The organism is Achromobacter xylosoxidans A8 (genome assembly GCF_000165835.1).
Lineage (GTDB): Bacteria > Pseudomonadota > Gammaproteobacteria > Burkholderiales > Burkholderiaceae_B > Achromobacter > Achromobacter xylosoxidans_B.
Window position 1 is genome coordinate 2,471,968 of record NC_014640.1, and the last position, 54,783, is coordinate 2,526,750.

Sequence of the window (54,783 nt, forward strand, 5' to 3'; positions counted from 1 at the left end):
GGGCTGGCGTCCTCGAAGTCCGACAGCAGCGCGTCGTCATGGAACAGGATGCCGTCGAAGATCGCGTAGCGGGACAGGTCCTCGTACAGGTCGCCGATGCGCGCACGCACGGTGGCGTCGAACGGCGACAGGCGGCGGTACTGGTCGGGATCCGGCTCTACCTGCGCCTGGCCTTCCTGCCAGCGCGTGACGCGGGGCAGGGCGGGATCCAGGTCGAAGGACAGCACCGGCATCCAGGCGTAGACCATCACGTTGGCGCGGTTGTGCAGTTGCCAGGCGGCGCGGTTGAACAAGTCGGCGCGCATCGGCAGCCAGCGGTTGGGGAAGTAGACCGACTTCACCAGGCCGTCGCCCACGGGGTCCGAATAGGCCTGCAGGAACACCGTGTTGATCTGCATGTCCAGGATGCGCTGCACCAGCTCGCCCAGGTTGCGGTCGGTCTGCGCCGGGTCCGGGTCGTAGACGTAGTCCAGGTCCACGTGCGCCACGCGCATGAAGGGCTGGGCCTCCATGCCGACCACGCTGTTGGCGAAGGGCTTGAGCGTGGGGTCGCTGGACAGCAGCAGGCGCGGCGTGGACATCAGGCGGCCGACGCGGCCCGGACCATCCTCCAGCGTCAGCGCCAGCTGATAGCCGTGCTCGGCGGTGATGCGCAGGGTGGAGCCGCCTTCGGCGCCGTAGGGCCAGACCCACACGCGCGGCTTCTTGCCAGTGGCGCGGCGGATCTTCTCCGTGATGGCGGCGACGTCGCCGCCCATGCGGGCCTCGAACTGCGCCTCGGTCTCGTAGCGGCGGGTTTGCGCGTCATAGGCGCGGATGGCGGCGGCCGGCTCGGTATTGCCCTGCGGGTTGGCCAGCGCGCCGTAGTGCGAGGCGTTGGTGTGCGCGGCGATCTCCACCAGTCCCGAGCGCGAGATCTCGCGGATCTCGTCCCAGTTCAGGAAGCGCTTGCGGTCTTCGGGGCTGCCGCCGAAGTCGACGCGCTGGTCGGCCGGCGTATCCATCCAGATACCGACCGGCGCCAGCAGCGCGGGCCATTGGTAGGCTTTCAGGATGGGCAGCACGCGGGTATAGAAGCTGCGGTAGCCGTCGTCGAAGGACAGCAGCACGGCGCGCTCGGGCAGCGGCTTGCCGCCCTGGCGCGCGGCCAGGATCTGGTCCACGGTCACGGCCTGGTAGCCGTTGGCGCGCAGCCAGGCCAGCTGCTCCACCAGACGGTCGGTGCGCACGCTGAGAAAGCCCTGGTCGGGATCGTCGTCTTCCACGTCGTGGTAGGCCAGGGCCAGGAATTGGCCCTGGACCCAGGGCTGTTCGGCGGGGGCGAGCGGGCGCTGGTCCGGCGGCGTGTAGACCGGGATGTCCTTGGCGCAGGCAGTCAGCGCCAGGATCGCGAGCAGCAGCAGGCCGGCCAGGATCAGGCGGGTATGGGTTTTAAGCATCATGGCGTTACTCGGTTCCGGGTTCAGAAGCGGTACGTCAGGTCGAACACGATGCGCAGTTCGCGCTCGCGTTCGCCGTCGTACGGGCGGCTGGTGCCGGTGATCATGGCGCCCATGTCGAGGACGTCGTTGGCGCGGTATCGCTGGCCATAGCCCAGCGCGATGACGCCGCCGGTGCCGTAGCCTTGCTGGGTGTAGGCGCCCGCGCCCAGGGTGCCGATCTGCTCCCAGGCGGTCTCGTAGCGGCGGTACAGGGTGTGGGTCAGGCGCACGCCGGGCAGCAGCATCAGGTCCGAGCGCGGATTGAAGTACGGCACGTTGCTGTCATGACTGTTGCGCTGGGTGGACGCCTCGAACTCCAGGTCCGCCAGCAGGTGCGGCGAGGTATAGACGCGTTCGCGCCCGGCCAGGCCCAGCGCCCAGCGGTTGTTGCCGTCGCTGAAATGCGAGGGCGACAGCGCCAGCGTCCACTCGCGGCGCTCGTCGGCGCGCCAGCGCACGAAGGCCGACAGGCTGTTGGACGTGATGCCACTGGTGAGTGCGCGCAGCGGGGTTTCGCGCGACATGATTTCGCCCGAGCCGCCCACCTGCCAGTGGTCGTCCAGGTCGTAGGCGGCCGACAGGCGCACGCCCGGCTTCACGCCGTGGCCGTAGTCATGGGTGGAGACTTCGCCTTCGACCGTGAGGTCGCGGCCGCGCCATTCCACGCCGGTGCGCAGCCAGCGGTAGTTGCCGCGGCCTTCCTCGAAGTCGCCGGAGGCGTAGCCGCCGCCGCCGAAGACCCGCCAGTTGTAGTCCAGCGGAGAGGAGTACAGCACCGCGTCGATGCCGAAGTCGCCGCTGCCGGTGACCGGGCTGTCCGAGGCCAGGCCGCGGTAGCCGTTGATGCGCAGCTCGGCCTTGTTGTGCACTTCCCATTCGCGGGCCAGGCGGCGGCTGGTCAGGTTCTCGGGCGAGCGGGTGATGGTGTCTTGCGACAGCGCTTCGGCCTGGCGCCATTCTTGCAGGTCCAGGGCGGTGAAGCCCTGGCCGTTCTCCACGCCCAGGCTGCGTGGCGCCAGCGTCTCGGCCATCTTCAGCTCGGTTTCCGAGGCGCGGGGCAGCGAGCGGGCGCGGTAGACCGTGGCCAGGTCGCTGCGCAGGCCCGAGTTGTTCGGGGCGTTCCCGACCATCTCTTCGAGGCGCTGCTGGGCGGCGACGGTGTCGTTCGCCTGCAGGCGCGCAGAGGCCAGGGTCTGCCGGCTTTCCAGGTTCAGGTCGTTGGGCATGCGGGTGGCCTGGCCCTTGTAGTACAGCCAGGGGGCATAGCCTGATTCGACGCCGTCGGTGACGATTGTGGTCTCGTCGAACTGCTCGCCTTCGGCCAGCGAGTAGTAGAGGCCGGTTTCGGTCGCCAGCCGCTGTTCGGCATCGTCGCCGCGCAGCGCATCGTCGGCCGCGACCTGGCGGTAGATGTCGCGGGCGCGTTCGGGTTGGCGCAGGTACAGGTAGGCCGAGGCCACGTCGTTCAAGGCGTAGCGCGGCACCGTGACGCCTTCGGCCTGCAAGGCTTCGTATTCGCGGACCAGATCGGCCATGCGCACTCGGACGTGCAAGGCGTGCAGGCGGTCGATACGGGCGCGCAGCGCGTCGGCGCGGGCGTCCTCCTGCTGCTGCCAGGCTGGAATCAGTTCGTCGTAGCGGGCCAGGGCGCGGTCGGCCAGCACGAAACGCTCGGCTTCCGAGCGCGTGGGCATGGCCGCCAGCCGCACCTGCTGGGCCAGCGCGTCGGCCTCGAAGCCGCGCATCTGGCCGGCGTCGAACAGGTCCTGATGGCGCCGCGCCAGTTCCAGCGCCACATCTGCCATGCGGGCGCGCTGCAAGGCATGGATGTACTCGCGCAACACGTAAGGGGTGTTGGGCGCTGCGGCCAGGGCCAGGTCGGCCTGGTGCAGCGCTTCGTAGGGCTCGCCCTGGCGCGCATGGACATAGCTCAAGGCCAGCCGGGCATCGACATCGCGGGGATGCCGCTTGAGCCACTGCGCGGCCGCGGCGCGCGCCTCGGGGTAGCGGCCGGCGTCGGCCAAGGTCATGATTTCGCCGGCGCGGAAGGCGGATTGCCCGGGATGGTTGCGTGCGCCCGCCTGATAGGCGGCCAGGGCCTCGGGCCAGCGCTGCAGGTCGCGGTAGGCGCGCGCCACGGCCAGCTGGATGTCGGCGGGCAGTGGCGCGCCGTGGGGCAACTGCTCGTAGGCGGCGATGGCTTCGGCGGGCTTGCCGGCCCAGCCCGCGATGATGATGTGGTCATGGATGGCGCGGCTGCCGCCGGCCGGGCCTTGCTGGCGCAGCATGGCCAGGGCGGGCTCGTAGTCGCCAGCTCGCGCCTGCGCGATCAGCGCGTCATAGTCGTTACCGGGGGCGGCCAGGGCCAGGGCGGGAGCCAGCAAGGCGCAAGCCGCCAGCAGGCTCAGTCTTGGTCCAGCGGCACCCGGGGGTGTCGATCCTCTGTTTTGCATCTGTTTTACTTCCGCAGTTGCTACTCGGGGCGTTCCTGGTCCGGCCGGCCGAGTGCGTGCCTTTTGTCGGCGCGAGCCAAGGCGACGCGCAGCACAAAGGCGCCGGCGGCACGGGGAAGGAACACTTTTTGGTTAGGACTGCGCGGCGCCCGCTGCGGGGACCTTCGCACTCGCGCTATGGGAGTGCATGGCTAGTACGCGCCACGCCCGTAGGGCGTGATTGCGGCGCTCTTGGCGGCACCGTCAATGAACGAAATTATAAGTGTGTTAACTGTCAGGTAACTGTCAATTAGTGCAAAGGAAGGTTGCGCAGACTTCGCCTTGGCGTATTCTTCGTCGCTTGCCGCGCAATCGTCTTGGCGCGGGCAGTAAAGGTTCAGGGCGAAACGGCGTGCCGCGACGGACGGGCGCCAGATAGTGCCGGTCTGTCGCCGCGCGGGTAACAAAAAGCGTCTGGAGTGGTGGGATGTAACGCCGCCAGATGTGTGAACCCAGTGCAACAGCAATGACGAGCGACGGCGCGCGCCTGCGGGGCGTGTGCCGGCAAACACCATGACGACTTCTCTCTTCTTTCTGATGTGGGGCTTGGCCACGGCTCTGGCATTGCCATTGCTGGCGCCGTTCCGCGCCCGCGACGTGGGCGGCATCCGCGCGTTCACCACCGGCAACGCCTTGGCGGTGCTGTCGCTGCTCGCCTATGCGGCATCGCAGATCCTGCCGCCCGGCGTTTATGTGATGGCGTCGAACGCGGCCTGGGTCTGTGCGATCAGCCTGGTCTACGTGGGCGTGCGCCAGTTCTTCGGCCTGCGGCCGCTGGTGCGGCGCACGGCCGCCCTGGGCGGACTCTGCATTGTTGCGTTCGCGTTGCTGCTGTACGTGGTGGATGACTTGCGCGCGCGCATGCTGCTGTTCTCCGCCTATACCGTCGTCGCCATGGTGGCGACGGGCCTGGTGTTCTTCCGTCAGCGCAAAAGGATCCAGACGCGCGGCGTAATGCTGTACCTGATGCTGGCAAGCTTCGGCCTGGCCGCGCTGCACGCCTTGCGCGTGGTGGTCTACAGCGTTGGCGGGCAGGCGCCGTCGTCGCTGCTTGACCCGACTCCTTGGGGGTTGTTCTTCATCGTGTGCGGAACGGTGACCGTGCCTGGCCTGTTCCTGGCGCTGCTGCTGCTGATTCAGACCAGCCTGTCCGAGCGCATGGAGGCCGCGCTGACCTTCGACGGCCTGACGCGCGCCTATTCACGCCGCAGCATCATGGACGAACTGGAACGCGAGCTGCAGCGCTGCAAGCGCGCCGGCGGCAAGCTGGCGGTGCTGGTGCTGGACATCGACCACTTCAAATCCATCAACGACCGCTACGGCCATGCCTCGGGCGACGCGGCGTTGCGCCATTTTTCGCAGGTGGTGCAGCGGGCGGTGCGCGGCAGCGACCGCTTCGGCAGGCTGGGCGGCGAGGAATTCGTGCTGTTGATGTATGACTGTGATCCGGCCCGCGCGCTGGTGCAGGCCCAGCGCGTCTGCGATGCCCTGCGCGACACGCCATTCCACCTGCAAGGGCGGGAAGTGCGCATGACCACCAGCGGCGGCCTGGCTTCGTATCAGTCGGGAGACAGCGCGGACGGCATCCTGGCCCGCGCCGACGACGCGTTGTACCGCGCCAAGGAACATGGGCGCGACCGCGTGGAGATGGCCTGGATCGGCCGCCCCGCGGGCCGCGCGCAGGAGCGCGGCCCGGCGGCGCTGGAGGAGGAGGTCAGGGCTTGAGATGTTCCTTCAGGAACTTCTCCATGGCTTCGTAGAACTCGAACTTGTTCTCGTCGTTGTGAAAGCCGTGGCCCTCGTTGTCCTTGACCATGTATTCGACTTCGACGCCGCGCGCGCGCAGCGCCTTGACCATCTGGTCGCTCTCGTCCTTGTTCACCCGCGGATCCTTGGCGCCCTGGGCCACGAATAGCGGCGTCTTGATCTTGTCCGCATGCAGCGCGGGCGAGGTGGCGGCCAAACGTTCGCGGTCGCGTTCCGGGTCGCCCACCATGTCCTGCATCTTGTCCAGCATGGGCTTCCAGTAGGGCGGAATGGACTTCATGAACGTGAACAGGTTGGACACCCCCACGTAGTCCACCGCAGCGGCGTACAGATCGGGCGTGAACGTCACCCCGGCCAGGGTGGCGTAGCCGCCGTAGCTGGCGCCGTAGATGCCGATGCGCTTGGGATCGGCGATGCCTTGCCCGATCAGCCACTGCACGCCATCGGTAATGTCGTCCTGCATCTTCAGGCCCCATTGGCCGAAGCTGGCTTCCCAGAAGGCGCGGCCATAGCCGGTAGAACCGCGGAAGTTCATCTGCAGCACGCAGAAGCCGCGGTTGGCCAGGAACTGCACTTCGGGGTTGTAGCCCCAGCCGTCGCGCGCCCAGGGGCCGCCGTGCGGGTTGACGATGCAAGCCAGGTTCTTCGGATCGCGGCCGGCCGGCAGCGTCAGGTAGCCGTGGACGGTCAGACCGTCGCGGGTCTGGTAGCTGATGGGCTGCACGCGCGACATGTCCGCCTCGGGAATGGCGGGGTTGATGTCGGCCAGCTTGGTCAGCGTGTCGGCGGCCGCGTCGTAGATGTAGCGCGAGCCGGGCGTGCGGTCGTTATAGGCTGCGACGATGAACTTGTCTTCGTCGCGGTTGGAACCCTGGATGGCGAAGTCGTAGCCGCTGAGCTTGGCCGACAACTTATTGAAGAGCGTCTCGGTCTGCCCGTCGAAGAACTTGTATTGCGGCTTGTCGGTCTGGTAGGCGGCCACCGTCAGCACACGGCGCTTGCGCGAGTAGCCGGCGGAATCCAGGTCGACCGTGTCGGGGGTGAAGATTTCTTCCTCGGCATCGGGCTTGGCGGGGTCGATCACCACCAGCGACAGCTTGTCGCGGCCACGGTTGGACAGGGCGTAGAACTTCTTGTCGTCAAAAGTGAAGAACGCCGGACTGACGCTGGTGCGGTAGTCGGTGGTGATGAGCGGTCGGAACTCGGAGGATTCGGTGTCGCGGTAGAGCAGGGTGGTGTTCAGGCCGTCGCTGGCGACGGCGGCGCGCACCTTGCCTGCGTGGTCGGTCTGCCAGCCGACGATGTTGCCCGGGTTCTGCGCCACCAATACGGCCGCGCCGGTGTGCACGTTGACGCGGTAGACGTCGAAGACTTCGGGGTTGCGCTGGTTGTGGCTGATGAGGACGTGATCGGGGTCGTCTTCCAGATCGTCTTCGATGCCGGCGCGCACGCCTTCATAAGGGGTCAGGTCGGTGATCTTGCCCGTCTTGGCATTGACGGCCAGCACGTGGAAATTCTCGTCGCCGCCGAAGTCCTTCTGGTAGAGCACCACGTCGGCGCCTTTCCAGAAGAAGTTGCTGATGTCGCGCGCGGTTTCGCTGGTGAGCTGGCGGGGGTCTCCCACCGGCGTGCTGCCTTGCAGCGGCTGCACGTAGATGTTCATGCGGGCGGGCTTGCCGTCCACGCTGGTGGGCTGCATGAAGCCCAGCGTCCGGCCATCGTCGGCCAGGCGGAAGAAGCCCCGCTCGGGGTTGCGGAAGAAATCCTTGAGGGGATAGGCGCGCGGCGGCTGCGCGGCGCTGGCGCCCAGCGATGCGCCGATGATGCCGGCGGCCAGGACAGTGCGCTTGAGGAATGAGAACAAGGGGGACCTCCGAGGTTGCCGCGGCCGGCGCTTGGGGCCGGCCGCCAGGTGGTCCGCCGATAATGCCATAGCGGCACGGGCGGTGTCGAACCGCCCGCGGGCCCGCGCCGGGCGAGGTCTACGCCTACTGCGGCTCCAGGCCGGTCGCCTTGACGATGGCGCCGTACTTGGCCATTTCGGCGCCGATGTAGGCCTTGAATTCCTGGGGCGGCTTGTAGGCAATGGCCAGTCCCTGGCCTTGCAGCTTTTCCTTCACGTCGGCGGACTGCAATGCCTGGGCCGTGTCCTTGGAGATACGGTCCACCAGGGCCGGCGGCATGCCGGCGGGGCCGAACAGGCCGAACCAGTTGGAAATGTCGAAGTCGTCCAGGCCCACCTCCTTGGCCGTCGGCGTCGAGGGCAGGACGTCCTGGCGCCGGGGGCCGGCGATGAACAGCGGGTGCAGCTTGCCGGCGCCGATCTGGCCGATGATGGCCGGCGCGGTGGCGAAGAAGATGTCGATCTGCCCGCCCACCAGATCGGCCACGGCCAGGGCCGTGCCGCGATAGGGCACATGCGTCAGGTTCATGCCGGAGCGCACCCGCAGCAGTTCGCCCGCCAGGTGCTGCTGGCCGCCCATGCCGGGCGAACCGTACACCAGCGGCGCCTTTGCGCCCTGGCGCTTCAGGTCGGCGTAGGTGGTGGCGGGCAGCTTGGGACCGCTGACCAGCACCAGCGGCGCATCCGCGACCAGGGCGATCGGCTGCAGGTCCTTCAAGGGGTCGTAGCGCATCTGCTTGTAGACCAGCTTGTTGATCGAGACCTCGGGCGTGTAGGCCAGCAGCAGGGTGTAGCCGTCGGGCGTGGCGCGCGCTACCTGTTCGGCGCCTATCATGCCGCTGGCGCCGGACTTGTTCTCCACGATGACCTGCTGTCCCCAGCTAGTGCTCAGCTTGGCCGCGAGGATGCGGGCGATCACGTCGGTGGCGCCTCCCGGCGTGTAGGCGACGATCAGGCGCACCGGCTTGTCGGGGTAGGGCTGGGCCTGGGCGAACAGCGGCAGGCAGGCGGCGGCCAGCAAGCCCGCGAGTTTGATTGCGTATCGAAACATGGGGTGGCTCCTGTGCGGTTGCGTGAGTTCAGTTGCGCTGGATTAGCAGCAATGCCTGGTCGGGCAGAGGCAGGCGCGCGTACCCGGTCCAATCGTCCCCTGCTTGCAGCACGCGTTGGGCCGTCAGATCGACGACGCGCGTGAATGCGCCAGCCTCGACCTGGCGTTGCAGCGCCGGGCCGCAGCCGTAGGCCAGTTCATAGGTCTGCCCGCCAGACTGGTAGCGGCACAGGCGCAGGCCGGCCTCGCCGTCGATCCGTTCAACCGATCCGTCGTTCGCGGCTTGGCCTGCGAAGACTGCGTTCAATGCCGCCAGCGCCAGTCCGGCCGGCCGCGGATCGTAGCGGCGGTCGATCAGGCCGTTGCGCGGAAAGTAGCCCCGGTCCACGTCCATGAAGGTGTCGAAGGAGTAGCTGACCGTGTCGGTGGTCCGGGCCGCCAGGAAGGCTTCGGCCACCAGCGCGGCGATGGCGGTGTCGTCGTCGTTCGCCGCTGCCAGGCGGTCGGCCAGCTTGACGCCCACGTTCACGGTCGCGCCCCAGTCCCGCGCCTGGCTGGCCAGTTGCTGATGCGTGGCAATGAGGTCGGCGCCCCAGTCCAGGCGCACGGTGAAACCGTCCAGGTTCTTCTGCGCGAAGTGCGGCAACAGGGCGGTTTGGGCCGCCTCCAGTTCGGAGGCGCGCAGTCCCGTGTTGACGAAATGGCTGTAGTGCTTGCCGTCGAAGTGCTCGTCGTCCGCGCCGGTCCTGATCTTGCAATAGAGCAGGCGGGCGTCGGTATGTTCGCGCAGGCGCTGCAAGGCCGCGCCCGCGTCCGCCAGCGCCTGGGCGTTGAGGTTGATCTCGATGGCTGCGATGGCCACGCCGTGCTGGCGCGCCTGTTGCAGCAGTTTGGCGTCCGGCAGGCCTAGCGAGGTCAGCACGAAGCGGTGGCCGACGTCGGACATGAGGCGGGCGCGGCGCAGCGTCTTGTCGTCGCGCAGGTCCTGCACCGGAATCTTGAGGGTGCGCAGCCCCATCTCCCACATGGACATCAGGGGGTAGTCGTTGCGCGCCAGCTTGCGGCCGAATTCCTGCACGCCGCCGGTGCAGGGGATCTCGACGATTTCGGCCCAGGGGTGTCGCATCTCGACCGCGATGCCGTCGCAGGCGGCGGTCTTGGTGTGGACCGTGGGCAGGGTGCGCGCCGCCGCCTTGCCGTCATCGGCTACGCCGCGCATGGCGCCATGCGTACGGATCAGCTTGGCCACATGGCCCTGCTCGTGCACGTCAACGATGAAATAGCCGAATTTCTCGACGTCGCCGCGGCCGAATTCGTCCGCCGGCGGCACGCGATAGAACTCCGAGAAGTCATGCCGCAGGAAGGCGGTGGACGGCAGCATGTAGATCTCCGCGCGGCCGATGACGTCATACCAGAAGTTGTGGACGTGGCCGGCGAAAACGGCCTCCACGCGCGGATCGGCCAGGCGCGACAGCAGCCAGCCGCGGCCGGGCTCGTCGATGTTGTCGTAGGAGCCGCGCTCGTCCGCATCGTGCAGATAGGGCGGATAGTGCAGCGACACGAACACGCGGCCGCTGGCGCCTGCAAGTTGCTCATCGATCCAGGCGCGTTGCGCGGCATCCGCCGCCAGTCCGGAGTTGAACAGCAGGGAGTTCAGGAACAGGAAGCGGGCGCCGCCATGGTCCACCGCGTAGTAGTCCGGCCCGAACACCTGGCGGTACTTGTCGAGGTAGTCGTCGCAGACGATGTCGGCCGGCATCCAGTCGATGCGCTTGTCGCCGACGTCATGGTTGCCGGGCACCAGGTGCAGGGGCATGTCGATCTGCCCGGCGATGGCCTTGAAGCGGCCGGCGGCCTCCTCGAACGAGGGCATGCTGGGCACCGGGTGGACGATGTCGCCCAGGTGGATCGTGAAGGCGGGGGCGGGATCGAGGGCGGCAATGTCGGCGAAGACGTGCCGCGCGCGGGCATTGGCGCGGGCGTTGGTGGCAAAGGGCGATGCGCAGGTGTCTTCGGATTCGTTGACATGCGTGTCGGCCACGACGGCAAAGCTGAATAAGCGGGCGCCCAGCGGCTGGCGGGAAAAATTGGAATGCGTCATCGACTACCCTTTCAATTTCAATAAATGGAATTCAAGTGTTTATAGTGAACGGAATATTTGTATTTCGGCAGGCGATATACTGTCAATGCTCCGGAACCCAGGGGCCTGTTGACACTAAAAGGAGCCTCGCATGAGTACCCAAATAAGCGCCTATCAAGGCGCAAAGCGCAGCCGTGGCGGGACCACGGCGAGCATTTGCAACGCAGAGAGGCGCTTATTTGGGTACTCACCCTTCGGGCAGGCCAGCAAACGGCTGCCTGGCGTCGTTGCTGCCACCTTGCGTGGCACAGCCACGCGGCGGTGCCCGCGCCTAGCCAGGCAGCCGTTTGCTGGCCTGTGCGAGGCTCCTTTTAGTGTCAACAGGCCCTAGGCCGCCATGCATTCCAAAACCCCGCTCAACTACGAACTCGAATCCCGCGCCTCGCTGGAAGCGCACCCGCGATTTGCCTCCACGCTCTCCAATGGCCTGGACGTGCTCAAGTGTTTTTCTGCGTCCGAGCCGCAGTTGGGCAACAAGGAAATCGCCGAAATGCTCGGGCTGACGCGCCCGACCGTGTCCAGACTGACCTTCACCCTGGTGGGCCTGGGTTATCTGCGGCGCGACGAACGCACCGGCAAGTACTCGCTGGGTCCGGCCGTGCTGACGCTGGGCTATCCCTTGCTGGTGCACCTGACGCTGCGGCAGCTGGCGGCGCACGACATGATCGAACTGGCGCGCTATGCCAAGGGGCCGGTGTCCATGGCCATCCGCGACCGCCTGCAGGTGGTCTACGTGGAAACGGTGCACGACGGCGCGTCGAACGCCTCGCGCCCGGATATCGGGTCGGCGCGCCCCTTGCTGCGCACCGCCACTGGGCGCGCGCTGCTCTACGCGCAGACGCCGCAAGAGCGCGAGCTCATCTGCGGCCGCCTGGCCGAGGAGTATCCGGAGGACTGGGAGCGTTTCGGACCGTCATTGCAGCCGGCGTTCGAGGCCATCGATCAGCACGGCTTCTGCGTGGTCAGCAAGGATTGGCGGGCCGAGCTGTGCGGCATCGCCACGCCCATGCGCTATCGATCCAATGACCTGCCGCTGGCCTTCAACGTGACGATTCCGTCCGACAACCTGGACGAAAAGCATGTCTACGAAACCCTGGGCCCGCGCCTGCGGACCCTGGTCAAGAACCTGGAGTACCGCATCGGGATCATGTGAACGAGGGCGGCGTTTATCGCGCGCGGCGGATATGCGGGATAATCGCGGGCACTGATCTGGAGATACACATGTACTGGAAACTGGTCGCGGCTTCGGCGCTGGCCCTGGGCCTGGCAGGCTGCTCGATGGGCATTTCGTCCGGCGGTTCGTCGCCGCACAGCGAATTCAAGGCTCCGGTGAGCTTCAAGGACGCCTACGACGCGGCGATCCGGCAGGCCAATGCCTGCCTGCGCAGCACCGACAACGCCTACCGCGTGGTGGACACCCTGAACGAAAGCGCGCAGTCCGGCGTGGTGCAGGTGCTGGCGCCCTACAGCGACAACGAGATGACGCGGGTCGAATTGAAGGCGGCCGGCCCCAAGACCACCGATGTGCGCATCGCGGTGTGGGGCAAGGGCACCTGGGACGCGGCCGCCATGCGCGCGATGCAGGACGCGGTCTATTACAGCCTGGTGTCGTGCAGCAGCTACATGCCGCTGGACCCGCGTCCGCCGGTCAAGCCCTCGCGCGACCTGCCCAACTGACGCGCAGGCGCCGGCGGCTTGCCGCCGCCAGCGCGCTCAGTCGCCGCCAGGACGGCGGCGGATGATCTTGAACGTGGCGGTGGCGCGCGCCACCAATTCACCGTCGGCGCGGCGTACCTCGCCTTCGCAGAAAGCGATCGAGGCGCCGCGGCGCAGGCAGCGTGCCTCGATTACCAGGTCGCCCGTGCCGGGCGACAGGAACGAGGTGTTCATGTCTATGGTGGCCATGCCTTCGGTGCCGTCGGCCGAGCCGCGCGCGGCGGCGCTGAGGGTGAAGTCCAGCACGCTCATCAGCGTGCCGCCATGCACGTCGCCGCGGCTGTTGGTCAGGTCGGCGCGCCAGGGCAGCGAGGTGCGGGCGTAGGCCGGCGCGATGCTCTCGGGCACCAGGCCGACGAAATGCATGAAGGGAATGGTCAGGCCGAAGTAGTCGGTTTGGGTGGTTGAGGGTGCAGTCATGGACCGTTGCGGGCGGGAATGGGAAGTCGGTTGTCGCCGGTCATAATATATGTTTTTGCCACGGGACTTCAGGCGATGAACGGCTCATGGGGGCAGCACCACCATGAATGAATTACGCAAGATCGTGCACGTGGACATGGACGCGTTCTACGCGTCCGTGGAGCAGCGCGACAACCCGGACCTGCGCGGCAAGCCCGTGGTCGTGGCCTGGACCGGGCCGCGCTCGGTGGTGTGCGCCGCGTCCTACGAGGCGCGGCGTTTCGGCATCCATTCGGCCATGTCCGCGGCCCGGGCCGAGCGCCTGTGCCCGCATGCGATCTACGTGCCGCCGGATTTCAACCGCTATCGGGATGTCTCGCGCCAGGTCAGGCAGATCTTCGCCCGCCATACCGACCTGATCGAACCCTTGTCGCTGGACGAGGCCTACCTCGACGTCACGATCAACAAGCTGGGGCTGCCTTCGGCCACCGAGGTCGCGCAGGTCATCCGGCACCAGATCCGCGAGGAAACCGGACTGACGGCCTCGGCCGGCGTCGCGCCCAATAAATTCCTGGCCAAGATCGCGTCCGACTGGAACAAGCCGGACGGCCTCTTCGTGGTCCGGCCCGCCAAGGTGCTGGCCTTCCTGGAACCCTTGCCGGTGCGCAAGGTGCCGGGCGTGGGCAAGGTGACGCAGGCGCGCCTGGAGCAGTTGGGCATCCATACGGTGGGGGACCTGGCCACGCACAGCGCCCAGGAACTGGAGCACTATTTCGGCCGCTACGGCCGGCGCCTGTACGAACTGGCGCGCGGCATCGACGAGCGCGAGGTGCAGACCGACCAGCCCTTGCAGCAGGTCTCGTCGGAGACCACGTTCTCGCAGGACATCCGGCTGGACGCGGTGGGCGAGGCCATCGACCGCATGGCGGAACGGGTGTGGGACCAGGCGCTGAAGAAGGGCGCCTTGGGCCGCACCGTGGTGCTCAAGCTGAAGACGGACCGTTTCCGCATCCTGACGCGCAGCCAGACCAGCCCGGGTCCGCCCGGATCGGCGGCGGAGCTGGCAGCCGTTGCCAGGCTGCTATGCGAGCGCGTGGATTTGCCGCCGGAGACGTTGTACCGGCTGGCGGGGGTGGGGATGAGCAACTTCGCCGACCCGCAGGAGCAAACGCGCCAGCCCGATCTGTTCGGGGGCGCGTTCTGAGGGGCAGGCGGGGCGGCCGGCTGGCGAGCGTCCGGCGGTAGGGCTGAGCGCGAGCCCGGCGGGGAGTCAGGCCCGGCCAGGAGTCAGGCTCGGCCGGGAGTCAGGCTCGGCCGGGAGTCAGGCCAGGCGGGCCTTCACTTGCTGGGACAGCGCGGTCATGTCGGCGCGGCCGGCCAGGGCCTGCTTCAGCAGGGCCATGACCTTGCCCATGGCGGGCGCGCCGGTCACGCCTTGGGCGGCCACTTCGGCCAGCGCGGCGTCGATGGCGGCCGCGACTTCCTCGGGCGTGGCGGCTTGCGGCAGGAACTCCTGCAGCACCAGCAGTTCGGCCTTTTCCTGTTCGGCGGTTTCGGTGCGGCCGGCCTGTTCGAACGCGGCGATGGACTCGCGGCGCTGCTTGACCTGCTTTTCGATGATGGCGGTGATCTCGGCGTCGTTCAGGTCGCGGCGTTCGTCCACTTCCTTCTGCTTGACGGCCGCCAGCAGGAAGCGCAGCGTGGTCAGGCGTTCGGCGGCCTTGGCGCGCATCGCGTCCTTGACGGCATCGGAGAGGCGGGTCTTGAGCGTAGCAGTGCTCATGGGTAAACCTTTGTGGTGTTGCGTCAAACAAGCAGTGTAAACCGGCGGCCGGCGATCTGGCAGTGGCCGTGCCGCCCCTTACTTCACCTTGGCCAGGTCGCCGCGCAGGGCGACGCCGGCCACCATGGCGCCGGCATGGCATTCGTAGTCGGTCTTGCTGCTGTATTCGTTCTTGCGGTAGTAGCTGACGATATTGGTCACCGCGTTCGCGCCGGCCTTCTTGGCCGCTTCGTGCAGCGCGATGATGGCGGATTGGGCCACCCACAGGCAGGCGTCCTCGTCCTTCTTGGCGAAGGCGTTGGTCTTGCGGTTGGTGATGACGCCCGCTTCCAGCACCGCGCCCTTGGGGCCGGTGCCGGCAAGGTAGAACTTGACGCTGCCGTCGATCTTGCCGGCGACCTGGGCGGCTTCGACCGCGGCCTGCATCGGCAGATGGACGGTACGATCCGCGGCGAGGGCCGGCGCGGCGCAGGCCAACGACAGGAACAGGGCGGCGGACAGCTTGTAAGAGACGTTCATGGCAGGCATTCCATTCATTTGAGGGGATAACGCGGCTGATGCGGACATCAGCGCCAGCGGCGGAAAATCAACGACGTGTTGATGCCGCCGAAGGCGAAGTTGTTGTTCATGACATATTCGTTACTCATGCCGCGGCCTTCGGTCAGGTAGTCGAGTTCGCCGCAGCGCGGGTCGACGTTGCGCAGGTTGAGCGTGGGCGCATACCAGTCGCGATTGAGCATTTCGATGCTGAACCAGGACTCCAGCACGCCGCAGGCGCCCAGGGTGTGGCCCAAATAGCTCTTTTGCGAGCTGATCGGCATGCGGCTGCCGAACAGGCCGTGGGTGGCCTGGGTTTCGGCGATGTCGCCCTGTTCGGTCGCGGTGCCGTGGCCGTTGACGTAGCCGATGGCCTCGGGCGGCAGGCTGGCGTCGGCCAGCGCCATTTCCATGGCGATGCGCATGGTGCTGGCCTCGGGCCGCGTGATGTGGGTGCCGTCCGAATTGCTGCCGAAGCCGACGATTTCCGCGTGGATGCGCGCGCCGCGCGCCAGCGCATGGTCCAGCGATTCCAGCACCAGCATGCCGCCGCCTTCGCCGATCACCAGGCCGTCGCGGTCGCGGTCGTAGGGGCGGGGCGTGAGCTCGGGCGTGTCGTTCTTCTGGCTGGTCGCATAGAGCGCGTCGAACACCAGGGCTTCGCTGGCGCAGAGCTCTTCCGCGCCGCCCGCCAGCATCAGCTCCTGGCGGCCGTAGCGGATGGCCTCGTAGGCATAGCCTATGCCCTGGCTGCCCGAGGTGCAGGCGCTGGACGTCGGAATGATGCGGCCCTTCAGTTCGAAGAAGATGCCGACGTTGGCCGCGGTCGTGTGGGGCATCATGCGGACATAGGAGTTGGCGTTCAGGTCGTCCGTCACCCCATTGAGCAGCATGTTGCCGAAGGCGCGGATTTCCGCCGTGCTGCCCACCGAGGAGCCGCAGGCCACGCCCATGCGGCCGTCGGCGATGCGCGGATCGCCCAGCAGCGCCGCGTCATCCAGCGCCAGCTCGGCCGCCCGCACCGCCAGCTGGGAAACCCGGCCCATGCTGCGCAGCTGCTTGCGGGTCCAGTGCGCGGGCGTCCGGAAGGCGTCGATGGGGCCTGCCAGGCGGGTATTGAGTTCGGCGTAGCGCGACCAGTCGGGCATGACGCGGATCGCGCTGCGGCCCGCCTGGAACGCCTGCTGCACGCTGGCCCAGTCGTTGCCGAGCGCGCTGATGCCGGCCATGCCGGTGATGACGACGCGCTTCATCAGCACAGCCCTCCGTTGACGGCGATGACCTGGCGCGTGATGTAGGCGGCGCCAGGAGACATCAGGAACACGACGGCGGCGGCCACTTCCTCGGGGCGCCCCATGCGTTGCGCCGGCACGGCCTTCAGGATTTCCTCGACCGGCACGTGCTCGTCGATCATGTCGGTGTCGATCAGCCCCGGCGCCACGCAGTTGACGGTGATCTGGCGCTTGGCCAGTTCCACCGCCAGGGCCTTGGCGGCGCCGATCAGGCCGGCCTTGGACGCGCTGTAGTTGACCTGGCCGCGGTTGCCCACCAGGCCGGACACGGACGCCATGCAGACCACGCGGCCGGCTGCGCGGCGGCGGATCATGGGCATGGCGAGCGGGCTGAGCACGTTGTAGAAGCCGTCCAGGTTGGTGCGCAGCACCTGGTCCCAGTCATCGCCGGTCAGAGCGGGAAACGCGCCGTCGCGGGTCAGGCCGGCGTTCAGCACCACGCCGTAATAGGCGCCGTGCGCGTCGATGTCGGCCTGCAGCGCGGCAGCGCATTGCTGGCGGTCGGCCACGTCGAATTGCAGCACGCGCGCCTGGCGTCCGCGCGCCTGGACTTCGGCCTGTACGGCGTGCGCCTGGTCGAGTTGCTGGCGGCAGTGCAGCACCAGGTCGTGGCCGGCGTCGGCCAGGGCCAGCGCGATGGCGCGGCCGATGCCGCGGCTCGAGCCGGTTACGAGGATGGGGGCAGCGCTCATTCGGGTGATTCTTCCTGGATAAAAGCGGTGGGGTCCTTGGGCTGATAGACGTTCAGCCTGGCCTCGGCCAGCAGGCGCGCGTTGTCGCGCAGTTCGCATTCGAAGACGCTCATGCCGCTGGCGTCGACCAGCCCGCGGCGCGCGTGGATGGTCAGGCGGGCGCCGGCGGGCAGCGCGTCGGCATGGCATTCGTAGCGCCGCGTGCCGAGCAGAAAGCCCAGTTTGACGGGCTCTCCGGCCTGGCGCGCCTGGCAGCCGGCCCAGGCGCCCACGGCTTGCGCCATCAGCTCTATGCCGAGCCATGGCGGCAGCGAGCCGTCGGGCAGCGAGTAGGGGCCGGGTTTGATTACGGCGTGCGCGGTGAGGCTGTCGGCGTCATGGCTGCAGACCTCGTCGATCAGGATCATGTCGCCGGCGTGCGGCAGCAGGCTGGAGACGGGCCAGGACGTCATGGCTGCGCTCCCAGGACCAGGCTGGCGTTGTTGCCGCCGAAGGCGAAGGAATTGCTCATGGCCAGGCGCGGCCGGCCTTGCGCGTAGCGGTGTTGCGCGGTGCTGAAATCCAGCGCCGGCAGCGCCGGATCGGCCTGGCCGTCCCAGACGTGGGGCATCAGCAGGCCGCCGGCATTGCCGGCGGACAGGGTGGCCCAGGCCAATGCCGCTTCCAGCGCGCCGGCCGCGCCCAGCGCGTGGCCGGTGAGCGCCTTGGTCGAGGCGCAGGGCACGCCCTGCGGAAAGACGGCATGCATGGCCTGGCTTTCCATGGCGTCGTTGTGCGTGGTGCCGGTCCCGTGTAGATTGACCCAGCCTATGTTGCCCGCGTCCACGCCGGCGGATTGCAGGGCGGCCTGCATGGCTGCCCGCGCGCCGGCGCCGCTGGGCTCGGGTGCGGACATGTGCCAGGCGTCGGAGCTGGCGCCGCCGCCCAGCAGCGCCACCGAGCAGTCGTCGGCGGGTTCGCGCTCCATCAGGAACAGGACGCCGGCTTCGCCGATATTGATGCCGCGGCGGTTGGCCGAGAACGGCAGGCACAGCGTGTCGTCGATGGCTTCCAGCGTGGCGAAGCCGTTGATGGTCAGGCGGCACAAGGTATCGGCGCCGCCGCAGACCACCGCGTCGCACAGGCCCGAGGCCAATAGCCGGCGCGCTGACAGCAGGGCGCGGGCGCTGGAGGTGCAGGCCGTGGATAGCGTGTAGGCCGGTCCGGCGATGCCCAGCCAATCCGCGAAGAACGCGGCGGGCGACGACAGGGCCTGGCGGCGGTAGTCGTAGCTGTCCGGCCACGCGCCCTGCGCCGCCAGTTGGCGGAAGGCGGGCGCGTTGTCATTGACGCCGGAGGTGCTGGTGCCCAGCACCACGGCGACGCGGGCGGCGCCATGGCGGGCCACGGCGCCGCGCAATTGCGGTTCGATCTGGAGCGCGGCGGCCAGCAGCAATTGATTGTTGCGGCTGCGATGATGGGCGGGCAGCGTCTCGGGGATGGGCGGCAGCGCGCCCGCATGGCCGCCCAGCATCAGCGTGCGGCCATGAACCCAGTCCGATTGCGGGCGCATGCCCGAAGTGTCGCCGGCGAATGCGGCGCGGGCCACGGCGTCGATGCCGGCGCCCAGCGCGCACACCACGCCGGGCGTACCCAACCAGCTGTTCATGGCTGCTCCTTCAAGGGCGAGATCCGCCAGGTGACCCTGTCGGAGGTGGTGATGGTGAATGTGCCGGCTTGCGCGGCTTGCGGCCAGCGCACGCTCCAGCGCGAGCGGCCGCCTTCCAGCAGCTCGCGTTGGGCCGCGCCGCCGTCCTGCCGGCTGGCGCGCCAGTGGCCGGCGCCGTAGGCCGCGTCCAGCTCCGCTTCGGGCGTCCACGCGAAGATCAGGGCGGCGAACAGATCGCGCGCCTGGGCGTTGGGCCGCAGGAAGCCGTCATTGCGCCATTGCCCGTGTTCCAGCATCTGCCGCGCCTGCGGTACGCCCATGGGGTCGAACAGCGACCAGCGCAAGGCGGCGCCTTCGCGCTGCACCACCAGCAGCGTGTCCAGGGCGGGCTGGCCGGCGGCGGACTGCACCACGTGCAACTGCCGCGGTAGCGAAAAGTCCGCGTCGCGCGCCGGCACGGGCGGCGCGCCCGCGCAGCCCGCCAGCAGGGCGAGCGCCGCGGCCGCGGCCAAGGCGCGCGCGGCGGAGAGGAGGAAGCTGCGGGCGGCGGCCATGGTCGGGATCAGGCGGGCAGCGGCTGCGTTTCGGCGCCGCGGCAAAGCTCGCTCAGCATGCGCAGGCGGCGTTGCGGGTTGGCGACGAAGGGGTTGTTCTGGTCCCAGGCATAGCCCGCCAGGATGGAACTGATCATGCGGCGGATCTCGGGCTGCGCGTTCTCGTAGAAGACCACGTCCTGGAATTCGCCGCTGTACCAGCCCTGGACATAGGCGCGGAAGGTTTCCACGCCCACCATCAGCGGATCGGCGAAGTCGGCCTGCCAGTCGACCTGGTCGCCGCTCAGTTGCCGATGCAAGGCGTCGGCCGCCAGCTTGGACGAGCGCAGGGCGATGGTGACGCCGGAGGAAAAGACCGGGTCCAGAAATTCCGCCGCGTTGCCCAGCAGCGCGTAGCCGGGGCCGTGCAGTTGCCGCACGCTGGCCGAATAGCCGCCAATGGTATTGGCGGGCGTATCCCAGACCGCGTTCTGCAAGACGCGCTTGAGGTTGGGCGCGGCATCGGCCATCTCGCGCAGCGTGGCCATCAGGTCCTGGCCGGGGCCGCCGAAGAGGTTCTCGCCGCCGACGACGCCGAACGAGCAGCGGCCATTGGAGAAGGGGATCAGCCAGTACCAGATGCCGCGTTCTTCCGGGTGCACGCTGATCAGGATCTTCTCGCGGTCGAAGCCGGGATCGTCGATGCGGTCTTCGATATGGGTAAAGATGGCCTTGCGTGGCGGCATCGACGAGGGGCGCTCCAGGTCCAGCAGGCGCGCCAGCACGCGGCCGTAGCCGCTGGCGTCGAGGACGAACCGGCTCTTCACCTGATAGGGTGTGCCGTCGGCGCGGCGCACGTCCAGCAAGGGGCCGTCGCCGCCGAAATCGGCTGCCGTCACTTCCTGCAAGTAGCGCACCTCCACGCCTTGGCGGGCGGCATCGTCCGCCAGCACTTTGTCGAAGTGCGCGCGCTGCACCTGGAACGTGGTGCCGGGGCCGGCGCTGAACTTGTCGCGGAAATCGAAGTGCGTGTAGCGGTCGCCGCAGGCGAAGGCCGCGCCGTTCTTGACCTGGAAGCCGGCGGCTTGCACCGCCGGCAGCATGCCTGCTTCTTCCACGAATTCCAGGCAATGGGCCAGCAGGCTTTCGCCGATGGAAAAGCGCGGGAACTGCTGGCGTTCCAGCATCAGGACATCATGTCCTTGTCGTTTCAACAGGGCGGCGGCGACCGCGCCCGCGGGGCCTGCGCCGATGACTACAACTTCCCGATGTTCCATGCCAGGTATGTCCATTTAGTTATTGAAAGCAGGATGCGGCGCGGTCTCGCGCGGCGGGTTGATCCAGGGCGCCCAGAGCAGCGAGAAGGCCACGCCCAGGGCCACCGCCAGTCCGAAATTGGCGATGGCGGGGGTCTGGCTGATGGCGAGCAGGCCGAAGGACAGCAAGGTGGTGGCGGCGCCCAGCAGGATGCCGACCAGGCTGGCGGCCGCGCCCGCGACTCGCTCGTACATGAAGATGGCGTAGTCCACGCCGATGGCGGAAACCAGCAACAGGCCGAACAGGCTGAACAGGGTGAGCGGCTGGCCCAGGTAGCCCAGCGCGGCCAGGCTGCATGCGGTGGCCGCCAGCGGGACGGCCAGGATGCGCCAGGCGGCGGCGCGTCCCAGGGTCAGCAGCAGCAGGGCGGCCGCGACCACGTAGGACAACAGCTTGAGTTCGGCGGCTTCGACCCGCGTCGCCGCGAACATGCGGTTCAATTCGCCGCTGCGGTCCACCAGCGTGACGTCCGGCGCGGCGCGGGCGATGGCCTCCAGCGCGGACGCGTCGCGCAGGCCCAGCAATGTCACCATGCCAGCGGCTTGCCCATCGCGCATGCCCAGCCACAGCGGTCGCCAGCGTTCCGCCAGCGGACCTTGCAGCGCTTCGTCGATTGTCTGCGGCGGCAGTGCGGCCATGGACTGGAGCTCCTGGCGCAAGGCTTCGTAGGGGATGCCGAGGTCGGTGACCGGCTTCCAGACTTCCGGTTGCGCGGCCAGCGCGGCCAGCTTCGAACCCAGCGCCTGTTGCCCGGCGGCTGGCGAGACCAGCTGGCTCAAGGCGTTGTAGGCAGCGAGATCGCCGCGTGCAACCAGGGCATCCAGCGCCTGCGACACCAGCGCCTGCCTGCGCAGCAGTTCGTCGGCATCGGGCGCGCGCACCAGGAAGAATTGGCTGGTCGGCATGAAACCGGTGATTTCGCCGATCTGGCGGGCCTGTTGCAGCAAGGGCGCGGGCAGGCTCAGCCACTGCCGCAGATCGTCCTGGATGCTCAGCCGGCCGATGCCGCCGGCGGTGGCGGCGAACAAGGCCAGGGCGCCCAGCCAGAGCATGGCGCGGCGTCCGGCCACACGTGCGCGCGCGCGCAGCGCGGCCTCGGCAAAGCGCAGCAGCGGCTGCCAGGGGCGGGGCCGCCAGCCGTCCATCCAGGCCGGCAACTGGCACACGGTGCAGGCGTACGCGCCCAACAGGCCGGCGGCCGAGAACACCGCGGTCTGCGTCAGCGCCGGAAACGGGGTGAACGCCAGCGCGACGTAGCCGACCAGGCTGGCGGCCAAGCTGATGGTGAGCCCGGGCAGGACGCGCCGCAGCGCGGGCCAGGCCTGCCAGTCGGCCATGCCGTAGCTCTTGCCCAGCCAGTGCATGGGGAAATCCACCGCGACGCCGATCAGGCTGGCGCCGATCACCAGGGTCAGGACGTGGATGGAGCCGAACACGGCCACGCAGGCCACCGCGCCCGTCAACAGTCCGACGGCGACCGGCACGAAGGCCAGCAGCGCGCGCACGCGCCGCAGCGCCAAAAGCAGGACCAGCACGATGCCGATGGTGGCCACGGTGCCGATCCAGCTGCTCTCTGCGACCGCTTGCGCCCGGCCCGCGGCCGCGTACAAGGGGCCGCCCGCTACCAGCAGTTCGGCGCCGGCCGCGCTCAGGGCCTGGCGGTCCAGTTCGAGTTGAGCGGCGATCTGCTGGGGGGCAGCGGCGTCGAAGGCGTCGCCGCGGGTTTCGGCGCGCACCAGCACCCAACGCCTGCCGCCGTGCTCGGCCTGCAGGGTGCCTGTGCCCATGTCGTACTGCACGGCGCCGCCGGGGCGCAGCGCCTGCTCGGCGCGGCGCGTGAGGCCCAGCCAGTCCTGGTCCACCGGCACCAGTCCGGAGGACGAAAACGGGTCCGACAGTTCGCGCGCGCGGCGCTGGGCGTAGGCGGCGGGGTCGGTCTCAAGCTGGCGCCGGTCCGCTGCGGGCAGCATGGCCAAGCGGCCCGATAGCAATTGCGCGCGCAGCGCGGCCACGTCGACCTGCAGTTCCACCTGCACGGAGGAGTACAGGCCGCTGTCCGTCCAACGCTGCGCCAGCAGGCGCGCGGGCGTGGCGGAGTCCGCGCCGGAAGTCGCGGCGACCAGCGCGATGAGCTGGCGCGACAAGGGCTCCTGGATGCGGGCCTCGGCCAGCTGGCGCGTGGCGTCGGCGCCGGCTTGCGGCACCAGTTCCATCAGGTTGGCCGACACCGGCCAGCCGTGGCGGCTTTGCCACGCGCCGGCGCAGAGGATCAGCAGCAGCCCCAGCTTGAACAGCCGCGGCAGCCAGCGCTCAATCGGCGAACGCACGTTGCTCCTCGGCGCTCAGGACCTGCGCGGCTTGCGCATCCTTCATCTGCAGCACGCTGCGGTCGCCCTGCGTCTCGCGCAGTTCGATGCGGTCTACCAGCGCGCCGCCGTTGATCTGGATGTTGTCGAAGATCTGGCGCAGCAGGACCGAGCGCGGCGTCAACAGCAGTTGCCATGCGTCCGCCTGGCCGGTGAGCGTCAGGTCGAAGTTCTCGCGCAGGCCGGCGGTGTCCCCCGCCAGCACCGACAGGAACAGCCGGTTCTCGCGGCCGGCGCCGGAATGCTGCGGCAGGGCCTGCCATTTGCCGGCTTCGTCGCGCCGGAAGATGCCGTTGGCGTTGATGCGCAAGTCCTGTGCGATCGGCGTGCGCAGCAGCCATAGCAGGCCCTTGCCCGCCGCCAGCGTGAAGTCGCCGCGGCTGGTCAGCGGTTGCGGCAGCGAGCGCAGGAACTTCTGCTGCACGAAGTGGCCGCGCACCACGGGCGTGGCGCTCAACTGCCGCTGCAGATCGGCCAGGTCGAAGGCCCGGGCGGCAAAGGGCAGCAGCGCCAGGGCCAGCAGGGCGCACAGGCGGCGCGCGAAAACCAGGCAGCGCTTCATGCGGGCGTCTCCATCGATTGCAGCTTGCGCTTCACGGCGTCGACCAGCGCGGCGGGCGAGGCCAGCTGCATTTCGCGGGTCTGGATGCAGACCGCCACCTGTTCGGAGGTGGCGCGCGTCAGGCGCTGGCCGCTGGCGGCGTCCAGGATCAGATAGTTGATCTTCAGGCGGTGTTCCCATTCCACCAGTTCGGCGCGCACCCGCAGGCGCTGGCCGAACTGCGCGGGTTGCGCATAGCGCAGATGCAGGTCGATCACCGGCCAGGCGTAGCCGCTGGCGCGCATGGCGTCGTAGTTGTGTCCCAACTGGTCCAGCAGTTCGCAGCGGGCCTGTTCCAGGTACTTCACATAGTGGCCGTGCCAGACGACGTGGAGCGAATCGACGTCGAAGAAGGGCACGCGGATTTCGACTTCAGCGCCGATGGCGCCTCGTTTACGCATCGTCTTTCCAGAAGGGATAAAAGTTGAACCATTGCAGCGGCGCCTGGCGGCAGTGCGCGGCAAGCCGGCAGGCATAGCGCTGGGCCACTTCGGCGATCCGGGCCTGGCGCGTGGCGCGCGTCCATTCGATGCCGTCGGACAGGCGTTCCATCGCCACGCGGTAGCGCGCGCCGTGGCGCGTGCAGAACAGCAGATTGACCGGGCAGCGCAGCAGCCCGGCCAGCAGCCAGGGGCCTTGCGGGAGCAGGGCGGTGGCGCCCAGGAAATCAACGGGCGTGCAGCGGTCGCCTTGCAGCGGCACGCGGTCGCCGGCAATGGCCAGCCATTCGCCGCGGTCCAGGCGCTGTGCCAGATCCAGCATGGCGGGAGCATCCAGCTCGCTGACCTGGATCATGCGCAGCCCGCCGCCTGCGTCATGCAGCAGGCGGCTGAAATGGGCCGCGTGCTTGTCATGGACCAGCACGTTGAGATGCAAGGTGCCGCTTTGTTCCGCCAGCGCGCGGCAGACCTCGATGTTGCCCAGGTGCGAGCCGACCAGGATCTGGCCGCGGTTCCTGCCCATCTGCGCGTGCAGGCCGTCGGGGTCGGAGATGTCCAGGTTGGCCATGGTGATCTTGCCCTGCCAGACGTCCAGCTTGTCCAGGATGGCGTTGGCGAACGCGAGGTACTGGCGATAGACGGGCATGCGGCGCGGCAGCGGCTCGGCCAGCTCCCCGGATTGCGCCAGCCGGCGCTGGTAGGCCGCGATCGAGCGCCGGGCGCGGCCGCCGGAGACATAGAAATACAGCACGACCATCCAGACCACGGGCGCGACCAGTCTGCGTCCCAAAGTGCGTGCCGCCCAGGCGGTCAGGCGCATCAGCGCGGCGCTGCCGCGTTCGGGCTGGCCGGCCCAATGCTGGTCGGCGGCGCTCATGGCTGCGGGCCTCCCGCAAGCCGCCGCCACAGCAGGGCCGGCGAGCGCGCCAGCATGCCAAAGAAGAGGCGCGCATGCATGCGGCTGATCAGCAGGTTGTCGCGCAGGCCCTTGAAGTGCGAGATGCCGCCTTCCGGATAGGCCACGCGCGTCGGCAGCCACACCATCGCCACGCCGCGCCAATGCAGTCGCACCAGGACGGCGATGTCGAAGTCCATGCGCCGGCCCACTTGTGCGCCGTCGATCACCGGCAGCACCCGGGCCAGCGGGTAGACGCGAAAGCCGCACATGGCGTCGGGGATGTCGAGCGAAAGCGTATTGATCCAGACCCACACGCGCGTCAGCCATCGGCCGTAGAGGCGGCTGCGCGGCACGTCGTCGCCATAGACCGGCGCGCCGCAGATGAGGGCGCGGGGCTGGGCGCGGGAGGCTGCCGCGAAGGCGGCCGCGTCCGCCAGGGCGTGCTGGCCGTCGGCGTCCACCTGCAAGACATGGGTATAGCCCAGCGCGGCCGCCGCGCGCAGTCCGTCCTGCACCGCCGCGCCCTTGCCGCCGTTGACCGCGCGCCGCAGCAGATGCGTATGCGGTTGGGCCGCCAGCGCATCCAGCGTGGCCGCGCAAGCCGGCGCGGAGCCGTCGTCCACCAGCACGCAGGGCAGGCCCTGCGCGGCGAGTTGCGCGTGCACCGCGGTTACCGTGGCGCCGTGGTTGTACACGGGAATGAGCGCGCACAGCTTATGCGGGGTCATGGCTGCCCGCCTGCAGAATGCGGCCGGAAGAGCAGGGCGCGTCGTTGAGCGTGAAGGCGAAATACAGCTTCTGCTTCGAGGCGTCCCATTTCAGCGCCAGCACCGCCACGTCGCCCGGGCGCAGCAGCCGTTGGAATTTCAGGGCTTCCATGCCCGCGAAGCGCAACTCGGGATGGAGGTCGCGTTGCGCCAGTGACATGGCCCAGCCGATCTGGACAACCCCGGGCACCACGGGGGCGGTGGGGAAATGGCCGCTGAAATGGGCCAGGTCGCAGGGGATTTCCAGCGTGTAGCGGCGTTCGTGGTCCGCCGGGGGCGGCAGCGCCACCGCTACGGGCGCGAGCGGCCTGGGGCCGGCTGCCGCCTCGAATACGCTGCGCGGCAGCTTGCCCTGGGCGTTGGCGGGCAGCTGTGCAAAGAAGCGCCAAGTGCGCGGGATGGCCAGCGATTCGAAGCCTGCGCTCAGGTGCGCGCGCAAGGCGTCCACCACCGCCTTGCGGCCCTGGTTGCGCAAGGCATGCAGGCCGCCGGCCGACAGGGCCACCAGGGCCGCCAGGCGCGCGGCGCCGGCCAGTGCGCCCAGGCGCGCCTCCGCCACATAGGGATGGCGCGTCAGCGCTTGCTCCAGCATGGGCAGGGAAATGCGTTTTTCCTCGATCTTCACGATGCGGTCGAGGCGCCCAAGCAGGCGGAAGCCGCCATCGGCGAGTTCCGCGCCATCGGCGGTCTGCGCCTCGGCCGGGTTGACCCAGGGCGATTGCACGCGCAGCGCGCCTTCGTCGTTGAGATCCACGGCCACGCCAGGCAGCGGCCGCCAGGAGCTGTTGCCTTCGCGCCAGGCGACGGCCCCGGTTTCGGAGCTGCCGTAGATCTCGCTGGGGCGCAGGCCCAGATGCTGCGCGATATGGTCGGAGGCCTCGGCGGGCAGTTCGCCGCCGGAGGAGTGGATGCGGGTCAGCCGGCCGCGCAGCCGGGCCCAGTCCAGCCGTTGCCCCAGGCGGCGCAGCAGCGCGGGGCTGGCGATCCAGGTGCAGGCTGGATGGCGCAGGCTGGCCTGCTGCAGCTCTTCGGGATAGAGACGTTGCAGCCGGTCCAGCTGGCGTCCTGCGCACAACGGCCACAGCACTCTGAAGGGCAGGCCGTACATGTGCTGCGCCGATACGCTGCCCAGCACGGGACCGTGCGCATCGGGCCATTGCTGCTGCAGCGCACGGACTTCTTCCATCAATTGCCGCCAGTGCTTGGCGATATGCTTGGGCGTGCCGCTGGAGCCGGAGGTGCACAGCACCAGCGTCAGCGCCGGGTCCAGCGCGGCGGGCGCCAGCGGCGCGCCGTCTTGCAGGTCGGCCAGGCGGCATAGCCGTTGCGCCGGCAGCGGCAGTTCTGCGTCGCTCAGCCAGGCGTCCACCGTGGCGTCGAGCGTGGCGCAGGTCTGCGCCTGGGCGTCGCCCGGCAGGATGGCGACCACGCCGGCGCGCCAGCAGGCGAATAGCGCGATGGCCATCTGGGCCGCGTCTTCGAACCAGAGCGCGACGCGCCGCAGCGACCGCGCCTGCAAGGCGCCGGCGGCCTGCAGGCTGGCGCGCGCGAATGCCTCGCGCGTCAGGGGCGGCTCATCGGCGACCAGGGCGCCGGCCAGGTCGGGCGGGACGGGCAGCAGCAACTGCGCGAGATCGGTCCAGGCCATGCTTTACGCCGCCTTGGCGGCCGCCGGGCGCAGCAGCCATTCGCCCGCCATCAGCAAGCCCATGAGCACATAGCTCACGGCGCCGTTGTAGGCGGTCCACCAGCTCCAGGGCCCCCAGGCCGCCAGCGCCGCGGCCACGCTGCCGTTCAGGACAAAGAAGGCGCACCACACGCGGGTGACGTTGCGGGTGTAGCGCACGCCCTCGGGCGGCAGGTCGGGGTGGCGCAGCCGGGCCAATTGTTCGATCACGGGGCGCCCGCGTTGCAGGCTGGCGCCGAAGATCGCCAGCATCATGCCGTTGACCAGTACGGGATACCAGCGCAGCGAGGCTTGCGAATTCGAGATGGCCAGGATCAGGCAGAACGCCACCGCCACGGCGGGCAGCAGGCGCGCGCCCGGCCGGGCGGCATCCGCGGTCAGGCCGCGGGCCAGCCACAGCAGCGCCAGCGGCAGGGCCAGCCACGCGGCGCTCACCCGTCCCAGCGCCGCATGGACGGCGAAGGGATAGGCGATGCCGGCCACGGCCAGGGCTGCCGCCACGCCGCGTTTCATGCGGCGGGATCCTGCTTCTGGCACATGGCTTGCACCACGTCTTCGACGGTGCGCACCGTGCGGAAGTCATTGGCGTCGAGCTTGCGGCCAGTCTGGCGGCGTACGTGGTCGATGAGGTCGATGGCGTCGATGCTGTCGATCTCCAGATCCGTGTACAGGTTCGCCTCGGGCGTGATGCGTTCCGGTTCGATCTCGAACAGTTCGACCAGCGCGCCGCGCAGCGTATTGAAGATTTCGTCGCGGGTATGCATCCTGGACTCCGTATCCATTAGGCGCGGCGTTGCGCGCTGACAAACTCGGCCAGCTTGGCGATGCTGGCGAAATGCTCGCGCATGTTGCGCGTTTCGGGATCGATGGTGATGCCGTAGCGCTTCTGCAGCGCAAGGCCCAGCTCCAGGGCGTCCACCGAATCCAGCCCGAGCCCGTCGCCGAACAGGTGGGCGTCGCTGTCGATATCGTCGGGCGCGATGTCTTCCAGGCCCAGCGATTCGATGACGAGGGTCTTCAGTTCAAATTCCAGTTGGTTCATCCGGCTAGGACTCCACTTCCACCGCCTGGGGCGGTTGTTCGTTCATGAGTGCGCCGGCGGGCGCGGCATGCGCCAGCTCGGCTTCGAAATAGGCGTGCAGGTAATCATTCATCTTGCGCCCTGCGATCGGCAGCGGATGCGCGCCGCTCCAGGTGGCGGGGTCGATGTCCTCTCCCACGCGGATCACGTAGCGCATGCGGCAGGGCGGGATCCGATACCAGGGTTCGCCCTTGGTCAGGCTGCGGGGATTCATGCTGATGACCACGGGCGTCACCACGCGCGCGCCGCGCAGCGCGATGGCGCAGGCGCCGCGATGGAAGCGCGGCATGGCGTCGCGCGGCGTGCGCGTGCCTTCGGGAAAGACAATCAGGGTTTCGCCTGCGCGCAGCGCGTCTGCCGCGCGGTCGAACATGTCGAAGCTTTCGTCATTGGTGATGTACCCGGCATTGGCCACCGGGCCGCGGGTGAACGGATTGGTCGCCAGGCCGTGCTTGACGATGCAGTTGGCGTTCTTGACGTGGCCGACCAGGAACACCACGTCCAGCAGCGAAGGGTGGTTGGCCAGGATCATCTGGCCGGGCTGGCCGAGGCGTTCGGCGCCCTTGAATTCCACGGTCAGGATGCCAGTGCGGACCATGAAGCGGATGAACATGCGGAAGGTGCGGTTCAGCGCGCCGCGCGCTCGGCGTTGGCGGTCCGCCTTGTCGCCGGGCAGCAGACGCTGCGGCGGGAACACCAGCACGCGCAACAGCACGCCGCCGATCCCGAAGAGAGTGAAGGCCATGCCTGTGGCGAACAGGCGCCAGAGCCAGAAGTCCTGCCGGGCAGGCGTGGCGCTCGTCATGCAGTGCGTGTCCAGGTCCATAGTCGGGAGCGGTTGGCGTGTCGCCAGTCGGGCGTGCGCAGCAAGAGGTGGCGCAGCAGGTTCAAGGGATTGGGCCAGGCCTGCGCCGCGTCGGCGGCAACCGGGGTTTGCGGGGCCAGGGTCAGCGTCCAGTCCGCGCCGGGGCGCAGGTGCAAGGCGAGCGCATAAGAGTAAGGCGCGTCATCCACCCAGGAGGTGTAAGGCGCGGGCGGACGTTCCTCGGCCAACACCACAAGCACGTCCTGGTGGCCTGCATCGAACAGCATGGACGCTTCGATGAAGGCATGTTCCAGGCCATCGTCTTCCGCCGACAAGGCCACGGATTCGGTGGTTTCGCGGCGTATGATCGACCACTGCGCGGCGATGGCGTTGTGCACGGACAGGCCGAAGGCCGTGGGCGACAAAGGTTCGTCCGCCGCCAGCGCCTGCAGCAGGCCGAAGTTGCGCGTGGTTTCGCCATGGCGGGAGGCAAACACCAGCGGCATGGCGGGCCGCCCCTCGGCTATCGGCCACGCGCAGTCGAACACGCCGCGAGCCAGAGGGCTCAAGCGGCGGCGTTGCAAGGGGGGCAGGAAGTCCAGGCGAGGCGGGTTCTGATTTCCGATCGGGCAGAACGGATGTTCGGCCCATTCCAACCAGTCGCTGGGGCTATCGATTCCTTGCGCCCAACCCTGCCATTGCGCGATCGAAAACGTCAACATAGCGCGCGATTCTACTATGGCGATGTCAGGCCATTTTGATTTAAAACGTTACATAATACACAATATTTCCCGTATTTCTTACACTCCAGCTTGCTATTTGTTACTTACTCCCGTGAACGTTCAGGAACTTTTCATCTGGTGGGCAGACCAAGGCGCCGCCGCCAGCTACCGCAGCCAGGAGCTGTCGGCCGAGGATGCGGTGCGCGCCCCGGCGCTGCGCAGTTCGAAGGCGCAGAGCGATTGGCGGGTCAGCAGGGCGTTGCTGCAAAGCGTCAGGCAGGCCGCTCCGGACGCGGCCACCTCGCTCAGCCATAGCGGCGGCCATGCGGTCTGCGCGGCGGCGCCCCGGGGATGGGCGCTAGGCGCCGACCTGGAGCGCATCCGGCCGCGCGCGGTGTTGCGCCTGGCCGAATGGGTTTGCACACCCGTCGAACGCGAGGCGCTGGCCGGCCTGCAGGGCGCGGCGCAGCTAGAGCGCTTCTATCTCTTGTGGACTCTGAAGGAAGCCTTCATCAAGGCGGCCGGCCTGGATTTCCCTGCGGACATGGCGTCGGTGGGCCTGGCGCCCGATGACAAGACGGGATGGCGCCTGCGCGCGCCGCCTGGACGGTGGCGCGCTTGTTCCTATCGCCTGGGGGATGACTGGATCGCGTCCGCGGTATGGCGCGCCCAGGCTGACAGCGCATTACGTCCCCAATGGCGGGCCGAAGCGGCTTGCGTGTTACCAACGCTTGCCATCCTGGGCGAGTGGGGCGCCGGACAGGAATGAACTCAGCGGCGTTTTTCTGCGGGCATTTAAAGATGTATTATAAATACATATTTAATGGCGATTCCGATCGCGCCACAAAGGAGCAGTAGATGTTGAGCCCCCAAATCCGCGCCCTGGTCAAAGGCACGGCCCCCGTTCTCAAGACGCACGGCGTCGCGCTGACCAAGCATTTCTATGCCCGCATGTTCAAGCACAACCCCGAGCTCAAGCAGGTCTTCAACCAGGCCCATCAGGCGGGCGGCGAGCAGCAGCACGCGCTGGCCGGCGCGGTCACGGCCTATGCCGAGCACATCGACGATCCCTCGGTGCTGATGCCCGTGGTGACGCGCATCGTGCACAAGCACGTCAGCCTGGGCATACGGCCCGAGCATTACCAGATCGTGGGCAAGCATCTGCTGGCCTCGATCAGCGAAGTGCTGGGCGAGGCGGCCACGGACGAACTGATCGCTGCCTGGGCCGCGGCCTACGGCCAACTGGCCGACCTGCTGATCGCCGAAGAGGCGCGCCTGTACGCGGAATCGGCCGCCAAGCCGGGCGGGTGGACGGGCTGGCGCGCCTTCCGCGTGGTGGGCAAGCAGCGCGAAAGCGCCGAGATCACGTCTTTCTACCTGGCGCCGGCCGATGGCGGCGAGGTGCCGGCCTACCGTCCCGGCCAGTACGTGTCGGTGCGCGTGTTCGTGCCCGAGCTGGGCCTGATGCAGCCGCGCCAGTACAGCCTGTCCGACGCGCCGGGGCAGGACCGCCTGCGCATCTCGGTCAAGCGCGAAGCGGGCGGTGCCGATACGCCGGCCGGCCGCGTGTCCAACGCCCTGCATGACCGCCTGGAAGAGGGCGGGGTGCTGGACGTGGCGCCGCCCCAGGGCGATTTCTATTTGCGCGAGGAAGGCAATGCGCCGGTGGTGTTGCTGAGCGGCGGCGTGGGCTTGACGCCCATGGTTTCCATCCTGAACCATCTGGTGGGCCTGAACGACGAACGCCAGATCCGCTTTGTGCACGGCTGCCGCAACCACTCGGTCCACGCCTTGCGCGACCACGTCAACGACATCGCCGCCGAACGCGCCAATGTGCGCAAGGCGGTGTTCTATGAGGAAGTCGGCCACGGCGACCAGCCTGGGCGCGATTACGACTACGCCGGCCGGGTGGACCTGAACGCTATCCGCGACGAGGTCATCGTGCCCGGCGCGGACTACTACCTGTGTGGCCCGGCGGCCTTCATGCGCGCGCAGCGCGAGGCCCTGACCGGCCTGGGCGTGCCGGCAGACCGCATCCACGCCGAAGCCTTCGGCACCGGCGGTGCGCCCGCCTGAGCGGTGTATTCTGGCGGCCTGAGCTCTCGGGCCGCCAGCGCCCATCCCTTTCCTCCCAGCCATGCAACTGACCCGATTCACCGATTTCGGCCTGCGCGTCCTGATGTACCTGACGCAATGCCGCGACCGGCCCGCCGCCGTCACCATCCCGGAGATCGCCGACCGCTTCAGCGTGTCGCGCAATCATCTGGTGAAGGTGGCGCACTTCATGGCGCAGCAAGGGTGGGTCAGCACCTCGCGCGGCAAGGGCGGCGGGTTGCGGCTGTCGAGGTCCGCCGGCGATTACCGGCTGGGCGATCTGATCCGGCAGCTGGAGCAGCAGGGGCCGCTGATCGACTGCCGCGAGCCTCCCTGTGCGCTGGACGGCTCATGCCGCTTGTCCGGCGTGCTGGCGCAGACCCTGCAGGCCTTCTACGAGGCGCTCAACGGCTACACCCTGGCCGACCTGGTGCGCGACCCCACGGCCGCGGCCATCATCAAGCTGCACCGCGCCGCCTGAGGCGGGGGCATGATGTTTTGTTATGGACCCTGCGGAGTTTGGCATTTGCCGGACGGGCGCGGCGCATCCCAGAATAGAGCGTTTCCCCTGTCTTTCTGGATCTATGAGTATGCGGGTTTGCGTAATCGGCGCTGGCGTCGTGGGTGTCGCGTCGGCCTATTTCCTGGCGCGCCAGGGCCATGACGTGGTGCTGGTGGACAGCCAGGCGCGTCCGGCCGAGGTCTCCAGCTACGCCAATGGCGGCCAGCTCAGCTATAGCTATGTGGCGCCTTTGGCCGGTCCGGGCGTGCTGCCCAGCGTGCCGGGCTGGCTGCTGCGCGAGGATTCCCCGTTGCGTTTCCGGCCCAGGCTGGATCCCCATCAATGGCGCTGGTGCCTGCAGTTCGCGCTGGCGTGCCGGGCCTCGGTGGCCAAGGCTTCCACGGCCCAACTGGCGAGCCTGTCCTATCTCAGCCGTGACGTGATGCATTCCCTGCTGGAGCAGGAAGACCTGGCGTTCGGCCATCTGAAGAACGGCAAGCTGATTGCCTACCGCAGCGCGGCCTTGCTGGACAAGGCGCGCGAACTGGTGGCCTATCAGGCCGCCCACGGCGCCGACCAGCAGGTGCTGGACGCGGCGCAGACCCTGGCCCTGGAGCCGGCGCTGGCCGGCATGGGCGGCAGCCTGGCGGGCGCCATCTATACCCCCAGCGAAGAGGCGGGCGACTGCCGCCAGTTCACCGAAGCGCTGTTCGACCGCCTGCAGTCCATGGCCAATGTGCAATGCGCCATGTCCAATCCGGTGTCGGGACTGCAGCGCGAGGGCCGCCGCATCGTGGCGGTGAACACGCGCGACGGCGACATCGGCGCCGATGCCATCGTGCTGGCCACCGGCGTCGGCACGCGCGCGCTGCTCAAGCCCCTGGGCCACGACGTGCCGCTGTATCCGCTGAAGGGCTACAGCCTGAGCGTGCCGCTGGATGAGGACGACGAGTCGGTGGCGCCGCGCATCAGCGTGACCGACTATGAGCGGCGCATCGTCTACGCCCGCGTGGGCGGCGTGCTGCGGATCGCGGCCATGGTCGACATCGGCAGCGCCGACGCCGGCATCGACACGGCGCGCATCGGGCTGCTCAAGCGCCAGGTGCACGAGGCTTTCCCGGCGCTGGACCTGCGCCAAGCCGAGCCCTGGGCAGGGCTGCGTCCGGCCACCCCTACCGGCAAGCCGCTGATCGGGCGCAGCCCTGCGGCCGACAACCTGTGGCTCAACATCGGGCAGGGTGCGCTGGGCTTTACCCTGGCCTGCGGCAGCGCCGCGCTGTTGACGGCCCAGATGGGCGGGCTGGAGCTGCCGCTGGATCCCGCGCCATTCCGTCCCTGACACGGGCAATGTCCGTTTTGCGATAGCCGCTGCCTTTTCATCGGCAGACGGACCGGATCGCGCTCAATAGGATAGCGATACTCCGCCGCTTGCGCAGCCTCCAGGGGCGCCGCAAGCGGCCGGAGACCATCCCTTATCCTCCGAGCGCAACCATCATGTCCTACCTGTTTCCGTTGTTCGCCATTCTGTTCTGGGCGGGCAACGTCATTGTCTCCAAGATGGCCGCCAGCGCCATCTCGCCCACCGCCATTACCTTCTACCGGCTGGTGCTGGCCCTGTTCCTGATGGGCCTGTTCACCGCCGGCCCGGCCTGGCGCAACCGCAAGACCATCCTGCGCCACTGGCCCAAGCTGGCGCTGTACGGCGCCCTGTCTTCGGCGCTGTTCCAGGCGCTGTCCTACCGCGCCGCCGAAACCACCACCGCCACCAACATGGCGATCCTGACGGCGCTGATCCCCTTGCTGAGCATGCTGCTCAGCGTGGTGATCCTGCGCGATCCGCTGACCCTGGGCATGGCGGCCGGCGGCGCGCTGTCGTTCCTGGGCCTGCTGTACCTGGTGGGGCAGGGCGACATGCTGAGCGTGTTCCAGCACGGCATCCACGTCGGCGACGGCCTGATGCTGCTGGCGGCTTTGTCCTATGCGCTGTACGGCGTGCTGCTGCGCCATTGGAAGGTGCCGCTGCCGGCCTGGCAATCCACTTTCGTGCAATCGATCTTCGCGCTGCTCTATATGCTGCCGCTGTATCTGCGCGTGCCGGCGGCGCAGGCTGCGCTGGACATGAACACGATTCCGCTGATCCTGTACGCCGGCATCTTCTCGTCGGTGCTGCTGTCCTATCTGTGGATCGAAGGGGTGCATCGCCTGGGGCCCAACCGCTGCAGCATCTTTATCAACCTGTTGCCGCTGTTCACCGCGCTGGCCGCCTTCGTCCTGTTGCGCGAGCAATTGCACCTGTACCACCTGCTGGGCGGCGCGGTGACGCTGGCCGGCGTGCTGCTGGCGCAGACGGTGCAGCGTCCGCTGTTCGGCCGCGCCCGCGCGCTGGCGCTGGACTAGGAACTTTTCACTGGCGTTCAAGACGCACACCCGCCGTCCCGGCACAGTGGCTCTCTTTGCAGGGAGAGAGCCCATGAGCATGTTCCAGAGAACCGCCATCGCGCTGGCGCGCAGCCCGGGCGTGGGGCGGGCGATGCGGGCCATGGCGGCCCGCACGTCGCTGGCGGCCCGTTTCGTCGGCGGCGCCGACGTGGACGCCGCGGTCCGCACGGCCGCCAGGCTGCGCGAGGCGCACGGGATTCGCGCATCGCTCTTTTACCTGGGCGAATACGTCGACGATCCCGACTCCATCGAGCACAACGTGGCGCAGGCCGTGGGTGCCTGCCGGGCGCTGGCGCATGCCGGGCTGGACGTGCACGTATCCGTCGATCCCACGGCCATCGGCTATATGCGCGACGATGCGCTGGGCCGGGACAATGCCCGGCGCATCGGCCTGGCGGCGCGCCGCGGGGTCGGCCTGGGGCGCGACTGGATGGTGTTGGACATGGAGGATTCCTCCATCTGCGACCGCACCTGCGCCTTGCATCGCGAATTGCTGGCGGCCGGCATCCCGGCAGGCCTGACCCTGCAGGCGCAGCGGCGGCGCACGCCGCTGGACCTGGTCTGGGCGATCCGCCAGCGTACCTCGCTGCGGCTGGTCAAGGGCGCGTTTCCGGAGCGCGAACTGGACCACGCCGGCCGCGCGCGCATCGACCAGGCCTACCTGGACGCAGCCACCATCATGCTGTCGCGCGAGGCGCTGGAGTCGGGTTTCCAACCGGTCTTCGGCACGCATGACGACCGCCTGGCTGGCGCCATCATGGAACTGGCGCGGGAACGCGGCTGGCCGCCAGATGCCTTCGAATTCGAAATGCTCTACGGCGTGCGTCCGGACTGGCAACTCGCGCTGCGTCGTTTGGGCTATAACGTCAGGGTCTATCTGCCCTTCGGCGGCGACTGGTGGCCTTATGCCGTGCGCCGCGTGGGAGAAAACCCGCGCAACGCGTGGCTGCTGGCCCGCACGCTGACTTCGGACCAGAGCTACTTCGGCTAGGCGACTCACGCATACGCATCTATGGCGGTTTCCCAACACATCTGGCATTGCGGCGCCGGCCTGCCCGGCGACGTGCTGATCGCGGACCTGCGCGCCTACCGCTATGCGCCGCATTTCCACGATGCCTGGTCCATCGGCGCCATCGCGCAGGGGCGCTGCGCCTTTACCGTGCATGGCGAGGCGCAGCTCGCGGGCGAGGGCGATCTGGTGGCGATCGCGCCCGGGCAGGTCCACACGGGCGGCACCTCGGACGCGCCGCTGGCGTATCGCATGGCTTATATCGATGCGGCCTGGTTCCGAAACCACGAACTCGCGCTGTTTGCCGGCGGCGCTGCGCTGCCCGGCCCCGTCATCCGCGATCCAGCGCTATGCCAGACATGGTTGGACGCGCTCACCCCCGACGCCATCGCCGACTCGGAGCGCCGCGAACGTATTTCCGCGGCCCTGTTCGGGCTGCTGGCGGCGCATGCGCAGACCGCGGCGGTTCCTGCCGACGACGCGTCCGACGTGTGCGCGCTGCTGCGCGAGCGCATGGCCTCGGACCCGGCGTGCGCGCCGGACCTGGAAGCCCTGGCGGCGGCCCAGGACCGCCACCGCACCACCCTGGTCAAACAATTCGCGCGGCGCTATGGCCTGCCGCCGCTGGCCTGGCTGCGCAATTGGCGGGTGGCGCGTGCGCGTGTCCTGCTGCGCGACGGTCTGGCGCTGGCGGATGCGGCGCAAGCCGTGGGCTTCGCCGACCAGGCCCATCTGACCCGCGTCTTCAAGCAGGTCTACGGCAGCACGCCCGGCGTGCTGCGCAGGGCGGGGGCGGCTTCCCAGACATTGCGGGCGCGCGGCGTTTCGACCCGGTAGTCCGAGTACTTGTGGGTAAAGAATGCAGCGCCCAGCTCCGCCGCCGCTTGCAGCGGCCGACGCGGGTCCGCCGCGACCTCGCCGCGCAGGTTGCCGGCGCCATGCACATAGCCGACGAAATCCGAATGGGTGTAGCGCGCGTATTCCTGGATCTGGTGCACGATGCCCAGGGCTGCGCCCGGGTAGGTTTCCTCGGACGCCACCGCCAGGCCCAGGCGCTTGCCGACCATGCGCTGCTTGACCCGTTCCGGTTCGGGGCCTTGGCCGGCGTAATGGCTGAACGAACGGTCGAAGAAAGCCTTGGTCTGCGCCGACATGCCGTACCAGTAGATCGGGGTGCAGATCAGGACGCCGTCGGCCGGCAGGAAGTGCTCCAGGAACAGCTCGGCATAGCGGTCGGCGGGCGCGGTGGCGTGCCGCAGGTCCGGCAGGAAGGACTGAATGTAGTCGTCCAGGAACAGCAGCGTGGCCGAGGTGCCCGCCGTCTCGGCGCCCTGCAGCGCGGCCGCGCCCAGGGCCGCGCTGTTGCCGTCGCGCCGCGGGCTGCCGACCAGGATCAGCAGGCGCTTGGTGGGATGATCTGAATTCATGTTTGATTCCTTGTGTGGACATGGTTGCTGCCATGCAGTGGTGGAAATTTAGTATTCCTGCCTGATGGGCGACAAATGATGAATCCTTGAGTAAGATGAATTGATTTCATCCATAAGGCCCGGGATCCCATGTTCGCCACGCTACCGGTGACGGCGCTGCGCACCTTCGAGGCGGCCGCCCGGCTGCTCAGCTTCAAGCTGGCCGCGGCCGAACTGGCCGTCACGGCCACGGCCGTGTCCCATCAGGTCAAGGCGCTGGAACGCCACGTGGGCTACGCCCTGTTCGAACGCGTGCCGCGCGGCGTGCGCCTGACGGAGAAGGGCGCGCGCCTCTTCGCGGGCGTGCATGGCGCCTTGCTCGATGTGGCGCAGACCCTGGACGCCTTGCGCGCCGCGCCGGCCTCGGGCGCGCTGACCCTGTCGACCACGCATTCGTTCGCGGCCTTGTGGCTGGTGCCGAGGCTGGGGCGCTTCCATGCCGCGTTCCCGCAATACCAGCTGAACCTGAACACCAGCCCCGAACCCGTGGACCTGCTGCGCGACGCCAGCATGGACCTGGCCATCCGCTACAGCCGCGCGCGCTGGCCCGGGCTGCACGCAGCCTGTACGCTGCAGGAATGGTTCGGCGTCTATGGCGCGCCCGCGCTGGTTGCGCGGCCGGGCAAGCGCGCGCCGTCGCTGGTCACGGTGCGCTGGCGCGATTCGCAACTGTACGATCAGGGCTGGCAGGACTGGTGCGAGGCCGCCGGCCTGCCTTCCTGGCGCACGCCGGCGGCGCTGCATGCCTACGAGGAAGAGCACTACGCGCTGCAGGCCGCGATCGCCGGCCAGGGGCTGGTGCTGGCCAGTTCCGTCATGGTGTCGGACAGCGTGGCGGCGGGCACGCTGGTGGCGTACCGGCCCGAGATCAGGGTGGCGGGGGCGGCCTATACCGCGCTGTGCGCGCCGGGCCGCGAACGCCATCCGCCGGTCAAGGCGTTCTTGGGGTGGCTGCGCAAGGAATTCGAGGCACGGGCATGAGGCAGGTCTCCCAACTGATGCGCAGCGGCAGTTTGAACGGCTACGTCGAGCTGGTCGAGTCGCTGGGCCGGGATCCCCATGCCTTCATGCGCAGCGTGGGGCTGGAGGCCAGATTCCTGCAAGACCCGGAAATGCTGATCCCGCGCGACGCGGCACGCGAGCTGCTGGAAATCACGGCCCGCGCGACGCGCATCGAAGACTTCGCGCTGCGCCTGGCGGCGCGGCGCAAGTTATCGGCGCTCGGCCCCATCAGCCTGGTGCTGCGGGAGGAAGCGACGCCGAGGCAGGCGCTCGATACGCTGTGCCGCTACCTGAAGCTGGTGAACGCGTCGCTCATCATCCGGGTTGAAGACACCGGCGGGCTGGTGATCATCCGCGAAGACCTGCTGCCCACGCCCGGATTGCAGATGCGGCAGTCGGTGGAGTTGGCGGTGGGCACCATGTTCTGCATATTGAGCGAGCTGATCGGGCAGCAGTGGCAGCCGCTGGAGGTCTGCTTCTCGCACCGGCCACCTGAGGACGTTACCGCGCATCGCGCCTTTTTCAGGCGCAACGTCAAATTCAACCAGGAATTCAACGGGCTGGTGTGCTCGTCCGCCGATCTGTCCAGGCCGCGGGAGCAGGGCGATCAGGTGGCCGCCGGCCTGGCCCGCAAATACCTGGAAGCGGCCATGACCGGCCGCGGCGAAAGCGCGCAGGAGACCTGCCGGCGGATCATCCTGGCGCTGCTGCCTGGCGGCGCCTGCTCCGCGCCGGAGGTGGCGCGCTTTCTGCACGTCGACCGCCGCACGCTGCATCGCCGCCTCGGAGCGGAAGGCCTGTCTTTCAGCCGCGTGCTGGACGAGGTGCGCCGGGACCTGGTCCAGCACCATTTGCGCGAGAGCGATCTGCCGCTGGGCGAGGTGGCGGAATTGCTGGGCTTCTCCAGGCCCAGCAGCTTCAGCCATTGGTTCCGCGACCAATTCGGATGCAGTCCCTCAGCGTGGAGCAGGGCGGGTCCGGCCAGGCCGGCCTGAATGCTGTCCCAAATTGACAAGTTTATGTCCCAGAATAGCAAGTAAGCGCGCGCAGAGCGATGGATACTTGTGGCCATAGACCAGACATTGCGCTTTCCAGGAAAGGGAACCCGCGCATCAGTCCGGCAAAGAGCCAGGAGACAAAGATGAAACTGCATCAATACGCGCGTTCGGCCTTGGCGTTGGCCGGATGGTCGCTGGCGTTCAGCGTCTGGGCTGCGGACGGCAAGCCCTTGCGCGTCATCGTGCCGGGTCCGGCAGGCGGCACCGTGGACATCGCCGCCCGCGTGATCGGGCAGCAGGTGTCGGCCGACACCGGCCGGCCGGTCATCATCGAGAACCGGCCCGGCGCGACCGGATCGATCGGCCTCAGCGCCATGCTGAAGGCCGACCCCGACGGCAACACGATCGCGCTGGGGCCGAGCAATATGCTGGTCGAAGCGCCGCAGGTGATGAAGGTGCCATACGACCCGCTCAAGGACATCGTGACCATCGCCCGGGTTGCGTACACCAGCTATGCGCTCGTCAGCGCCGCCGACTATCCGGCCAAGGATTTCCAGAGCCTGGTTGCGCATCTGAAGGCGCGCAAAGGCAAGTCGTCTTTCGCCAGCTACGGAACAGGCACGGTGTCGCAGTATTCGGGCCTGATCTTCAGCAGCCAGGCCGGGCTGGACATGCAGCACGTCGCCTACACGGGGTCGCCGCAGGCGCTGCAGGACGTCATAGGCGGCCAGGTCGACATCATGTTCGACGGCATGGTCACATCCTTGCCCCTGATCAGGAGCGGCCGGCTGCGCCCCTATGCGGTCGCCGGGAAAAACCGCTACAGGGATCTGCCCGAGGTGCCGACGATGACCGAACTGGGCTATCCGGAGATCCAGTTCCAGGGGCAGGTTTGTTTTTATGGTTCGAGCAAGCTGCCGTCCGATGTCCTGGTCAGGCTCCAGGCCGTCATCAGCAAGGCGGCGGCCGTGCCGGCGGTGCAGCAGAAGCTGGCGGACGTGGGGCTGGAGCCCGACGTGAACATCGACAGTGCCGCGCTGCTGGCTGAAAACAGGCAGACCTCGCAGCGCAACGCCGCCATCGTCAAGAAGTTCGACATCCGGGCCAACTGACCCGCCTTCCATTGCTTTCAGCGCCGCGCCTTTAGGGGCGGCCGGCACGCGCCGGCACGCCCGTGGACCACGCGCGCCGGTATTCCCGCGCTTCCCTCATGTAGCGCGATCCACGCAGTCTTCACCCACCCAGTCGGAGCACCCTCGCCATGAACTTTCTAGACGGCCACCTGTATCCCGAAAACCAGCAGCCCCTGATCATCACCGCCGCGCCCTATGCGCCGGGCTGGATACCCTCGGACTTTCCGGAGGATATTCCGGTATCCATGCAGGATCAGATCCAGAAGGCGGTGGATTGCTATGAAGCCGGCGCCACCGTGCTGCATCTGCATGTGCGCGAGGCCGACGGCAAAGGCAGCAAGCGCCTCTCCAAGTTCAACGAGCTGATCGCCGGGGTGCGCGAGGCCGTGCCCGAGATGGTCATTCAGGTGGGCGGCTCCATCAGCTTCGCGCCGGAAGAGGGGCAGGCCGCCAAATGGCTGAGCGACGACACCCGGCACATGCTGGCCGAACTGACGCCCAGGCCCGACCAGGTGACGGTCACCGTCAACACCTCGCAGATGAACGTCACTGAACACGCAGGCGAGGATGATTTCCGGGGCGTGTCTCGCGGCTTTCCCCACCTGTACTCCACCTACAAGGACATGGTCGTGCCCGCGAATCCCAGCTGGGTCGAGGAGCATATCCGGCGCCTGACCGCAGCCGGCATCCAGAGCGAGTTCCAGTGCTACAACATCAACAGCTTCGAAACCATAGAACGCATGATCCGCCGCGGTGTCTACAAAGGGCCGCTGGTGATGAACTGGGTGGCCATCAGCGGCGGCATGGACCAGGCCAATATCTACAACCTGGCCAACATGTTGCGCGCGGTACCCGACGGCGCCGTGGTCACGGTAGAAAGCTCCGTCCTCAACGTGCTGCCTGTCAACATGATAGGCATCGCCCTTGGCCTGCACGTGCGCTGCGGCATCGAGGACGTGCTCTGGAACCAGTCCCGCACGGGAAAGATGAGTTCCGTCGAGCAGATCAGGCAGCTGGTGCGCATCGCCGGCGAGTTCGGCCGCCCCATCGCTACGGCGCAGCAGGCGCGCGAGATCATGAAGATCGGCGTCTTCTACGAAACGGCCGAAGAAACGCTGCAGGCCAACGGCTTCGCGCCCAACCGCAACGGCGGCAACCAAGGTTTCCTGCGCAAGCCCGTCTGACGCTTTCCGCCGGGCCGCGCGCGTCCGCACCATGATCCAGGATGAAAACATGACGATCTCATTGACCCGTAGGGAACTCTTGCTGGGCGCGGCGGCGTCGCTGGCGAGCCGTCTGGTGTTGGCGCAGGGCGGCGGCGATTGGCCGGCGCGACCCGTCAAGGTAATCGTGCCGGGCGGCGCGGGCGGAGTGTTGGACACGCTGGCCCGGCAGCTGTACGCACGGCTGAACGACACGCTGGGCCAGCCTTTCGTCATAGAGAACCGCCCGGGCGCGAACGGCTTGATTGGCTCGTCCGCGGTCAAGAATGCCGTGCCCGACGGCTACACCATCCTGCACAGCACGGCTTCGTCGATGGTGATGGCCGAAGCGCTGAATCCGGCCTTGCCAGTGCAGACCCTGCGCGACCTGGAACCCGTTGCGCTGTCTTCCGTGGGAGGCGTGCTGCTGGTGGCGCATGCTTCGGTGCCGGCCAGGACCTTGCCCGAGCTGGTGGATCTGTTGCGCCGCGAGCCAGGCAAGTACCAGTCCTACGGCAGTTGGGGCATGGGGTCCAACGGACACCTGACCATGGAGTGGATCAAGCAGCGCGCGGGGCTGAGCATCAACCACGTACCCTACAAGACCACGCCCGCGCTGCTGACGAACATCGTGTCGGGCGAGATTCCCGTGGGCTGGGTCGACGTGGTGTCTCCCCTGGGTTTCATCGAGCAGGGCAAGCTGCGCGGTATCGCGCTCACGGGCACCGTGCGCAGTCCCAGGCTGCCGGACGTGCAGGTGTTGTCGGAACAGGGCTATCCCTTTACCGCTGCGGGCTGGCAGGGTGTTTTTGCGCCCAGGAACACGCCGCCCGAGGTGCTGGAGCGCCTGCATGCGGCCATCAATCATGAACTGGAACAGCCGGCGTTCCTGGATGCGCTGCGCCAGGCCAACGTGCCGCCATCCGCTGCCGTCAGCCGCCAGGCGTTCGCCCAGACCATCACGCAAGACCTTGCCGCCTGGCGCAAGATCGTGGTGGACGGAAACATCAAGGCCGAGTAAAGCGCCATGCAGATATCCTCCCATGCAGACAAGATAGGCCGTCTGTTGCGGCTGCGCGAACGGCTCGATCCCTTGCGGGATTTCGAGCTCTGGTACTGGACCTGTCTTACCGCGGGCACCAATATCTGGAACGCATCGCTGCACGCCGCAGGCCTCACCAGCGAGGACCGCGCTTTTTCCACCATTCCTGGCGTGCATGTGGTGCCGCAGGCGGACGGCGGCTGGCGCAGGGAACTGCGTGGCCCCGGCGACGTAAGCCACGTGGGCTGGCCCGCCATTGCCGGTGACCTGCCGCAGCCTGTCCAGCGCCTGGAGGCCGCCTTGCACGCATTGGAGGAACATCGCGACCCCTGCCTGCGCGGCGACCGCAAGCCGACCCAGGCCATCGTCGATGATTGCCAGGACGCGATGTCGCAGGCCATCTCCGTTTACCGGACTCTGGTCCGTCCGGAGGTGCGCCCATGATTGCGGAACTTCACCGCGACAAGGCGGAGCGCATCGAAGCCTCGCTGGCCCGGTTGGGCGACGAGGACTGGGAGATCCGGATCGAGGCGGCCATGCTGGCGGGCACGCATTGGATCAACTTCGCCTTGCACCAAGCGGGCGTCAGCGAGGCGTCCGAGGACATGGTGCACGCTTCCATGTGCATGGTCAGCGTCCTGCGCAAGTACCGACTTGCGGCGCCGGAACTGATCGAGGCGCTGGAGGAGATCGAGGAGCTTCGTCCGCTGTACGTGCGAGGCGACATGGACGGCGCGGCGCGGGCGGCGCGTCGCGCGCTGGAATTGCTGGGCTTCATCGGGGAGCGCGCGCGCAGGCTGGCCTGAATCCGGCGGCCTTGCACGCTTGTGCGCAAGGCCGGAGAGAGGATTGACGCGCCCCTGCGTGCGCTTCTACTCTCTCCCGACAATCAGCGCGGAGGCCGCCAGGCGTGAATCGATTCCATGAAATGAGCGTGTTCCTGGCGGTGGCCGAGGCACAGAGTTTCGCCGCGGCGGCGCGGCGCCTGGAAATGTCGGCGCCCACCGTCACGCGCAGCGTTTCGGCGCTGGAGCGGCGGCTGGGCGCCTTGCTGCTGGTGCGCACCACGCGCAGCCTGCGTTTGACCGAGGCCGGCCAGCGCTATGCCGACGACTGCCGCCGCATCCTCGATGAGGTGGAGCAGGCCGACGATGCCGTCGCCGGCGCCATGGCCGCGCCGCGCGGCGCGCTCAGCATCACCGCGCCCGCGTTCTTCGGCGAATTGCACGTGATGCCGGCCGTGCTGGGCTATCTGCGCGTGCACCGCGAGGTCTCGGTGCGCACGCTGCTGGTGGACCGCGTGGTGAACCTGCTGGACGAGCGCGTGGACGTGGCGGTGCGCATCGGCGCCTTGCCGGATTCCACGCTGACGGCGGTGCCGGTGGGGCAGGTGCGTCGCGTGGTCTGCGCCGCGCCCGCCTTCCTGCGCGAACATGGCGTGCCGCAGGACCTGGAGTCGCTGGCGCGCTTTTGTACGGTCACCGCGGCCATGGAGGGGCGCACGCCGCAATGGCGCTTCCAGCAGGACGGCCAGCCCAGGAACCTGCGCGTCGATTCGCAGCTGACGGTCACCTCGTTCCAGGCGGCGGTGCTGGCGGCGTGCGAGGGCTGGGGCCTGACGCAGGTGGTGTCCTACCAGGTGGCGCGGCACCTGGCCAGCGGCGCCCTGGAGGTGGTGCTGCGGGATTTCGAGCTGCCGCCGCTGCCCGTGCACCTGGTGTATCCGGAAGGCCGCAAGAGCTCCGCCAAGGTGCGCAGCTTCGTCGAATTCTGCGTCGAGGCCTTGCGCCGCGACCTGGCGGCGCTGCCCGCGTAGCGCCCCAGCCCGCGGCTGCGCCCGCAGGAGCGCATGGAGGGACAGGGCCACGCCCCGTTTCTTTCATCCGAAGCAAGAGTGTCTTGCAGACGCTGGCCGTTCACGCGCGGCCGGCGCCGGTCCAAGATGGAACCTGTATCCGACTTGGAGCCCACTCATGCAAACCGCCCAGACCTCTGCGCTGACGTTCTACAGCTTCCCCCTGTCCGGCCACGCCCATCGCGTCGCCCTGATGCTGTCCCTGCTGGAGGTGCCGCACCGCAAGGTGGATGTGGACCTGCGCGGCGGCGAGCACAAGCGCCCCGCATTCCTGGCCCTCAATTCCTTTGGCCAGGTGCCGGTCATCGACGACAACGGCGTCGTGGTGGCCGATTCCACCGCGATCCTGGTCTATCTGGCCAAGCGCTACAACGGCCAGGCCTGGCTGCCGGAGGATCCCGCCGGCGCGGCAGCGGTACAGCGCTGGTTGTCGGTGGCCTCGGGGCAACTGGTGAACGGTCCGAATGCGGCGCGCCTGGTGGTGCTGTTCGGCGCGTCCCATGACGTGGACAGCACGTTGGCCCGCGCGCATGCCTTGCTGCAGGTCATGGACGGCGAACTGACGGCGCGCGATTTCCTGGCGGGGGCGGCGCCCACCATCGCGGATGTGGCTTGTTATGCCTACGTGGCGCACGCGCCGGAAGGTAATGTGTCGCTGGAAGCCTATCCTCACGTGCGCGCCTGGCTGCGCCGCATCGAAAGCCTGCCGCGCTTCGTGCCCATGCCCAAGTCGCCCGTGGGCCTGCTGGCTGCCTGAGGGCGCGCGCCGCGCAAGGAGAATGCCATGGCCATCGCAGAACCTGTCGCCGTCCCGCCGTCACCGTGGCATGCGGGTGAACGCCTGCTGCAACAACAGGCGGGCGTCGCCGAACGCATGGCAGTGGCGGGACCCAAAGTCATCCGCGATTACATGCCGGACCAGCACCGCATTTTTTTCCAGCAATTGCCCTTTGTGGTGGCGGGCGCGGTGGACGGCCAGGGCGATCCCTGGGCCGGCGTGCTGGAAGGCCTGCCGGGTTTCGTGACCTCGCCCGATCCGCGCAGCCTGCGCGTGTCCGCGGTGCCGGACGCCGACGACCCGCTGCTGGCCGGCATGAGGCCGGACCGGCAGCTGGGCCTGCTGGGCATCGAACTGCACACGCGCCGGCGCAACCGCGCCAACGGCCGCATCGCGGCCTGGGACGGCAAGCGTTTCGAGGTGGCGGTGACGCAGTCCTTCGGCAACTGCCCGCAGTACATCCAGGCGCGCGAGTTCCAGTTTTCGCGGTCGCCCGCCTTGCGTTTTCCCGGCACGCCGCAAGAACGCGGCGGGCTGGACGATGCGGCGCGGGCGCTGATCGCCCGGTCCGACACGTTTTTCGTGGCGACCTATGCGGACGAGGGCGGCCGCAGGGTCGATGTCTCGCATCGGGGCGGCAAGCCGGGATTCGTGCGGGTGGATGGCGACGTGCTGACCATTCCCGATTTTTCCGGCAACCGCTTCTTCAACACCTTGGGCAACATGGTGCTCAACCCGCGCGCCGGGCTGCTGTTCATCGATTTCGAGCGCGGCGACGTGCTGCAACTGAGCGGCGCGGCCGAAGTGGTGCTGGACAGCCCGGAGATCGCGCAGTTCGATGGCGCCGAACGGCTGTGGCGGGTGCATGCGCGCCGGGTAGTCCGCCGGCCCGGGGCGCTGGCCTTGCGCTGGCGCTTCGATTCCTATTCGCCGACCGCGCTGGCGACCGGGCAGTGGCCGTCAGCAGCGAGGGGTGCATAGGCCGGACCTAGCCCGCCAGAGCGGTCTTCTGCACCACGGCGTCGTCCGGGCCGAGCAGGCGGCCGTCCTGCGCCCGGATTTCCAGCTTGCGCACCGGCTGGCCGCGCTTGCGGTCTATCAGCGTCGAGTGGGGTTCGGCGGCGCCGTAGTAGTGCTCTTCGCCCCATTGGCGCAAGCCCACGATCACCGGGAAGAGCGCCCGGCCTTTGTCCGTCAGCACGTATTCCTGGTAGGCGCTGCCATCCGAGGCCGGCGCCACTTCCAGGATGCCATGCGCCACCAGCGTGCGCAGCCGGTCGCTGAGGATGTTCTTGGCCACGCCCAGGCTTTTCTGCAGCTCGCCGAAACGCCGTAATCCATCGAAGGCGTCGCGCACGATCAGCAGCGACCACCAGTCGCCGATCGCGTCCAGGGAGCGTGCCACCGGGCAGGCGGCGCCTTCGAGACTAGTGCGTTTGACCATATCGGATCCTCGCTGAGGGGAATGACGGCAATGGGTGGCAACGGCTGTTTTGTCGAAATTTCGGTTGCATTATAAAACCTTCAAACCTACTATTCTGGTTTTATAACGCAACCAAGTTGGAGAAAGACATGCCTGCTCGATCAGAACCCGCCGACCCCGCATCCCCTGGCCCGATGCCCAGATCGTTGGTGATGCTGCTGGCGGTCGCCTGCGCCCTGAGCGTGGCGAACGTGTATTACGCCCAGCCCCTGCTGGACGCCATCGGCCGCGAGTTCGGTATCGCCGAAGGCGCGGTGGGCATCGTGGTCACGGCCACGCAGTTGGGCTGCGCGCTGGCGCTGCTGTTGGTGGTGCCGCTGGGCGACCTGCTGGACCGGCGGCGCCTGATGCTGGGGCAATTGGCATTGCTGGTGCTGTCTTTGGTGGCGGTGGCGCTGTCGGCCGGTACGCCCTGGTTGCTGATGGGCATGGTGGCGCTGGGCCTCTTGGGGACCGCGATGACGCAGGGTCTTCTGGCCCTGTCCGCGGCGCTGGCCGCGCCGGGCGAGCGCGGCCGCGTGGTCGGCGCGGCGCAGGGCGGGGTAGTGATCGGCCTGCTGCTGGCGCGCACGCTGGCCGGGGCCGTGGCGGACCTGTGGGGCTGGCGCGCGGTCTACGTAGTGTCGGCGGCGCTGGCCGCCGTGCTGGCCGTGGTGCTGGCGCGGCGCCTGCCGCAACGCCGGCTGCCCGCGGTGGAGATGGGCTATTGGGCTTTGCTGCGCTCGCTCTACGGCCTGCTGGCCACCGAGCGCGTACTGCGCGTGCGCGGCATGATCGCGCTGCTGATGTTCGCCGCCTTCAGCGCCTTCTGGACCGCGCTGGTGCTGCCCCTGAGCGCGCCGCCGCATTCCCTCACGCACAGCGCGGTGGGCGCGTTCGGGCTGGTGGGTGTGGCGGGCGTGCTGATGGCGGCGCGCGCCGGCCGGCTGGCGGACAGCGGGCAGGGCGAGCGGACCACGGCCGTGGGGTTGACGCTGCTATGCCTGGCCTGGGTGCCGATCGCCTTTCTGGATCAGAGCCTGTGGCTGCTGGCGTTGGGCGTGCTGGTCCTGGATATCGCTTTGCAGGCGCTGCACGTGACTAACCAGACCATGATCTTCAGCGTGAATCCGCAGGCGCATAGTCGATTGGTCGGGGGCTACATGATGTTCTACGCGGTGGGGAGCGGGTTGGGGTCTATCGCTTCGACTGCGGTTTATGCTCAGGCGGGCTGGTTGGGGGTGTGCTTGTTGGGGGCGGGTATCAGTGTTGTGGCGCTGGCGTTCTGGGCGGTGACGTTGCCGCGTGGTGAGCGTTTGGCTGTTGGTTCTTAGGATGCTTGTCGTGGGGTTCTTTAGACGCCTGTCGCGTCGTGGGCTCGCTGGTTGAATCTTCACGGCCGCTGGGGCGGGTGGTGTGCTTGGCGTTTTGGCCACGGTCGGTGGGGTGTTGGCGTGTCTTGCGGGGCCCGCCCCAGGCCGGCCGCCCGGGCGGCCTCTTGGGGCTTACGCGGCGTCTTGCGTCGCGCGATGGCGCTGCGCGCTGGTGGTGGGGGCGTTCTCGTGGTAACGCGTGCAGCAGATGTGGGTCTGAATTTGGTTAGGCGCTGCGGTCGGGGCGATGGCGAAAGGCACGGGTCGCCAGCAATCGTCATTTCAACGCGGGTGCCGGATGGGTGGCGCGCGTCCGGATCTGCATGCGCAAGCGGCTATTCGCCGCGCGCCACCCATCACCGCCTATTCCCCCATGAGCTGGGGAGCAATAACAAATCAGTCATCGCATTCGCGTAAGCGAACACAATAGAAATTCAAGAGATCACGTATGTCATTATCGGCCGCCCGCGCGGCCGATAATGACGGGCAGCCCAAGCATCGTCCCTGACCACGGCTGCAGCAGCGCTCCAAGCGAAGATTCAAGTAGCTCGTCGGCGCGGGCGCCTGAGTGGCGGGCAACCTCGATGCGCCCGAGGGAATCCGAAGGCAGCCGCCGCAGGCGGCAACGAGGATGACGAAGGGGAAGTCCGGAGCGAACGCTCCGGACCGCAATCGTGGGCGCCCGCCACTCAGGCGCCCGCGCCGGCGTGCGGCCTACGAAGCACTGGAACGCGACTCCGAAGCCAATCCCCAACGAGAGCTCAGACGAGACCCTCACGCATGAAGGGCCCGTAATGCACCACAAACAGCTACGGCTGCACTTCATACTCCCCAGATCCCAGCACCACCGCCGCAAGCCCAGGCGCCTGGCTCAGCTTATGCAACGCGTAGCATTGCGCGGTGGCGATCTTGGCGTCGTGGAAGGCCGGGTCTTCCTGGCGCAGGTCCAGGCTGGCCAGCAGCGCGCGCGCCATCTGCCAGCCGGCAAAGGTGGTGCCCGCCAGCAGCAGATACGGCACGGCCGCGGCAAATACGGCGTTGGGGCGGCTGGCGGCGTTGGCCAGCACGAAGTCGATGGCGTCGGCCAGGGCCGCGCGGGCCTGGCGCAAAGGCGTCAGCATCAGACGGGCGGCCGGTTCGCTGCGGGCTTCCAGCGCCGCTTCGGTCTTGCCGACTTCCGCGAGCAGAGCGCGGGCAACCGCGCCACCGTCGCGCAGGGTCTTGCGGCCCACCAGGTCATTGGCCTGGATCGCCGTGGTGCCTTCGTAGATCGTCAGGATGCGCGCGTCGCGGTAGTACTGCGCCGCCCCGGTTTCCTCGATGAAGCCCATGCCGCCGTGTACCTGCACGCCCAGGCTGGCCACGTCGATGGACATCTCGGTGCACCAGCCCTTGACGATGGGCACCAGGTATTCCTGCACCGCCAGGTGGCGCTTGCGGGCCTCGGCGTCGGGGTTGGCGTGCGCCTGGTCGGCATGGCCCGCAGTGTAGTAGGCCAGCGCGCGGCCGGCCTCGGTCAGCGCGCGCATCGTACCCAGCATGCGGCGCACGTCGGGGTGCTGGATGATGGGCACGGCGTCCTTGGAGGAGCCGTCCACCGGGCGGCTCTGCACGCGCTCGGCGGCATAGGCCAGCGCGTGCTGGTGGGCGCGGTCGGCGACGGCGACGCCCTGCACGCCCACGGCGTAGCGGGCGGCATTCATCATGATGAACATGGCGTCCAGGCCGCGGTTCTCCTGGCCCACCAGGTAGCCCAGCGCGCCGCCCGCGTCGCCGAACTGCAGCGTGCAGGTGGGGCTGGCCTTGATGCCCAGCTTGTGCTCGATCGACACGCAATGGACGTCGTTGCGCGCGCCCAGCGTGCCGTCTTCGTTCACCAGGAACTTGGGCACCAGGAACAGCGAAATGCCTTTGACGCCTTCGGGCGCGTCGGGCAGGCGCGCCAGCACCAGGTGCAGGATGTTCTCGGCCAGGTCGTGCTCGCCGTAGGTGATGAAGATCTTGGTGCCGGAGATGCGGTAGGTGCCGTCGCCCACGGGCTGCGCGCGCGAACGCACCATGGCCAGGTCCGAGCCCGCCTGCGGCTCGGTCAGGTTCATGGTGCCGGTCCAGCGTCCGGAAATCATGGGCTCGATGAAGCGCTGCTTCAGTTCAGGCGAACCGGCAGTCAGCAGCGCCTCGATCGCGCCGTTGGTCAGCAGCGGGCATAGCGCGAACGACAGATTGGCGGCGTTCAGCATTTCGGAGCAGGGCGAGCCGATCAGGCCCGGCAGGCCCTGGCCGCCGTATTCCACCGGATGCGTCATGCCCTGCCAGCCGGCTTCGGCGTACAGGTTGAACGCCTGCTTGAAGCCCGGCGAGGTGGTGACGGCGCCATCGCGCCAGGAACTGGGCTCGCGGTCGGCGGGGTGGTTCAGCGGGGCCAGCACGTCGGCGGTGTAGCGGGCGGATTCCTCCAGCACGGCCTGGGTGGTGTCGGGCGTGGCTTCCTCGAAACCGGGCAGCGCGGCGACTTGCGGCAGGCCGGCAAGATGGTTCAGCACGAACAGCATGTCTTTCACGGGGGCTTGGTACGTCATGGCGTCGGAGCTCCTGGATGGGATGGGGACGAGGGATTCAGCCGGCCTTGCCGGGGCCGGCCACGTCGATGGCCTGGGTCGCGCCGACGGCGGCGCGCAGTTCGAATTTCTGGATCTTGCCGGTGGAGGTCTTGGGCAGCTCGCCGAAGCGCACCGCGCGCGGCACCTTGAAGCCGGGCAGCAGCAGCTTGCAGTGCGCGATGATCTCTTCGGCGGTGGCGCTGCAGCCGGGCTTGAGCTCGACGAAGGCGCAGGGGGTTTCACCCCACTTGGGATCGGGCATGGCCACCACGGCCACCGCCGCCACGGCAGGGTGGCGATAGAGCGCGTCTTCCACTTCGATGCTGGAGATGTTCTCGCCGCCGGAAATGATGATGTCCTTGCTGCGGTCCTTGATCCGGACATAGCCGTCGGCCGTCATCACGCCCAGGTCGCCGGTGCGGAACCAGCCGCCGGCAAAGGCCTGATCGGTGGCGCGTTCGTTCTTCAAGTAGCCCTTCATGCAGATGTTGCCGCGGAACATGACCTCGCCCACGGTCTGCTCGTCGGCCGGCACCTCTTCCATGGTGTCGGGATTGCGCACGGACACGCCGGCCTGCAGGTGGTAGCGCACGCCCTGGCGCGCATTGCGCAGCGCGCGCTCTTCCTCGTCCAGCGCGTCCCAGGCTTCCTGGCGGGCGCACACGGCTGCGGGTCCGTAGACTTCGGTCAGGCCGTACACATGGGTCAGTTCAAAGCCGATGTCGCGCATCTTGGCGATGACGGCAGGCGCGGGCGCGGCGCCCGCCACCATGGTGCGCACGGTGTGGTCGATGCCGGCGCGCATCTCGGCCGGCGCGTTGGCCAGCGCGCTCTGCACGATGGGCGCGCCGCAATAGTGGGTGACGCCTTCATTGCGGATCAGGTCGAACACGGTCTGCGGATCGAACTTGCGCAGGCAGACGTTGACCCCGGCGCGCGCGGCGATGGTCCAGGCGAAACACCAGCCGTTGCAGTGGAACAGCGGCAGCGTCCACAGATAGACCGGATGCTTGGGCATGTCCCATTCAAGGATGTTGCTGATGGCGTTGAGGTAGGCGCCGCGGTAGTGGTAGACCACGCCCTTGGGATCGCCGGTGGTGCCGGAGGTGTAGTTCAGCGCGATGGCGTCCCATTCGTCGGCAGGCGGCTTCCAGTCGTAGCAGGCGGGGGCGCCGGCCAGGAAGGCTTCGTAATCGACCGCGCCGGGCAGTTCGGCGGCAGCGGTGTCCAGGTCGTGCACCGAGATGAGCTTGAGTTGCGGGAACTCGGCCCGCGCGCGCTGGGCGAGCTCGGCGTACTCGGTGTCCACGATCAGCGCCTGCGCTTCGCCGTGGCCCAGCATGAACAGCACGCTGGGCGTGTCCAGGCGGGTGTTCAGGGTGTTGAGCACGGCGCCCAGCATGGGCACGCCGAAATGGGCTTCGACCATGGCGGGAATGTTGGGCAGCATCACGGCCACGGTGTCGCCGCGCTTGATGCCGGCTTGCGCCAGCGCGCCGGCCAGGCGCTGGGCGCGCTCGTAGGTCTGGGCCCAGTTGCGCCGCACCTTGCCGTGGACGATGGCCAGCCGCTGGCCGTAGACCTGCGCCGCGCGGGCGATGAAATCCACCGGGGTCAGGGCTTCGTAGTTGGCGTCGCGGCGCGCAAGGCCGCGGTCGAACATACCGCTCATGCTTGTCTCCAGTTGGGACGCGCAGGCGTCCCTTATCCATCTGCGGGGCGTTTGATCCCCGTCGCTTGCCCTAGCTTAGAGGGCCGCCGAAAATACTGTCTGTCACCTGCATGACAGACCGGCGGCCAACCTGGCTTTCCCAAGTTTTACACAGTTATTCCCATGTCCGACGTTTCAAACATCGTTTCCGCTGCGGAACTGGCCAGCCTGTTCGAGGCGTGCGCCTGGTTCGCTGCACTGGAGGCCCGCCACCAGGACCTGGTGCTCGCGACGTCGCGCGCCGAACACGTGGCCAACGGCGCCTGGATCGCGCGGCGCAACGCGCCCTCGGACTATTGGCTGGGGGTGCATTCGGGCCTGTTGAAGCTGGCCATCTACAACGAGTCGGGCCGCAGCTGTACGTTTTCGGGCGTGCCGCCGGGCGGCTGGTTTGGCGAGGGCAGTGTGATCAAGCGCGAGCTGCGCAAGTACGACGTGGTGGCGATCCAGCCGTCGCTGGTGTTGCAGGTGCCTACGGCCACCTTCCATGCGCTGTTGTCGGCCAGCCTGCCGTTTTCGCATTTCGTCATCGGCCAGTTGAACAACCGCATGGGCGAGTTCATCGCCTCGATCCAGAACCACCGTTTGCTGGATGCGGACGCGCGCGTGGCGCAGTCGCTGGCGCAGCTGTTCAATCCGCAGCTGTATCCGTCCACCGATCTGACGCTGGCGATTTCGCAGGAAGAACTAGGCTATCTGACGGGCCTGTCGCGCCAGCGGGTCAACCAGGCGCTGCAGACGCTGGCGGACCAGGACATTCTGGCGCTGGCCTACAACCAGATCAAGGTGCTGGACCTGGACCGTCTGCGCCAGTACGGCCTGGACCAGCTCTGAGGGCGTCGGATCAGGCGCGGCGCAAGGCGCGGACCAGCGCCGCGCGCGCCAGGATGCGGGTCGAATCCAGCGTCGGCAGGGCGGCGTTGCCATCGTTCAGCACCAGCGGCAGTTCGGTGCAGCCCAGCACCACGGCATCGCAGCCGGCGTGGCGCAGGCGTTCGATCACGGCTTGCAGCCGGGCCACGGATTCCGGCTTGAACACGCCAAGCACCAGCTCGTCCATGATGACGCGGGCCAGGGTGTCGCGGTCTTCTTCGGACGGCCGCAGCCATTGCAAGCCGTGCGCTTCCAGCTGATCCGGATAGACGCTGCTGTCCACCAGCCAGCGCGTGCCCAGGATACCGATGCGGCGATAGCCGCGCGCCTGGGCCTCGGCCGCGACTTCCTCGGCGATATGCAGCCAGGGCAGGGGCGATTGCGGCAGCACATGCGCCAGCGCTTGGTGGATGGTGTTGTCCGGACAGATCAGGAAATCCGCGCCGGCGCGCGCCAACTTGCCGGCCGAGGACAGCATCAGCGCGCCCACGCCGGCCAGGTCGGTCCGGTCCAGGCAGGCGACGTAGTCCGCCAGCGAATGCGTGTGCAGCGAAATCTCCGGGTGCGCGTGCGGCCCCAGGCGTTCGGCGCCTTCCGCGCACAGGGTGCGATAGCAAAGCGCGGCGCCTTCGGCGGAGCAGGCGACGATGCCGATGTGCAGGGGCGTGCCATTCATTCGGCGGACTCCTTGCTGGATGCGCGCACGTGGCGGGCGATGTCGAGAAAGCTTGCCGCCATGGCGTCCTGCTGCGCCTGCGGCAGCCGCGACAGGAACAGCTCGTCGACAGCGGGACCGTAGACCTGCCACATCTCGTGGCGCAGCGCGCGCCCCTTGGGCGTGAGGCGGGCGTAGGTGGCGCGGCGGTCCTGGTCCGAGCGGAAACGTTCGACCAGGCCCTCGGCCTCGAGGCGGTCCATCAGGCGGGTCAGGTTGTAGCGCGCGATCACCATGCGCTCGGCGATCTCGAACATCCTGGCCGTGCCCTCGGGCGCGCGCTCCAGCGCCCACAGCGCGTCATACCAGGCCAGCGGCGGCAGGCCGGCGGCCGACAGGCGCTTTTCGATTTCTTCCACCACCAGCGCATGCGCGGTCAGGAAGAGGCTCCACGCATCGGGCTTGCCCCTG

The 54,783-nt window shown here is 68.2% G+C and carries 54 protein-coding genes (2 of these 54 cut by a window edge); 23 read left to right on the plus strand and 31 right to left on the minus strand.

Annotated elements, in window-relative coordinates:
- Both pgaB and pgaA read right to left on the minus strand, forming a co-directional pair.
- A protein-coding gene (pgaB, locus tag AXYL_RS11590) for a poly-beta-1,6-N-acetyl-D-glucosamine N-deacetylase PgaB (RefSeq protein WP_013392974.1) crosses the window boundary here: on the minus strand, positions 1–1,442 show its 5' portion. The gene continues 592 nt to the left of window position 1, outside the view; the window shows 1,442 of its 2,034 coding nt (coding positions 1–1,442); its start codon is at positions 1,440–1,442; the stop codon falls past the left edge of the window.
- Between the two features lie 20 nt (positions 1,443–1,462).
- Positions 1,463–3,934: a poly-beta-1,6 N-acetyl-D-glucosamine export porin PgaA gene (pgaA, locus tag AXYL_RS11595; RefSeq protein WP_013392975.1), complete on the minus strand. Its 2,472-nt coding sequence runs from the start codon at positions 3,932–3,934 to the stop codon at positions 1,463–1,465.
- Positions 3,935–4,486: 552 nt separating this feature from the next.
- On the opposite strand from pgaA, the gene AXYL_RS11600 reads away from it, so the two are divergent.
- A complete protein-coding gene (locus AXYL_RS11600) occupies positions 4,487–5,698 on the plus strand; it encodes a GGDEF domain-containing protein (protein ID WP_013392976.1) in 1,212 nt (403 codons plus the stop codon).
- On the opposite strand, the gene AXYL_RS11605 is transcribed toward AXYL_RS11600, so the two are convergent.
- The 3 genes from AXYL_RS11605 to AXYL_RS11615 form a co-directional block, all read right to left on the minus strand.
- Positions 5,688–7,604, minus strand: a complete 1,917-nt coding sequence (locus tag AXYL_RS11605) for an alpha/beta hydrolase family protein (protein WP_013392977.1) — start codon at positions 7,602–7,604, stop codon at positions 5,688–5,690. The genes AXYL_RS11600 and AXYL_RS11605 overlap by 11 nt on opposite strands.
- 124 nt (positions 7,605–7,728) lie before the next feature.
- Complete coding sequence (locus AXYL_RS11610; RefSeq protein ID WP_013392978.1) at positions 7,729–8,694, minus strand: Bug family tripartite tricarboxylate transporter substrate binding protein; 966 nt, start codon at positions 8,692–8,694, stop codon at positions 7,729–7,731.
- A gap of 28 nt (positions 8,695–8,722) precedes the next feature.
- The gene (locus AXYL_RS11615) at positions 8,723–10,795 is read right to left on the minus strand and encodes a metallophosphoesterase (protein WP_013392979.1); all 2,073 of its coding nucleotides are present in this window, start codon (positions 10,793–10,795) and stop codon (positions 8,723–8,725) included.
- Between the two features lie 376 nt (positions 10,796–11,171).
- Between AXYL_RS11615 and AXYL_RS11620 the strand changes: the two genes are divergently transcribed.
- Positions 11,172–11,987, plus strand: a complete 816-nt coding sequence (locus tag AXYL_RS11620; protein ID WP_013392980.1) for an IclR family transcriptional regulator — start codon at positions 11,172–11,174, stop codon at positions 11,985–11,987.
- A gap of 68 nt (positions 11,988–12,055) precedes the next feature.
- A complete protein-coding gene (locus tag AXYL_RS11625; protein WP_013392981.1) occupies positions 12,056–12,511 on the plus strand; it encodes a BPTD_2524 family lipoprotein in 456 nt (151 codons plus the stop codon).
- 36 nt (positions 12,512–12,547) lie between these two features.
- Here AXYL_RS11625 and AXYL_RS11630 read toward each other — a convergent pair whose 3' ends face one another.
- A complete protein-coding gene (locus tag AXYL_RS11630; protein ID WP_013392982.1) occupies positions 12,548–12,970 on the minus strand; it encodes a PaaI family thioesterase in 423 nt (140 codons plus the stop codon).
- A gap of 103 nt (positions 12,971–13,073) precedes the next feature.
- On the opposite strand from AXYL_RS11630, the gene dinB reads away from it, so the two are divergent.
- Positions 13,074–14,153: a DNA polymerase IV gene (gene dinB / locus AXYL_RS11635; protein WP_013392983.1), complete on the plus strand. Its 1,080-nt coding sequence runs from the start codon at positions 13,074–13,076 to the stop codon at positions 14,151–14,153.
- Positions 14,154–14,270: 117 nt separating this feature from the next.
- On the opposite strand, the gene AXYL_RS11640 is transcribed toward dinB, so the two are convergent.
- The 19 genes from AXYL_RS11640 to AXYL_RS11730 all read right to left on the minus strand — a co-directional run bounded on the left by AXYL_RS11640 (position 14,271) and on the right by AXYL_RS11730 (position 30,118).
- Entirely contained in the window at positions 14,271–14,732 is a 462-nt protein-coding gene (locus AXYL_RS11640) for a GatB/YqeY domain-containing protein (protein WP_013392984.1), read from the minus strand.
- Between the two features lie 78 nt (positions 14,733–14,810).
- Complete coding sequence (locus AXYL_RS11645; protein ID WP_013392985.1) at positions 14,811–15,251, minus strand: hypothetical protein; 441 nt, start codon at positions 15,249–15,251, stop codon at positions 14,811–14,813.
- A 47-nt stretch (positions 15,252–15,298) separates the two neighbouring features.
- Positions 15,299–16,522, minus strand: a complete 1,224-nt coding sequence (locus AXYL_RS11650) for a beta-ketoacyl-ACP synthase (protein WP_013392986.1) — start codon at positions 16,520–16,522, stop codon at positions 15,299–15,301.
- Positions 16,522–17,253 (minus strand): 3-oxoacyl-ACP reductase FabG, encoded by a 732-nt coding sequence (gene fabG / locus AXYL_RS11655; protein WP_013392987.1) that lies wholly within the window; start codon positions 17,251–17,253, stop codon positions 16,522–16,524. Before fabG ends, AXYL_RS11650 begins: the two co-directional genes overlap by 1 nt.
- Positions 17,250–17,705 carry a hotdog family protein gene (locus tag AXYL_RS11660; protein WP_013392988.1) on the minus strand — a complete coding sequence of 152 codons (456 nt, stop codon included), beginning with the start codon at positions 17,703–17,705 and terminating at the stop codon, positions 17,250–17,252. Before AXYL_RS11660 ends, fabG begins: the two co-directional genes overlap by 4 nt.
- On the minus strand, positions 17,702–18,901 hold the full coding sequence (locus AXYL_RS11665) for a beta-ketoacyl-ACP synthase (RefSeq protein ID WP_013392989.1): 1,200 nt from the start codon (positions 18,899–18,901) through the stop codon (positions 17,702–17,704). Before AXYL_RS11665 ends, AXYL_RS11660 begins: the two co-directional genes overlap by 4 nt.
- Complete coding sequence (locus AXYL_RS11670; RefSeq protein WP_013392990.1) at positions 18,898–19,455, minus strand: DUF3261 domain-containing protein; 558 nt, start codon at positions 19,453–19,455, stop codon at positions 18,898–18,900. The genes AXYL_RS11665 and AXYL_RS11670 overlap by 4 nt, the downstream gene beginning before the upstream one ends.
- An 8-nt stretch (positions 19,456–19,463) precedes the next feature.
- The gene (locus tag AXYL_RS11675; protein ID WP_085947859.1) at positions 19,464–20,711 is read right to left on the minus strand and encodes an NAD(P)/FAD-dependent oxidoreductase; all 1,248 of its coding nucleotides are present in this window, start codon (positions 20,709–20,711) and stop codon (positions 19,464–19,466) included.
- Positions 20,712–20,726: 15 nt separating this feature from the next.
- On the minus strand, positions 20,727–23,078 hold the full coding sequence (locus tag AXYL_RS11680) for an MMPL family transporter (protein ID WP_013392992.1): 2,352 nt from the start codon (positions 23,076–23,078) through the stop codon (positions 20,727–20,729).
- Positions 23,062–23,679 (minus strand): outer membrane lipoprotein carrier protein LolA, encoded by a 618-nt coding sequence (locus tag AXYL_RS11685; protein WP_013392993.1) that lies wholly within the window; start codon positions 23,677–23,679, stop codon positions 23,062–23,064. Before AXYL_RS11685 ends, AXYL_RS11680 begins: the two co-directional genes overlap by 17 nt.
- Positions 23,676–24,119, minus strand: coding sequence for an acyl-CoA thioesterase (locus tag AXYL_RS11690; RefSeq protein WP_013392994.1), 444 nt, complete (start codon positions 24,117–24,119; stop codon positions 23,676–23,678). Before AXYL_RS11690 ends, AXYL_RS11685 begins: the two co-directional genes overlap by 4 nt.
- A complete protein-coding gene (locus AXYL_RS11695; protein ID WP_013392995.1) occupies positions 24,112–25,035 on the minus strand; it encodes a glycosyl transferase in 924 nt (307 codons plus the stop codon). Before AXYL_RS11695 ends, AXYL_RS11690 begins: the two co-directional genes overlap by 8 nt.
- On the minus strand, positions 25,032–25,784 hold the full coding sequence (locus AXYL_RS11700) for a glycosyltransferase family 2 protein (RefSeq protein ID WP_013392996.1): 753 nt from the start codon (positions 25,782–25,784) through the stop codon (positions 25,032–25,034). The genes AXYL_RS11695 and AXYL_RS11700 overlap by 4 nt, the downstream gene beginning before the upstream one ends.
- A complete protein-coding gene (locus tag AXYL_RS11705) occupies positions 25,771–27,471 on the minus strand; it encodes an AMP-binding protein (RefSeq protein ID WP_013392997.1) in 1,701 nt (566 codons plus the stop codon). The genes AXYL_RS11700 and AXYL_RS11705 overlap by 14 nt, the downstream gene beginning before the upstream one ends.
- A 3-nt stretch (positions 27,472–27,474) precedes the next feature.
- Positions 27,475–28,023, minus strand: coding sequence for a membrane protein (locus AXYL_RS11710; RefSeq protein ID WP_013392998.1), 549 nt, complete (start codon positions 28,021–28,023; stop codon positions 27,475–27,477).
- A complete protein-coding gene (locus AXYL_RS11715; protein ID WP_013392999.1) occupies positions 28,020–28,274 on the minus strand; it encodes an acyl carrier protein in 255 nt (84 codons plus the stop codon). Before AXYL_RS11715 ends, AXYL_RS11710 begins: the two co-directional genes overlap by 4 nt.
- Positions 28,275–28,291: 17 nt before the next feature.
- The gene (locus AXYL_RS11720) at positions 28,292–28,552 is read right to left on the minus strand and encodes a phosphopantetheine-binding protein (RefSeq protein WP_013393000.1); all 261 of its coding nucleotides are present in this window, start codon (positions 28,550–28,552) and stop codon (positions 28,292–28,294) included.
- Between the two features lie 4 nt (positions 28,553–28,556).
- Positions 28,557–29,396: a lysophospholipid acyltransferase family protein gene (locus AXYL_RS11725; protein ID WP_148260601.1), complete on the minus strand. Its 840-nt coding sequence runs from the start codon at positions 29,394–29,396 to the stop codon at positions 28,557–28,559.
- Positions 29,393–30,118, minus strand: a complete 726-nt coding sequence (locus tag AXYL_RS11730; protein WP_013393002.1) for a beta-ketoacyl synthase chain length factor — start codon at positions 30,116–30,118, stop codon at positions 29,393–29,395. Before AXYL_RS11730 ends, AXYL_RS11725 begins: the two co-directional genes overlap by 4 nt.
- A gap of 112 nt (positions 30,119–30,230) precedes the next feature.
- Between AXYL_RS11730 and AXYL_RS11735 the strand changes: the two genes are divergently transcribed.
- From AXYL_RS11735 to AXYL_RS11765, 7 genes are all read left to right on the plus strand, one after another.
- Positions 30,231–30,887 carry a 4'-phosphopantetheinyl transferase family protein gene (locus AXYL_RS11735; protein WP_013393003.1) on the plus strand — a complete coding sequence of 219 codons (657 nt, stop codon included), beginning with the start codon at positions 30,231–30,233 and terminating at the stop codon, positions 30,885–30,887.
- A gap of 89 nt (positions 30,888–30,976) precedes the next feature.
- Positions 30,977–32,194 carry an NO-inducible flavohemoprotein gene (hmpA, locus tag AXYL_RS11740; RefSeq protein WP_013393004.1) on the plus strand — a complete coding sequence of 406 codons (1,218 nt, stop codon included), beginning with the start codon at positions 30,977–30,979 and terminating at the stop codon, positions 32,192–32,194.
- Between the two features lie 61 nt (positions 32,195–32,255).
- Positions 32,256–32,693 (plus strand): Rrf2 family transcriptional regulator, encoded by a 438-nt coding sequence (locus tag AXYL_RS11745; RefSeq protein WP_013393005.1) that lies wholly within the window; start codon positions 32,256–32,258, stop codon positions 32,691–32,693.
- A gap of 109 nt (positions 32,694–32,802) precedes the next feature.
- Positions 32,803–34,053 (plus strand): D-amino acid dehydrogenase, encoded by a 1,251-nt coding sequence (locus tag AXYL_RS11750; protein ID WP_041653304.1) that lies wholly within the window; start codon positions 32,803–32,805, stop codon positions 34,051–34,053.
- A 155-nt stretch (positions 34,054–34,208) separates the two neighbouring features.
- Positions 34,209–35,111, plus strand: a complete 903-nt coding sequence (locus tag AXYL_RS11755) for a DMT family transporter (protein WP_013393007.1) — start codon at positions 34,209–34,211, stop codon at positions 35,109–35,111.
- Between the two features lie 73 nt (positions 35,112–35,184).
- Complete coding sequence (locus AXYL_RS11760) at positions 35,185–36,144, plus strand: proline dehydrogenase family protein (RefSeq protein WP_013393008.1); 960 nt, start codon at positions 35,185–35,187, stop codon at positions 36,142–36,144.
- A gap of 21 nt (positions 36,145–36,165) precedes the next feature.
- Complete coding sequence (locus AXYL_RS11765; protein WP_013393009.1) at positions 36,166–36,999, plus strand: helix-turn-helix transcriptional regulator; 834 nt, start codon at positions 36,166–36,168, stop codon at positions 36,997–36,999.
- Here the strand turns inward: AXYL_RS11765 and AXYL_RS11770 are convergent.
- Complete coding sequence (locus AXYL_RS11770; RefSeq protein ID WP_013393010.1) at positions 36,918–37,589, minus strand: flavodoxin family protein; 672 nt, start codon at positions 37,587–37,589, stop codon at positions 36,918–36,920. The genes AXYL_RS11765 and AXYL_RS11770 overlap by 82 nt on opposite strands.
- A gap of 129 nt (positions 37,590–37,718) precedes the next feature.
- Here AXYL_RS11770 and AXYL_RS11775 point away from each other — a divergent pair, with 129 nt between their 5' ends.
- The 10 genes from AXYL_RS11775 (at position 37,719) to AXYL_RS11820 (ending at position 46,619) form a co-directional block, all read left to right on the plus strand.
- Positions 37,719–38,609: a LysR substrate-binding domain-containing protein gene (locus tag AXYL_RS11775; protein WP_013393011.1), complete on the plus strand. Its 891-nt coding sequence runs from the start codon at positions 37,719–37,721 to the stop codon at positions 38,607–38,609.
- Positions 38,606–39,625: an AraC family transcriptional regulator gene (locus AXYL_RS11780; RefSeq protein ID WP_013393012.1), complete on the plus strand. Its 1,020-nt coding sequence runs from the start codon at positions 38,606–38,608 to the stop codon at positions 39,623–39,625. The genes AXYL_RS11775 and AXYL_RS11780 overlap by 4 nt, the downstream gene beginning before the upstream one ends.
- 146 nt (positions 39,626–39,771) lie before the next feature.
- The gene (locus tag AXYL_RS11785) at positions 39,772–40,740 is read left to right on the plus strand and encodes a Bug family tripartite tricarboxylate transporter substrate binding protein (protein WP_013393013.1); all 969 of its coding nucleotides are present in this window, start codon (positions 39,772–39,774) and stop codon (positions 40,738–40,740) included.
- Positions 40,741–40,889: 149 nt separating this feature from the next.
- Complete coding sequence (locus AXYL_RS11790) at positions 40,890–41,945, plus strand: 3-keto-5-aminohexanoate cleavage protein (protein ID WP_013393014.1); 1,056 nt, start codon at positions 40,890–40,892, stop codon at positions 41,943–41,945.
- Positions 41,946–41,994: 49 nt separating this feature from the next.
- Positions 41,995–42,984 (plus strand): Bug family tripartite tricarboxylate transporter substrate binding protein, encoded by a 990-nt coding sequence (locus AXYL_RS11795; RefSeq protein ID WP_013393015.1) that lies wholly within the window; start codon positions 41,995–41,997, stop codon positions 42,982–42,984.
- 6 nt (positions 42,985–42,990) lie between these two features.
- Positions 42,991–43,449: a hypothetical protein gene (locus AXYL_RS11800; protein WP_013393016.1), complete on the plus strand. Its 459-nt coding sequence runs from the start codon at positions 42,991–42,993 to the stop codon at positions 43,447–43,449.
- Positions 43,446–43,811 (plus strand): hypothetical protein, encoded by a 366-nt coding sequence (locus AXYL_RS11805; RefSeq protein WP_013393017.1) that lies wholly within the window; start codon positions 43,446–43,448, stop codon positions 43,809–43,811. Before AXYL_RS11800 ends, AXYL_RS11805 begins: the two co-directional genes overlap by 4 nt.
- Positions 43,812–43,915: 104 nt before the next feature.
- Positions 43,916–44,821 (plus strand): LysR family transcriptional regulator, encoded by a 906-nt coding sequence (locus AXYL_RS11810; RefSeq protein ID WP_013393018.1) that lies wholly within the window; start codon positions 43,916–43,918, stop codon positions 44,819–44,821.
- A gap of 157 nt (positions 44,822–44,978) precedes the next feature.
- Positions 44,979–45,617 (plus strand): glutathione S-transferase family protein, encoded by a 639-nt coding sequence (locus AXYL_RS11815; RefSeq protein ID WP_013393019.1) that lies wholly within the window; start codon positions 44,979–44,981, stop codon positions 45,615–45,617.
- A 27-nt stretch (positions 45,618–45,644) separates the two neighbouring features.
- The gene (locus tag AXYL_RS11820) at positions 45,645–46,619 is read left to right on the plus strand and encodes a pyridoxamine 5'-phosphate oxidase family protein (RefSeq protein ID WP_013393020.1); all 975 of its coding nucleotides are present in this window, start codon (positions 45,645–45,647) and stop codon (positions 46,617–46,619) included.
- Positions 46,620–46,626: 7 nt separating this feature from the next.
- Here AXYL_RS11820 and AXYL_RS11825 read toward each other — a convergent pair whose 3' ends face one another.
- On the minus strand, positions 46,627–47,082 hold the full coding sequence (locus AXYL_RS11825) for a winged helix-turn-helix transcriptional regulator (protein ID WP_013393021.1): 456 nt from the start codon (positions 47,080–47,082) through the stop codon (positions 46,627–46,629).
- Positions 47,083–47,210: 128 nt separating this feature from the next.
- Here AXYL_RS11825 and AXYL_RS11830 point away from each other — a divergent pair, with 128 nt between their 5' ends.
- Positions 47,211–48,434: an MFS transporter gene (locus tag AXYL_RS11830; protein ID WP_013393022.1), complete on the plus strand. Its 1,224-nt coding sequence runs from the start codon at positions 47,211–47,213 to the stop codon at positions 48,432–48,434.
- An 848-nt stretch (positions 48,435–49,282) separates the two neighbouring features.
- Here AXYL_RS11830 and AXYL_RS11835 read toward each other — a convergent pair.
- Complete coding sequence (locus AXYL_RS11835) at positions 49,283–51,052, minus strand: acyl-CoA dehydrogenase (protein WP_013393023.1); 1,770 nt, start codon at positions 51,050–51,052, stop codon at positions 49,283–49,285.
- Positions 51,053–51,089: 37 nt separating this feature from the next.
- Positions 51,090–52,745: an acyl-CoA synthetase gene (locus AXYL_RS11840; protein WP_041653312.1), complete on the minus strand. Its 1,656-nt coding sequence runs from the start codon at positions 52,743–52,745 to the stop codon at positions 51,090–51,092.
- Positions 52,746–52,907: 162 nt separating this feature from the next.
- Between AXYL_RS11840 and AXYL_RS11845 the strand changes: the two genes are divergently transcribed.
- Positions 52,908–53,618 (plus strand): Crp/Fnr family transcriptional regulator, encoded by a 711-nt coding sequence (locus AXYL_RS11845; protein WP_013393025.1) that lies wholly within the window; start codon positions 52,908–52,910, stop codon positions 53,616–53,618.
- A gap of 10 nt (positions 53,619–53,628) precedes the next feature.
- On the opposite strand, the gene AXYL_RS11850 is transcribed toward AXYL_RS11845, so the two are convergent.
- A complete protein-coding gene (locus tag AXYL_RS11850) occupies positions 53,629–54,333 on the minus strand; it encodes an aspartate/glutamate racemase family protein (protein WP_013393026.1) in 705 nt (234 codons plus the stop codon).
- Positions 54,330–54,783, minus strand: partial view of a MarR family winged helix-turn-helix transcriptional regulator gene (locus AXYL_RS11855; protein ID WP_013393027.1) — the 3' portion only. Its footprint extends 5 nt past the window's final position; 454 of the gene's 459 nt are visible here — the last part of the coding sequence; its start codon lies off the right edge, out of view; the stop codon is at positions 54,330–54,332. The genes AXYL_RS11850 and AXYL_RS11855 overlap by 4 nt, the downstream gene beginning before the upstream one ends.

What these genes read in the sequence shown, in the direction of transcription:
- pgaA (WP_013392975.1), bottom strand. Translation starts at nt 3,934, where the DNA reads ATGCAAAACAGAGGATCGACACCCCCGGGTGCCGCTGGACCAAGACTG.
- AXYL_RS11600 (WP_013392976.1), top strand. Translation starts at nt 4,487, where the DNA reads ATGACGACTTCTCTCTTCTTTCTGATGTGGGGCTTGGCCACGGCTCTG.
- AXYL_RS11610 (WP_013392978.1), bottom strand. Translation starts at nt 8,694, where the DNA reads ATGTTTCGATACGCAATCAAACTCGCGGGCTTGCTGGCCGCCGCCTGC.
- AXYL_RS11615 (WP_013392979.1), bottom strand. Translation starts at nt 10,795, where the DNA reads ATGACGCATTCCAATTTTTCCCGCCAGCCGCTGGGCGCCCGCTTATTC.
- AXYL_RS11620 (WP_013392980.1), top strand. Translation starts at nt 11,172, where the DNA reads ATGCATTCCAAAACCCCGCTCAACTACGAACTCGAATCCCGCGCCTCG.
- AXYL_RS11625 (WP_013392981.1), top strand. Translation starts at nt 12,056, where the DNA reads ATGTACTGGAAACTGGTCGCGGCTTCGGCGCTGGCCCTGGGCCTGGCA.
- AXYL_RS11630 (WP_013392982.1), bottom strand. Translation starts at nt 12,970, where the DNA reads ATGACTGCACCCTCAACCACCCAAACCGACTACTTCGGCCTGACCATT.
- dinB (WP_013392983.1), top strand. Translation starts at nt 13,074, where the DNA reads ATGAATGAATTACGCAAGATCGTGCACGTGGACATGGACGCGTTCTAC.
- AXYL_RS11640 (WP_013392984.1), bottom strand. Translation starts at nt 14,732, where the DNA reads ATGAGCACTGCTACGCTCAAGACCCGCCTCTCCGATGCCGTCAAGGAC.
- AXYL_RS11645 (WP_013392985.1), bottom strand. Translation starts at nt 15,251, where the DNA reads ATGAACGTCTCTTACAAGCTGTCCGCCGCCCTGTTCCTGTCGTTGGCC.
- AXYL_RS11650 (WP_013392986.1), bottom strand. Translation starts at nt 16,522, where the DNA reads ATGAAGCGCGTCGTCATCACCGGCATGGCCGGCATCAGCGCGCTCGGC.
- fabG (WP_013392987.1), bottom strand. Translation starts at nt 17,253, where the DNA reads ATGAGCGCTGCCCCCATCCTCGTAACCGGCTCGAGCCGCGGCATCGGC.
- AXYL_RS11660 (WP_013392988.1), bottom strand. Translation starts at nt 17,705, where the DNA reads ATGACGTCCTGGCCCGTCTCCAGCCTGCTGCCGCACGCCGGCGACATG.
- AXYL_RS11665 (WP_013392989.1), bottom strand. Translation starts at nt 18,901, where the DNA reads ATGAACAGCTGGTTGGGTACGCCCGGCGTGGTGTGCGCGCTGGGCGCC.
- AXYL_RS11670 (WP_013392990.1), bottom strand. Translation starts at nt 19,455, where the DNA reads ATGGCCGCCGCCCGCAGCTTCCTCCTCTCCGCCGCGCGCGCCTTGGCC.
- AXYL_RS11675 (WP_085947859.1), bottom strand. Translation starts at nt 20,711, where the DNA reads ATGGAACATCGGGAAGTTGTAGTCATCGGCGCAGGCCCCGCGGGCGCG.
- AXYL_RS11685 (WP_013392993.1), bottom strand. Translation starts at nt 23,679, where the DNA reads ATGAAGCGCTGCCTGGTTTTCGCGCGCCGCCTGTGCGCCCTGCTGGCC.
- AXYL_RS11690 (WP_013392994.1), bottom strand. Translation starts at nt 24,119, where the DNA reads ATGCGTAAACGAGGCGCCATCGGCGCTGAAGTCGAAATCCGCGTGCCC.
- AXYL_RS11695 (WP_013392995.1), bottom strand. Translation starts at nt 25,035, where the DNA reads ATGAGCGCCGCCGACCAGCATTGGGCCGGCCAGCCCGAACGCGGCAGC.
- AXYL_RS11700 (WP_013392996.1), bottom strand. Translation starts at nt 25,784, where the DNA reads ATGACCCCGCATAAGCTGTGCGCGCTCATTCCCGTGTACAACCACGGC.
- AXYL_RS11705 (WP_013392997.1), bottom strand. Translation starts at nt 27,471, where the DNA reads ATGGCCTGGACCGATCTCGCGCAGTTGCTGCTGCCCGTCCCGCCCGAC.
- AXYL_RS11710 (WP_013392998.1), bottom strand. Translation starts at nt 28,023, where the DNA reads ATGAAACGCGGCGTGGCGGCAGCCCTGGCCGTGGCCGGCATCGCCTAT.
- AXYL_RS11715 (WP_013392999.1), bottom strand. Translation starts at nt 28,274, where the DNA reads ATGCATACCCGCGACGAAATCTTCAATACGCTGCGCGGCGCGCTGGTC.
- AXYL_RS11720 (WP_013393000.1), bottom strand. Translation starts at nt 28,552, where the DNA reads ATGAACCAACTGGAATTTGAACTGAAGACCCTCGTCATCGAATCGCTG.
- AXYL_RS11725 (WP_148260601.1), bottom strand. Translation starts at nt 29,396, where the DNA reads ATGACGAGCGCCACGCCTGCCCGGCAGGACTTCTGGCTCTGGCGCCTG.
- AXYL_RS11730 (WP_013393002.1), bottom strand. Translation starts at nt 30,118, where the DNA reads ATGTTGACGTTTTCGATCGCGCAATGGCAGGGTTGGGCGCAAGGAATC.
- hmpA (WP_013393004.1), top strand. Translation starts at nt 30,977, where the DNA reads ATGTTGAGCCCCCAAATCCGCGCCCTGGTCAAAGGCACGGCCCCCGTT.
- AXYL_RS11745 (WP_013393005.1), top strand. Translation starts at nt 32,256, where the DNA reads ATGCAACTGACCCGATTCACCGATTTCGGCCTGCGCGTCCTGATGTAC.
- AXYL_RS11750 (WP_041653304.1), top strand. Translation starts at nt 32,803, where the DNA reads ATGCGGGTTTGCGTAATCGGCGCTGGCGTCGTGGGTGTCGCGTCGGCC.
- AXYL_RS11755 (WP_013393007.1), top strand. Translation starts at nt 34,209, where the DNA reads ATGTCCTACCTGTTTCCGTTGTTCGCCATTCTGTTCTGGGCGGGCAAC.
- AXYL_RS11760 (WP_013393008.1), top strand. Translation starts at nt 35,185, where the DNA reads ATGAGCATGTTCCAGAGAACCGCCATCGCGCTGGCGCGCAGCCCGGGC.
- AXYL_RS11765 (WP_013393009.1), top strand. Translation starts at nt 36,166, where the DNA reads ATGGCGGTTTCCCAACACATCTGGCATTGCGGCGCCGGCCTGCCCGGC.
- AXYL_RS11770 (WP_013393010.1), bottom strand. Translation starts at nt 37,589, where the DNA reads ATGAATTCAGATCATCCCACCAAGCGCCTGCTGATCCTGGTCGGCAGC.
- AXYL_RS11775 (WP_013393011.1), top strand. Translation starts at nt 37,719, where the DNA reads ATGTTCGCCACGCTACCGGTGACGGCGCTGCGCACCTTCGAGGCGGCC.
- AXYL_RS11780 (WP_013393012.1), top strand. Translation starts at nt 38,606, where the DNA reads ATGAGGCAGGTCTCCCAACTGATGCGCAGCGGCAGTTTGAACGGCTAC.
- AXYL_RS11785 (WP_013393013.1), top strand. Translation starts at nt 39,772, where the DNA reads ATGAAACTGCATCAATACGCGCGTTCGGCCTTGGCGTTGGCCGGATGG.
- AXYL_RS11790 (WP_013393014.1), top strand. Translation starts at nt 40,890, where the DNA reads ATGAACTTTCTAGACGGCCACCTGTATCCCGAAAACCAGCAGCCCCTG.
- AXYL_RS11795 (WP_013393015.1), top strand. Translation starts at nt 41,995, where the DNA reads ATGACGATCTCATTGACCCGTAGGGAACTCTTGCTGGGCGCGGCGGCG.
- AXYL_RS11800 (WP_013393016.1), top strand. Translation starts at nt 42,991, where the DNA reads ATGCAGATATCCTCCCATGCAGACAAGATAGGCCGTCTGTTGCGGCTG.
- AXYL_RS11805 (WP_013393017.1), top strand. Translation starts at nt 43,446, where the DNA reads ATGATTGCGGAACTTCACCGCGACAAGGCGGAGCGCATCGAAGCCTCG.
- AXYL_RS11815 (WP_013393019.1), top strand. Translation starts at nt 44,979, where the DNA reads ATGCAAACCGCCCAGACCTCTGCGCTGACGTTCTACAGCTTCCCCCTG.
- AXYL_RS11820 (WP_013393020.1), top strand. Translation starts at nt 45,645, where the DNA reads ATGGCCATCGCAGAACCTGTCGCCGTCCCGCCGTCACCGTGGCATGCG.
- AXYL_RS11825 (WP_013393021.1), bottom strand. Translation starts at nt 47,082, where the DNA reads ATGGTCAAACGCACTAGTCTCGAAGGCGCCGCCTGCCCGGTGGCACGC.
- AXYL_RS11830 (WP_013393022.1), top strand. Translation starts at nt 47,211, where the DNA reads ATGCCTGCTCGATCAGAACCCGCCGACCCCGCATCCCCTGGCCCGATG.
- AXYL_RS11835 (WP_013393023.1), bottom strand. Translation starts at nt 51,052, where the DNA reads ATGACGTACCAAGCCCCCGTGAAAGACATGCTGTTCGTGCTGAACCAT.
- AXYL_RS11840 (WP_041653312.1), bottom strand. Translation starts at nt 52,745, where the DNA reads ATGAGCGGTATGTTCGACCGCGGCCTTGCGCGCCGCGACGCCAACTAC.
- AXYL_RS11845 (WP_013393025.1), top strand. Translation starts at nt 52,908, where the DNA reads ATGTCCGACGTTTCAAACATCGTTTCCGCTGCGGAACTGGCCAGCCTG.
- AXYL_RS11850 (WP_013393026.1), bottom strand. Translation starts at nt 54,333, where the DNA reads ATGAATGGCACGCCCCTGCACATCGGCATCGTCGCCTGCTCCGCCGAA.